The sequence below is a fragment of the uncultured Roseobacter sp. genome, assembly GCF_947499265.1.
Classification (GTDB): Bacteria; Pseudomonadota; Alphaproteobacteria; order Rhodobacterales; family Rhodobacteraceae; genus Roseobacter.
In genome coordinates this window covers 1-56,154 of sequence record NZ_CANMNK010000011.1, presented here as the reverse complement: position 1 = coordinate 56,154, position 56,154 = coordinate 1, and the positions used below count along the sequence as shown (strand labels likewise).

Sequence of the window (56,154 nt, the reverse complement as noted above, 5' to 3'; positions counted from 1 at the left end):
TCTTCGGGCAATTGATCCCAACAATCGTTGTGAACCCATATTGACCTATGGTTTGCTCCGCCCGAAACATAGAACGTATGAAACTTATCAACTGTCAAATTGAACGCTGCAAGGTTCTCTCCCTGAACCGAAACAGCCACAACCTCATCCCAAGTCTCGTCGCTCGATAGAAGCAATGTGCCAGAGGGTAGGTCGGCGGCCTTGATCCAAGCCCCATCTAAGGCATACTCAGGACTAGTGGCTTGACCGACAAGCAGAGGCGTGGATATCTCGTCAGGTACGCGCCCAAAAAAGGGATGAACGCGGTTACTGACAATGGTCTGCGTCTGACCCGTGTCAGGGTCGAAGATGCTGACATAAACCGTTTCATCATACTCATTGGAGTAATGCGCAAGGACGTCTTTCCAGCCTGTTTCGCCTGTATATTCGTCCCTTGACCAGACGCGGTGTTCGCCGACGCGGATGTCGCGGATTGGAATCATACCGACATCGGTGAGCACAAGCGTATCGCCGTGAAATGAACATGGAGGGCGCAGTGATGCTACCGTCTCTCGCTTGGGTCTTGGCTTGAACGGTTTGGCGACAACAACGTTACGGGCAGCTTGATTGTTCGCGGTCGGCTTGGGAAGCGCCGCTAGGCGCTGCCGCATCAGCGCGCGCGAGAAGGCTATTGTTCGTAGGGCAATTTTGTTTTGGCTCTTTTTTCTTTTTTCCCGTTCTTGCCTTGCGCGGATAGCTTGCTGCTGCTGGAGGCGTTTTGCTTCATCTCTTTTTATCTTTTCGAGCGCTTCTCTCTGACGAAGTCGCGCCGCTTCACGAAGTTTGCGGGCATTATCCCTCTGCAGCCGTTGTTGCCGTTTGGCCTCGTCACGTCTTCTCTGTTCGTCAGCACGTTGGCGTTCTCGCTGAATTTGCCGGGCGCGTTCCTGACTGCGCAACGTATCCCGATAGATCTGATTGTTCCGGAAGTTATTCAAGGAGGATTGGGCAAGCGCCTCACCTCCGTCAAAGCCCTCCGGCCCCGGCAACCAAATCAGAAAAGCTAAGGCTATGACCAAAAATGGTTTCATTGCACAAATTCCTTTTGGCAGAAAGAACGACTAAAAATCATCAGCACACACCAAATCCGGAGAGACCATATTCATCGCAATCTCGTATTTTCCTTCACGCTTTAAGTCGCGGACAAGTGCTAGTAACTCAGGTTCGGTCGATTCCTTCAGCATGAAGTCATCGCCCAAATCTGCGGACGAGATGCTGTAAAGATCGAGCCCTATGTCCTCGAAATAAAGTATGGCCGCCAAGTCGGTAACGTCGCCGACGGTTGCATCAAAGGTCTTGCCTCTTTCATCAAAATCCTCAGCCAAAGAATGATAGAAGCGCATGATTTTCAAAGCAAAGTCCGGTGTTTGAGGAATGACTTCGGCGTTTTGCACATGCCAATACGGTTGCAGACACTCGGGGTAGTCTTTTTTGAATTCAGTATCTTCACGACGGCAAATAGCGCGCGCGTCGTTTCTGATCGTATCGTTAATACGATCCCATACATTGCATTTGGTCGCGTCCAACATGCAAACGATGCTTGCCATCGTCATGACAAAGGTATTCATCTCAGTCTCAAACAGCTTGTTTTCCCGCACCTGCACAAAAATCTCGTTAGTACAGCTATCAACCGAGAAACTTGTCTTTCTCAAATGACCTTCTGAGATTGGCACAATCGGCAGGTTCGATGGATTGACGAAAATATGCGAGAGATCAGGCGTATCGGGGTAAAATACACCCTCGCTCAAGCGCTTGGTTGCGGGCGGAAATCCGGCAGCTGCTGACATCTTGAGAAGCTCGTGCTCTGTCCGCTTGTCTTTGAGTTCAGACAAATAATACGCTGCTGGTGCGTAACCTGCTGCGTGCGCTGCTTCCAATTGAAGCTCTGCATCCTCTTCAAAGCCTTCGATAAAGCTCAAAACTCGACCAAGCTGGAAGGATGTGCGTGCTAGATCAGGTGCTGCATCTAGAGCCGCAATGCAAGCCTCTAACGCATCCTCAAATTGCAGTTCATCGTCGGGAACTCCGACGACATGTGCTGGGCGAGAGTTGTCATCAGGATGCGCTGCGTACCCATCACATACCTCAACTAGTTGCTTTGCGACCGCGAGTTCCTCAGCCTCTATTATCCTCAGCTGCTTTATGTGATCTTTCATGAACAGCACGGCTTCTCTGGCTGGCTCGAATCCTTGATTTTCCGCACGTTCGTAAAGTGCTAATGCAGCTTCAACGTCCTGTTCAAGATCGCCCAGATATGCCAGTGAGGACACACTTCCCAACTGCACTGCTTGTTCGAAGAATACGTCAGCCTCTTCAAAGTCGGAGAGGACGAGGCTTAGCCTCCCCATAGCTAGCTTGATCAGGGGATCGCCTGGACGCCTCTCTGCAGCGTTTGCGCACCTCGACAAGGATGCAAAAGCGCTTCCTACGCCTGGCGTCTCAAGTGCGATCTCTAGGTCTGGAGGAAGGTTTGGTTCGTCTGGATCGACATTTCGCAGACAATACAAATATTCGTCTTTCTGGCGTTTGAGTTCAGCCAGTTCTGCATCAAGTCTCTCCTGTTCTTTCCTCCTAAGCTCTTCCTGCCTTTGCTCTTCTACAGCTCGTATTTTCCGTTCTGTGACCGCTTTGCGCAGTTGTATAAGCGCAGCCTTATGGTCCTGCACGGCAAGCGGCCAAAGCGCGTTTTCAAAAGACTCGTAACGGTGTGAAAGGCGTCCCAACTCTATATCACCAATTGTTTCGGGATCAGCATTCTGCAACTCTTGCATGAGAGCGGGTGCCTCATCTTCCGCGCGACTAATGGCGTCCAATGCCGACATGAACATCAGGCTGTGCGTTCCTTGACGACCATTAGCCTCTGCGTTCCGTTGACGGAGGAAATCAAGGAGCGCTCGCTGCTCAGTAAGTTCTTCGGGCATGTCGCCCAGTTCGTTTTCTAGGCATGCTTTGATAATCACCAGCCGATCTTGGAACGACGGGATCGTGGACTGAATGAGGCTCTCAATAACAGCGTAGTTAGGCTGTTTGAACAGACCGATGAAAGGCTGTACCTCTCCGCGCAAACGGTGAAACCGCTCAATCTGAATTTCGTAATCGGGCGTCCCGGTATGCTCAGCACGATACGATTCTTGCCACGCTAGGAATGCAACGCAGTCTGCGGGCTTTGGTTTTGGTGGTTCTACGACGGGGACGCCGTTAACCGTTGGAGATGTCAATGCTTCCAGATCACTTCCGCGAATGGCTTCTGGAGTATATCTCGGTTCTTTTTCAACCACTGCGCCGCTTCCCGCGAGGCTCATCAACCTTGCTTCCGCATCAGACGACAGCTTACCGTTCGGCGTGAGTCCTTCCGCCTTCTGAAAGCAGCGGATGGCAGTCTTCAGTTTCAACGTTGCTTGACCATCTATCGGCCCGTCATAACAGCCGATGTCAGACAGCGCCTGCTGAACTTGTGTCGTATCTGCGTGGGCACTGAGCGGTGATACAGCTAGCAATAGAAAGACTGCGGCTCCGCACGCGTAGTTAAATTGCCTTTCTAAAAACATTGGCCCACCCTACGTAAAGCCTCAAGAATTTCCGGCATCATGCCGTCTCGGAATCTTCTTGTTAAACGCTAGCATCGCATCGGCAAATTTGTCGAAAAAATTTTGCAGTGCGGGATAAGGAAAATCTGCCCTGTTCGAACTTTATCCTTTTAGGCCTGTTCAAGCAGCAATCATCACAATAACGCGACGCGCAAGATGTGTGTTGTACTACAACACATCTTGGCAAGGGGACCCGCTGCGCGTCCCCGTTGCATCCCTCCGGCATTGGCTTTTCCTGGGCATCAAGCCCAACCATAGCCATTAGATCGTATCGCCGATCAACCACTCGCGGGAGACTTCGCTCTCCCTGCACCCATCGATCAAAGGGCGTTCCTGCCCTTGTGAAATCCTGACCATTTCATGGAGACCAGAAAGGGAGCATTCACGCTACCCTTGCCTTGGAGCCATCCCATCGAGCAGGGGCCTTCGTGCCCCTTGCATCCCTGACCATCCCTGCGCGGTTTGGATACCGCCATCTTGCCGAAGATGGATCACTCCCAGGGGCCTATCGCCGCCCCTGACACCCAGCTCGAAAGGGAGACTTCGCTCTCCCCTGCACCCCATGTCATGGAGACGACTTCATCAAGACCAAGGGGCAGTCCGCCCCTTGTAACCGCGGCCACCTGAGTGCTAGAACACTCGCCCTTCACGGCCTCAAATGCAACTTGCTCTGTGGATAAGTCGAAAATCATTTTGTTTGTCGATGCAACTAAAAGGTGTGCCTGCTAGGATAGTGAAAACTACAACAAACCGAGGCGGGCGAAAACTGTATGAGAATGCATTTACCAGAATTGAGCCGGGCGAATCGCAGGTATGCACTATTGCATCGATGGTGTTTCTGAAGTGTCTCTTTTCTGTGTTGCAATTGGTTCGAGGCTGTCCAAACTCATAGGAGGAAGAAATTGAGCCAGAGTACGATTCATAATCCAGATCGGTACATGGTCGATCTCCGGCAAATCCTCTCTCAAGGAAAAAAGCGCATCGGACTTTTCCTTGGTGCTGGTTGTCCCGTTTCGATCCGCGTCAATAATCAGGGGAAGCTGGATGAGGAAGGCGATCCACTAATTCCAGATGTGGCCCGTCTGACCAAAGCGGTGGTAAATGACCTGGAGGCAGCTGATCGTGCTGTGGTTGACCTACTTTTGCCAGAACTAGGAGAAAACCCGAACATCGAAACGATCCTTACGCGTGTTCGTAGGCTTTCACAGGCGATTGGAGCTGCTCAAATTCATGGGCTTGACGGCCCTGGCTACGAGACGCTTGCTCAGAAAATTTGCGAGAAAATTGGGGGTATCGTAGCCGCCGGACTGCCAGACGAAGCGAACCCCTTCACGGAGCTTGTCTCTTGGATTGGTGGTACAAACAGGGATCATCCCATCGAGATTTTCACACCAAACTACGATCTACTTCTTGAAGAGGCCTTCGAGCGCTCGAAGTTGCCGTATTTTGATGGTTTTACCGGTGCTCACAGGCCTTTTTTTGACCCCACTAGCATTCGTGACGGTGAACTGCCTGCACGCTGGTCACGGGTGTGGAAGATTCACGGATCGCTCGGTTGGGACATACAAGATGATGCTATCGTTCGCACCGGCAGCCGTGACGCGACCGAGCTCATTTATCCAGATCACCTAAAATACGACCAAATTGCACGCCAGCCGTTCTCCTCTCTATTCGAGAGGCTGCGAGCATTCTTGACGACACCAGACAGCCTTCTGCTTTGCTCCGGCTTTTCATTCTTTGACGCCCATATCACTTCCGTCATCGACGAAGCCCTTGCAGCAAACACGCACACAGCAGTGATTGCCTTTCAGTTCGGAGATATCGATACTGCAAGCCCTGCATGCAAAGTTGCACTAAGGCGACCAAACCTGAGCGTTTATACAAGGGACGGCGCTGTAATCCATGGCGTTCCAGGAAAGTGGCAGCCTGGTCAGCCTCCCTCCGAGGAGTGGGTTTCGATACGTCGAACATTCTGGCAATCGGGTACGGCGGGGGCCGCTGGAGCCTTTTTGCTTGGCGACTTCGCGAAGTTTGCGCGCTTCCTAGGTCTTTCCCAAGCCTCGGAATTTGGCACGATGGCTAAGGAACCGGACGTTTCGCAAGAAGATTACGACGTCCCAGCTTCCACTGATGCCGACGTCGAAGGAGATGCTGGTGCTGAGCAATGATCCCACCTTCCTAGGCACTGTGGCTTCCGTATCCGGATCAGCTGTAAGTGTGCATCTTGCGCAATCAGTTGCGTCTGGTTTATCCATTATTGAAGGGCGTACCTACAAGATTGGGCAGGTAGGCAGTTTTGTTCGCATCCCGCAAGGTTACCAGGATTTGTTCGGCGTGGTCTCCGAAGTCGGAGCCAAGGCTGCCCCGGACATTGCCGCAAGCATTGATGGAGACACCGGTCGCTGGATGCAGGTCCAACTCGTAGGGGAAGCAGTTGGCGGTGTCTTCGAGCGAGGCGTGAGTCAGTATCCCAATATCGGTGATACGGTGCACATAGTCACTGAGACCAATCTGGGCCGCATTTATGGATCAAACACGTTCGGCAAAGTAGTGATCGGATCACTTTCAAGTGCCGAAAGTATTCCGGCAATGATCGATCTCAACGAATTAATTACAAGACACTCCGCAGTCTTGGGCTCCACAGGGGCGGGCAAATCGACGACGGTAGCGAGCCTGCTTCGCTCGATAGCTGCTGGCACCGGCGACGACGGTAGCTATCCAAGTTCACGAATACTCATGCTCGATATCCACGGTGAGTATGCTGCTGCATTTGGTGACATTGCGACAGTCTTCTCCGTCGATCCCAACCCGGATCAGGAGCGACTATGTATTCCCTATTGGGCACTCGATACTGGGGAGTTATTGGATTTCTTGACCGGCGGCGTCGATGGCGCTCGCGAAATGGCATTCACAGACAAGATTTTCTCGTTGAAAGTTGCAAGCCATCAACTTGCCGGCTTCCCGGGCGTTGAAGAAGCTTCCATCACGGTCGACACTCCGCTTCCATTCAGTCTGAAACAGTTGTGGTATGACTTAATCGATTTTGAGATTACAACCTTTCAAGGTCCAAATCGAGATCAACCAACGCAGCAAAATCCGGGCAACGCCGCGACACTGACCGCTCCTACCTATCTTCCTCATGCAATGGGCGCACAAGGGCCATTTTTGAATGCGCAAGCCCATGGCATTCGACGTCAACTAAATCTCCTTCGGTCTCGCCTCTTGGATAGACGATACGACTTTCTATTGCATCCCGGGCCCTGGGAACCCGACCTGGATGGTTCTGTTCAGGCTGATCTTGATGCACTACTCGCAGGTTGGATCGGCGGATCGAACCCAATCACCGTTTTGGACCTGTCCGGCGTACCAAGCATAGTAGTGGAGCGGTTGGTAGGTTCCATACTTAAGATCATTTACGAATCCCTTTTCTGGAGCCGCGAAAAGTCGGAAGGTGGCATAGCGCGGCCACTGCTTGTTGTCCTAGAAGAAGCGCACCGCTATCTCGCCTCCGAAAAGGACAATCTGGCGCTTGAGACTGTCCGGAAAATCGCCAAAGAAGGCCGTAAATACGGAGTTGGCTCAATGGTGATTAGCCAACGCCCCTCAGAAGTAGATGAGACCGTTCTCTCACAGTGCGGTACTTACTTTACCTTGAGATTGTCAAATCCGAACGACCGGCAGCGTGTGCAAGGAACGCTTCCGGATGGACTTGTTGGTCTTCTCGAAGTCTTGCCAGTTTTGCGGACGGGTGAAGCGATAGTCATGGGCGAGGCGGCAAAGCTGCCAATGCGTTGCCGGATTACGCTGCCCGCCGAAGAACACAGGCCTCGAAGCAGTGATCCAAAGGTTGTTCAGGCTTGGTCATTGCCAAGGAGAAATGAGGGCTATGACCGAGTGGTGGCGTCGTGGAGAGCGCAAAAACCGCGCGCTGTCGCCCAAACCGTCAACATCGAGCGCGAGGGTGTTACGGACGAGTCACAAGAAGATTAGAAAGGACATTATTCATGGAAAGATATTCAGTCGCTTCCTCCAACATTGCTTCTATTGGATATGATCCAGGAACGGAAACCCTTGAAGTAGAATTTCTCAACAGTTCGATTTACCAATATTTCAATGTGCCCGAGAATATGTACGAGCAGCTGATGGCAGAACCATCAAAGGGCCGTTTTCTAAATACCTATATAAAGAACGCCTACCCATATTCTCGCGTAGGTTAACTCTCAAGTTTTTCGTACATCTCTAAGTATCGGCAAAATGCATTTGCAAGCTGCATTTGTCTCGGGGTCTTGCACTCTGCCTCGAAAATGTCCGGCGATGCGATCAGGATTGCTGCGCATTGAGCGCGCGAAATTGCAACGTTGAAGCGATTAGCACTGTACAGAAACTCCATGCCACGCGGTGCGTCAGCATGACTTGATGTGGCCATTGAATATATGGCTATCGGTGCCTCTTGCCCTTGGAATTTGTCCACGGTTCCGACCCGTGCTTGCGGCAAACGCTGCTGAATCTCAAATACCTGCGCATTGTAGGGCGTGATGATGAGAATGTCGTCGAGGGTGAGTTCATGGGGCTCTCCATCGCGATCAGTCCAGCTCGGGCTACTGGACAGGATGTCACTGACGAGCTGTGCAGTGACTTCTGCCTCCTCGATGGAGAAGCTCTTATTGCCAGTTTGTGGCACAGACAAGTAGCGCAGTCCGCTTCCCTTGATCGTCCCTTCTGAGACGATCTTTTGCCGCGCACAGTCTGTTTTGGAGCGCAGCTTGTCGTCATAGAAGAGTTCTGAATTGAAGGCGCAAATGTCAGGGTGCAGACGCCAGGTCTGTTCGAGGAACAACCCGCGATCTGCGCTGATTGTGTGATCATCGCCAAGGATATGCTGAAGAGATGAGGCGTCCGTTCCATCGGGATGTGAGCCTTGGCTTGGCTGATCGAGTTGCTGAGGATCACCGAGCAGGATCAGCGTTCGCGCGGCTTGAGAAACCGCGACCACATTGGCGAGCGACATCTGTGCGGCTTCATCGACAACCAAAACATCCAGTGTGTCCTGCGCATCTGCTCGCGCCCACAAAAAGCTTGTTCCGCCCGCAACCTGACAAGCTCCAGAGCTAAACGAGCCAAAGACTTCGGCGTTGTCCTTGGTGAAGACCAGCCTGTCCTCATCATCAGCATTCTCCGAGAGCTTTTGAAGGCAGGTCAGGTTAACGCCCATTTCATGCGATGCCTTCACCACGCCGTCGATGAGGTTGCGAATGACCTTGTGAGAATTCGCAGTGATCCCGACCTTGAGGCCGCGTTCAACAAGGCGGCAGATCATCCGAGCGCCTATAAATGTCTTGCCCGTTCCGGGCGGCCCTTGGATCGGCAGTACGCCGCCATCAATGGCATCCGCTATGCGCAGTGCCGCTGTGAGCGTGTCTTCGTTGTCCTGCCTAATTGGCTGACCGCCAATGCGGGGGCGTTCTCTTAGGAGCAGCGCGCGGGCTGCGAGATACGGGCCTTCTCCCTCAATGCCGTGATCGGCCACATATTCTGCAATCCGAAAGATCGCATTGGCTTGTTCTTTCCCGGGAAAGTTATCGAAGGCGTAGACAGCGTCAGGATGCAGCTCTGCCGTCTTCTTCGATTTCTTGATGTCTACCGTTCGCGCATCGGCATTGATCTCGACAATGCTACCGAATGGCTCACCCCCAGCGGACCGAAGCTTTTCTCCGCCGCGCAAGTCGGTGTCCTGCTGCACAAACTGATACCGATCTGTCGGGATCCCTGTCTTGGTGTGATCGACAGTCTCAACATAGGTCAGGAAAGCGAGCGCTGGGCGCTCATCCAAGAGCTCTTCTGCGGTGAGTTCTCTCAGGCGGAAGAATTCCCACCACGTCGATTTTTCTTCGCGCCAATGCCATTCCAGAAGATAAGCCAGCAGCCATCGCGCCTGCTCTTCGTCCGTGCGCGCTTCGATATCGACAGGGACATCTTTCGTTAGGCGCTCGATGAGGTCGAGTATGGCAAGCTGGCGCTCGCTGAGTTCTTCTTGTTCCTGATCGTCTTTCAGCGGAGGGCGTGGCACCTCGATGCCCTGATCGATCAGGCCTTGTCGTTGTCCTTCAAGCCAGTTTTGGAGGGCGGCGGTGGAGGCGCAGTCATCGAGATTATAGCCTTGCACCGTGGCTTTATCGTCATCGCTGATGGACTCGATATCGCCGAGCTCCAATCCGGCTTGCAAACTCTTGAGGGCAAGGTTGGCATCGGAAAGCTCCGTTGATCTTTCGAAGCCATAGATCGGTTCCAGCTTCTTGATGGAGTAGCTTTCTACGCCTGCACGCGTAGCATTGCGAACAACAGAAAGCAGATCGACGAAGAGTTCTGCGCGCAAGAAATTATCGATTTCATTCTCACGGCTGGCATAGCGCCCCATCAAGCGCTTGAGCACAGCGGTCTCGTAGGGCGCAAAATGATAGATATGGAGGTCGGGATAGGTCTTGCGTCGTTCGACGACGAAATCAACGAAACGCTCGAAGATGGCCTTCTCCCCGTCTCGGTCAAAAGCCCAGTCAGCCGTATAGTCCCAGTTCCCGTCCGCGTCGCGGTATGTGTAGCCGAACAGATATTCGATGCCGTGTTCACCGACAAATGCATCGCTCTCGATATCAAAGAAGATATCGCCTTCGGACGGCTCGGGGAGGATGCAGAGTCCTGTTTCCGGGGCGACGGGCAGAAGTTCGAATTTGAGCTCGCCAGCATTCCGGGACTCGATTTGGATGCGCGCTTGCTCTCGAATTTTCTCAAATGACTGAGCCGATCCGCGCTGGGGTTTCCACGGTAGGGGTAAGGCCATCGCAGCGAGGGCAGTGGCGGTGGTTATACCGTTCTCTTGAAGCTCTGTTGTCTGGTTTTTGCTGATATTGGCCACAAGGCAAAGATGATCGTCTTCGCGGCGCTTGGCTACGCAGCGTTCGCGCCATCGACAGATATCGCAATGCTCTTTTGGTTCGGGATAATGCGCAGGAGGCGCGTCCTCCAACGTCGCCTCCTCGATGGCCGATTTTACCTTCCGAAAATAGGCTGCATAGTCAACATATCGGAATTGTTGCGGTTCAAAGTTCGACCACGGCGCAACGACATAGATAAATTCAGGGGCAATACCCTGCGCCTGATCAAGAAGATCGGCGTAGAGGCATAGCTGAAGAACGGAACCCGCCTTGGTCTCGCGGGCGAGCTTGGTGTCAATGATCTCATAGGACCAGCCCCCTAGATCACTGGGCTTTTCGACACGGCGAAGGATGTCCGCGCGGCCTGACCAGCGATTGTGACGTAGCGCAGCCTGGATGATCACATCCGCGCCTTGTGCCATCGCATCATTGGTTTGGGTGACGGCGTCATCGGTGATGTCCTTGCCATCGATTGTTATACTGGAGAGGCCCTGATCGGATAAATGCTGCACGAATTCCTGTTCGTGACGATGTCCGCGCTCACGTAGTATCTCCAGCAATGGGTCCCAAACTTTGGGCTTTTGAAGCGTGCCGGAAACGACGTTCAGATCGAGTTCCGTGAGATGATTGCAATTTAAGTGACCAACAAGATCGGAGGCGCTTAACTGTATGACATCAAAAATCTTTTTCATTTTCAAACCATAGCAATTAGTGACTTTGGCGTCCATTAACTTCGAGAGAGTTTGGGCGCACCCTTGCGGGTCAGGCTGTCGTAAACCGAGCCCGCAGACGGTCTCGGCCCTGCGGCTTCCATCCCTTGCGCGACTTAGGTCAGCCCTGAGGGGCTGACGTTCTTCTTCTTTGTTTGGGGGCCTGCAGCCCCTTCGTCGTCAAGACCAAACCCCCGGCTTTGGCCTTGGGCGTCTCCGGCGGTCTCCCCAACCTTCCTCTCTTCATTTCTCTTCGTTCGTGCAGGCCGGGCGATCCCCCTCCGCCGGAGACGGTCTGTGACGATCTCCCCCCGCTCATTGGCGCGGACCTAGTCCGGTTGCATGCGCAACCGACTAGACAAGGGAAAGGAAAAGACCAATGAAACAAGATGTTTATCAAAAAGTGACTGACAAGATTATTGCCGATCTGGAGAAAGGGGAGCTCACATGGCTGAAGCCATGGAGCGCCGGAAACACGGTCGGGCGAATTGTCAGGCCGCTGCGTCATAACGGGCTGCCCTATAACGGGATCAATGTGTTGATGCTGTGGGGTGCTGCGACAGAGGCGGGATATCTCTCCCCGTACTGGATGACCTTCAGGCAGGCGAAGGAACTCGGCGCACATGTGCGCAAGGGCGAAAAAGGCAATCTGGTCGTCTATTCCAACACCATCACCAAGACAGAAGAGCAGGATAACGGCGAGGAAGAGGAGCGGAAAATTCCCTTCATGAAGGGATACTCCGTCTTCAACGTCGAGCAAATCGAGGGACTGCCTGAGCATTACTACACCAAGCCCGAGCCGGTGATTGATCCGTCGGAGCGCTACGAACACGCAGACGCTTTCTTCTCCGCAACTGGTGCCGATATCCGTCACGGTGGGAACAGCGCGCATTATTCAGGAGGCACAGATCATGTGCAGATGCCGGTCTTTGAGAGCTTCCGTAGCCCCGAGGCCTACTATGCAACCCTAGCCCATGAGCTGACCCACTGGACAAAACATAAGAACCGACTGGATCGGGATTTCGGGCGTAAGACGTGGGGCGATGAAGGCTATGCCCGCGAGGAGCTGGTTGCAGAGCTGGGCGCGGCGTTTCTATGTGCTGATCTGTCCCTGACGCCGGAGCCGGGCGAAGATCATGCCGCCTATATTCAAAGCTGGCTGAAGGTGCTGAGAGACGACAAGCGCGCAATCTTTGCGGCTGCCGCGCATGCGCAGCGCGCGGCGGATTTCCTGCACGGTCTGCAGCCGGTTGTCGAGGCAGATGAATCCCAAGCAGAAGGAGTTGCCGCGTAAGCGGCGGCTCCCCCTCAGGAGGGCATCAACATGGAACAGCACAACATCACGTGGCGCGGGGTCGAGATCGAGATCACGTTCACGCCGCAGAAATTCGGGGAGGCCGAACACATCGAGCTACGCACCGAGGTTAAGCTTGCTCTTCCTGTTACTGAGACAGGCTATCGCTCGAACTTCCTGCCCATTGGCACTGTCGCCGCACATGGCGGCGCGGTCGCGTTTGTCACAGCATGGCTGGAAGAGGGAGCCAAGGCGAAGGGCTGGAGCGGTGCGCAGCTAAGCCTTTTCTAAATATAGTAAAATTTGCGTCCGCCTCTGGCGGACGCTTCATCTCTTGAATTGACAGAAGGGTATCATATTTGATAACATGAGTGATGAGTTGGACGATCACGTTTTACAGTGAGAAGGTTGAGAAGGAGACGTTGGCGCTGCCGCCGGGCATTCTGGCAAACTTCCTCCGGATCACCGAGCTGATTGAGGAATTTGGCCCCGATCTTGGCCGCCCGCATACTGCGCCGCTCGGCAAAGGACTTTTTGAAATCCGCGCCAAGGGGCAGGAAGGTATCGCAAGGTCGATCTTTTGCACGGTGAAAGGTCAGGAGATCGTCATTCTGCTCAGCGCGATCAAGAAGAACAACACTTTGCCGAAGCGACAGATGGAGACGGCACGCAAACGAATGAAGGAGATACAGGACAATGACTAAGAGACCGACACTGAAAGACATGCGCGCCAAGGCGCTGAAAGACCCGGCTGTCAAAGAGGCCTATGACCAGCTTGTCCCTTCCTTTGAGATGAAGCGGCAAATGATCGCCATGCGCAAAGCGGCGGGGGTGACGCAAGAACAAATGGCTGAGAAACTTGGCACCAAGCGCAGCAACATCTCGCGGCTTGAGAGTCTGAACTCCGATGTATCGCCGCGCCTGTCTACCATTCAGGATTATGCGCGCGCCCTCGGTCATTCGCTGCGCGTGACGTTTGAGCCTGCGCGGACGCGCTAAATTTTCACATCGGAGGCAGGATGGAATAATGGCCAACCCTTGGGGTTCATACAAACAAGTGATTATTGAAACCTATTCTGGCTTGAAGCCAGGAAAGTCAACGCGTATCCACGCGCGTCCAATTGCGGGCCAACCATATCCTGAAGACTGGGATGTTGAGTGCTCAAGAAAAATGCGGAAAGACTTCCCGGTTGGCACGCGGTTTCGGATTTATGCCAAAGAGACAAATCGTGAAGGCGGGAAGCCATTCCTATACACGCATTATTCATGGCCGTTCGAGGTCGTCGAAGACTAGCAGGGTTTCTGGACCTCAAATCGACGGATACGGGCCAGTTTGTGTGCTCGGTATGTTGCGCCGACGCAGAATCATCTCGATCCGGTTGAGGGCCTGTAGAAGGTCAAAGCGCTCTACGTCTAAGTGGTTATCAGATGCAAGCGCGTCAAGAAACTCGCTGCGTAGCGCTTTCAAAGCCTCGTCAGACATGCCTTCAAGAGCGCGAAGATTAAATTTCAGGGACATATTGGCCTCCGTACTTGCCAGTAGACCCGGACCATCCGGGCCTTTCCGGCAACGGCAGAGGCACTGCGGTAGAAGACAAAACACCGCTTGCGGGCGGAACGCATGTGGAGAAGGGCCTGCCCCTTGTTTTTGATCCTTCTTGCTCTGTGCGAATGACGGATTGTCTTTAGAAAGGTCTCGGGGACCGGAGCTCAGCAAACTCGGAGGCATTTAGCTTCTGATTATTGGATCGTCTCGTTTCTGGCGTGTTCTGACATCCCGCTTTGATCGGGTGTGGCGTTTCTTGATCGACTGCCTTGTTCCTGAGCGCACGCAGACGCCCGTCAATGTCCTGCCCGCACCATCTTGCTTTGCCTGTGACTGCGCCAGACCGTGTTGAACCTGACCGACGTCCTTATTCGTCCGCTCTTTTGGGAACGGCATGAAACGCTAACCCAACCAAAGGAGATAAGATCATGGCACACAAAACCGAAACCACTACCAACCAGCAGCCTGCAAACGCGCCCGACTTTCTGGCCTGGCATGTATCCGAGAAGGGCGAGAAATCCTACTGGAGCAAGGTCGGAGCCGCATGGCAGCATAAGGACGGGGCAGGCTATACCCTGCAACTGGAGACGCTACCCATCGGCAGTCGGATTGTCTTGCGCCAACCGCTCGATAATGCCGAGACACAGGCCAAATGATCGAAGGGCGCACATCGCGCCCTTCTTTCTTATTCAGATTTCGAAGTCTCTGTCGCGCTGATGATCCTGATTGGCAGCGTTCTGATCCCGCTCTGAAGACAGGTCTATATCTTGCTGATCGTCTTGGGGTTGATCATGATCACTCCCAAGATCGAGATAAGAGGCGATATCCTCGCGCAGCGCAGCCATTTCTGCGGCATGCTTTTCTTTTAGGCTTTCGAGTTGTTCTTGCAGCGAGCGGCGCTCGTCCAACTGCTCTTGGCGTTGCTTTTCCCGTTCCTGATCATCGCGCTTGATGGCTTCAAAGGCCTCTTTTTCGTTTTCCTTACTGATTTGGCGAGACTTACCGGTGAGCCAATCCCAGATTCCACCAAAACCACTGCGGAAACGGCTTGCCCGCTCTTTTGTCTCTTCTGCCCAGCGTTCGGCTTGTTGTTTGATCAAGCCTTCGCGCGCAGCACAATGGCGTTCCTTGATCTGGGCTTTCTTAAGGGCGACTGTGTTCTCCTTTGCTTGAAGCGCTGTCTCGGCATCGCCGATATACCGCTGGATCAAGCCGGTCATGCGCTGTGAGATCAGGGTCTTGGTCTGCTCGACGCTGACAAGCGATTTGGGATCGCCGAGCTTGGCCTGAAGGTCTTTCGTCTTTTGACCGCTCCAGCGGGACAGAGCATAGACCTCGCCGCGATAGTCCATCGCGACAAACCCGCGCCGATCCCCCTTGGCCAGATAGAACCCTCGCTCTTCCAGCGCTTTCTGGAACGATGCGCGGTTGTCCGACCGCGCCCAGCACTCCTGGAACATCGCTTTCAGTTCTTTAGGGTCCTGTTTTGCCCGTTTGGCTTGTTGCCATTCTTCCCGGCTGAAGGTCATGGGATCGCGCGCCGATTTGTCCCGAAAACCTTCCGGCAGTGTCCAGCCATGTTCAAGGAATAGGTCCTTCGAGATATCCTTCAGTTTCATTTTGAAGTGCGGCAGGTTGATCGCTTTCATCTCTTCCACATCGATCCGCGACCAGACGACGTGGGCATGACGGCGACCCTCTTTCTCATGAAAGACAATGGCTCGCGCTTGATCCTGAAGACCGAGCTTGTGTTCCACCTGTTCTATGGCGGATTCGAAGTCTGCGATTGGGACACTCTCGCCGATGGGCGGATTGAGACTGAGCGAGAATAGCATTTGCTGGCAACGCGTACCTTTTGAGATCGCGACAACCTCTTGCAGGGCGTTTGAGAGCGACTTGTCCGAAGCGAAGCCACGCAGCTCAAAGACCTCGACATGCTCATTCTCTTCGGCATTCAGCAGATGACGCGCCAGTTGCATGGCACCACCACGTTGAGAGCCTTTCAATATCATGATGGCCCCTCCGCATCCGGAAATCCGAGCGCTTTCATCAGATCAGTGCGCATGTTGCGAATATCGCGGCAGGCCTGTCCGAGCTCTTCTTCGAGTTCGGGCGTCACCGGCAATGCGCCCAAATGTGCAGCTTTTGCGATTTGGTTGAGATTGCTGGAGAGACGCGACGCGCCAAGCGCACCCAAAACGCGTGCCAGTTCTGTATGATCCTTGACCGGATTTTTGCCTCTTGTGCGGCGCTGTGTGAGTTCTCCTTCAAATAGCTTCTGGCGGATGTACGCCCCAAGAGGCATTCCTGCTGCAGCCTTCTTAAGCCTTGCCCGCTCTTCAAACGTAAATCGGATCGAAAAGGGTGGTGGTGTCGTCTTCTTTTGCAGTGCAGCTTGCTGCGTTGCAGCCAGCATTTCCGGCGTCAGACGGAGTGTATCCTGCGTTGCAATATCCTTGAATTCCGTCATGGCCCAACCTCCGGACCATCAGAAAACCCAAGTATATCAATATGTTTTAGCTGTGCTTCCCATTCTGAGAGAGTTTCGAAGAGTTCGTCAGGGGTGTTCGAGGTTTCGCCGCTTTGGCGCACCAATCAACCTCTAATCAGAATAGTCGGTTGAGCCTTACCGATTTGTGCCAATCGTCGGCTCCTTCTTCTATAGATCTTTATAATCAATCAGTTTGATGTCCATCTGATCAATTTGCCGCTTTAGCTCCGGGTCGGTCAGTGTCTCAAGGCATGTCACCCTGTCTTCATGAACGTCCTCGTAACCGCGATGCCCAGTGGCCGCGAGCTCGGCGGTGTCGACTGCGGGATGATCAATGAAGATGTATGTTCCTGGCGAAAGCGCTTTCAATTGCTTGATGAAGGCAGTGGTGCGGAGTTTGGTGTCACGAGGAAAATCGGGATACCCTTTGATCCGGGTGAGGCCGCGCCCGAGTGGATCATTGATAAGTCCGTAGTCTTTGCAGAGATCCGCCACCATTTCGCCGACCCTTGGGTCAAAATCAGAAAAATGGCTTAGCATATGTGAGCTGATGTGCGTTGCCTGCGGGAACAGTTTGAGACCCAATTCGATTTGCGCCCTGAATTCATCAACGATCTCGTCGAATAGCCATGCGCTTTCCAGCAAGCAGGGACGATCGTCATCAGGTCTTGGAAGAAGCAGGGGAAGGAAATTGCCGCTCTGATCTACAAGGCTGTTGGCTTGCGTGAGCGGTCTCCATTTCACCTTGTCCCACTCGCTGGTCAGCGTGAGGTGGATGCCAATGTCGATGTCCCGGTGCTGGTTGAACAGTTGGGCGGCATGCGCGACCCAGGCGCCGGGCATCATTACCTCGACACTACGGGCGATGCCTTCTTTGCAAGCCCGCAGGCACCCCTCGTTGGAGGCCCAACTGGATCCTGCATCATCCGCGCGGACAAGCAGCCTGATTGATGAGGACATTCTTCGGGCTCCGTCGTTTGCCAATACCTAACCATACCCTCAGCGCTCCGTCAGGTTGAGATTTTGCCATGAAATGTCGCAGGCCCCGGGGCAGAGCTTTGGGCTTTGCGCGTGCCCGTGGCGCTTCTGCGAAGCTCAGTGAACATCCATGTTCTTTGTTGCAAGCAATCCTGCAGCGCCGATCATCATGCCGCCGGAGATGCGATTGAGCAGTCTGGCATTCTGACGCAGCTTGCCGAGCGCCCGTTCAGCACCGGCACCCCAAACCACCAGTAGAACGCCGTCTATGATCAGGTAGGTGCTGCCCAAAATCAAAAGCTGCGGCCAAATCGGCAGCAATGGATCAATGAATTGCGGGAAGAGGGCGGCAAAGAACAAAACCGCCTTTGGATTGGATGCTGAGGTTGCAAACCCCTGAAAGAACAGGCGTCGGGCGGAGGTTCTGCTTGTGCCGTCCCGTTCGAGTGACAGTGGCGCGGCGCGCAGCGTTTTGATTCCGATGTAGACCAAATATGCGACGCCCAGCCATTTGATGACATTCATTGTCGTGGCAGAATTGGAAATGAGCACGGCGAGGCCGAAACCAGCCGCCATCATTTGCAGAGAGTTCGCCGTCAAATCGCCGGCAATGGTGGCAGTACTTCTCTTCCAGCCGTGTCGCAGGCTGTTTGAAATCATCAGAACCTGACTTGGCCCCGGCGGGGTCGCAAAAAAGATCGCCACCACGGCCAAGTAGGCCAAATATATGTCCAAGGTCATGTGTTCCGGGTCCTTTCCGAAGGGGTATTAACCTCTGTGTCGTCGCTGCGCACCAACCGCCCGCAGCTCTCGCGCAGCTTCAAGCTGATGGAGCAGTTCACCCGGCGTTTCTCCTCTCCGCCTTCAATGACGGAACTGGCGAGTTCTTGACCTGCCAAATGCCCGATTTCCTTTGCCGGTAGCCTTACGGTGGTTAGCGCTGGATGCATGTCTTCCGATCCCTTGAAGTCACCAATGCCAATGACCGAGACGTCCTCCGGCACCCGCAAACCAACGCTTTGTGCGGCATAAATCGCACCAACGGCGAGCACATCGTTACCACATAAAAGTGCGGTTGGTCTGTTCTGACTGTCAAGGATACGTGCCGCGCGTTTCTTGGCCTCGGAAAGGCTGTAGGTGCTCTCCACCACCCAGTTTTTTGGTGGATCGATGCCCGCTGATTGCAGCTTGGCATACACCCCGGCGTGGCGCCCCGCGGCCCGGTCGTTGTCGGTCAATGGCGGGAACATCAGCCCGATCGCGTGATGGCCGTGATCCAGCAGGCATTGCGCGGCCAACTCGCCTGCCTTGATGTTATCCGCGCCGACACAGGAAAACCGCGAGGTCGCATCATAGCTCCAGATTGAAATTGCCGGGGTCTGGCTGCTTTCCAGCAAATGGTAGGTTTCCTCCGAGTGATCCTGGCCGATAAGCGCGACGCCATCGACACGGTGCTCCAGAAATTTACGCACCGCCGCGTATTCCTTTTCCAGATCATAGCCATGCGGCGCCACAAGCATGGAAAAGCCGTGATCCTCCACAGACCGCGCAAAGGCCTCCACCAATTCTGAGAAGATCGCGTGGTCAATCGTCGGGACAATCAAGCCGATGGTCCCACTGCGAATGCCGTGCATGGTCTGTGCTGCGCGATTGCGGATATAGCCAAGTTTGCGCACCGCCCGGTCAATCTTTTTTCGAGTCGTCGGTTTGACTTTTTCCGGATGATTGAAGCTCCGGGAGACCGTGGTGATCGATACTTTTGCCGCCTTTGCAACGGCGAAAATATCGACTTTAAATTTATTATTATCAGACATTTACGGGGCATCCGGATGAAAAAAATGAAAACATTTGCAATACTATTTTCATTCTTTACCCTAAAACGTCAAATGAATTCAGGCCGGGGGAGAGGCGCGTGGAGTTCATCTTTTATTTTGGCGATGTGTTCACGCCGGTGAGCTTTGCCCTGCTGCTGGTGGGGACCATCGGCGGGCTGATCCTGGGGGCCACGCCGGGCCTGTCGCCAACAATGGCCGTAGCGCTGCTCATTCCCTTCACCTTCCAGCTTGAGGCGGCGCAAGGGCTGATCCTGCTGGGCGCTGCTTATACCTCGACCGTGGCGGGCGGGGCGGTTTCAGCGATCTTGCTCAAGATCCCCGGTGCGCCCGCCAATATTGCAACCACTCTCGACGGGCATACGATGGCGCAGAAAGGGCAGGGTGCAAAAGCCCTGCAGCTATCGTTTCTGTCTTCTGCCGTGGGGGGCATTTTCGGGGTGTTGTTACTGATTTTCCTGACACCCGTGCTCGCGCAATGGGCGCTGGCCTTTGGTCCGAGCCATCTGTTCTGGCTGGCCATCCTGGGAGTGACGGTGATCGGATCGCTGGATTCCAGATCGGTCGTCAAAGGGCTGCTGTCGGGGTGCATTGGTCTGTGGTTGGCGACCATCGGGTTTGACGATATCATGGGGGCGCAGCGGTTCATCTTTCATCCCTCTCTGGGCGGTGGCATCAACATCATCGCGGCCCTGATCGGATTGTTCGCGATCCCGCAGGTGATCACCATGTTCGCGCGGGGTCGTCGCAACGACGCGGCAGAGGTCATCAAGGTTGAAAAGCACCCTATCGGCGGCGCTATACGCGAGCTCTTTCGCAACAACCGCGCAATGGGGATCGGCACGGTCACGGGGTCTATTATCGGTCTCATTCCGGGCGTCGGCGGGCAGATCGCCGGGCTTGTCGCCTATGATCAATCCAAGAAGTTCAGCCCTCAACGCGATAAATTCGGCACCGGCCATCCCGAAGGTCTGGTGGCTGCGGAATCGGCGAATAACGCCATGGTCGGCCCGTCGCTTGTGCCGTTGCTGACGCTCTCCATCCCCGGCTCACCAACGGCGGCGGTTTTGCTGGGGGGTTTGCTGATCCACGGGATTTTTCCTGGCACGGATCTGTTCGACAACCACCCGGATGTGGCCTGGACCTTCATCAATTCCATGCTGATCGGCCAAATCCTGATGTGCATCTTCGGGCTCTATGTGGCGGGGTTGGCCGCTCGGATCGCCATGGTGCCGCAAAGCGTCATGGCGGCGGTAGTGCTCGGTCTTGCGGTTTTTGGCAGCTATTCGGTGCAATCCAGCATGGGCGATGTCTATGTCATGGCGAGCCTTGGGGTGATGATGTATTTCCTTGAACGGTTCGGATTTTCTGCGGCCCCTCTGGTTTTGGGCCTGATCCTGGGGCCTATCGCGGAATCCAACTTCATCCAGGGCAGCATGATCGCTAACGCCACCGACGGTATGGCCCCCTACTTCCTGGGTGGTGGTTTGAACATTTTCCTGATTGCGGTGGTCATCGCGTCGATCCTGTATTCCGGCTACTTGGAACTGCGCTCGCGCCGCTACACCTCCAAAGAGGAGATCATGGCATGAGCGATCTGACCCTGCCCCGCCTGCAGCACATCATCGGCTCCGGGACCGTCGCGGCGGTGGGGATCTGGGTGACCTACGTCAGCTACACGCAACAGCCCTCCGAGGCGTTCCTGTTTCCGCGGCTGATTGCGACGGTCTTTGTGGTGCTGGCGGCCTGGACCTTTTTCAAGGCCTGCATGGGCTGGACAAAGGTGGGCAACGGCATCTCGGTGGCGCAAATGACCAATCTTGCGCCAGGTCTGGTGGTGGCAATGGTCTACATCTTCTGGATGGCCAAGGGGCTTGGGTTCTATACCGCCACCACAATCGCCTTTTTCGTTCTGTTGAGCCTCTACGATCCTGCGCCGCATCGCGCGCTGCAATCATGGCTCAAACGCATCATCATCACGGCGTGCTTCATCGCCGTTATGTACGGTCTCTTCGCGCTTTTGCTGAAGGTTTTCACACCGCGAGAGATCATGTTCTGAACCGCAAATAGCGGCAGAGTAATCCTAGGGAGGAAGAAACATGAAAAAACTACTCGCAGGTGCCGCCATGGCACTGATGGGCCTGACCACAACAGCCAGCGCTGATGGTCATGCCAATTACCCCGAACGCCCGATCATGATGATGGTCAGCTATGGCGCGGGTGGGGCGACCGATTTTCAGGCGCGTATCGTGACGATGACCGCCGGCAACGAAGATGCGCTTGGCATGCCGATTGCTATTCTGAACAAACCGGGTGCCGGCGGGCGCGTCGGGTGGAACTGGCTGGCGTCCCAGGCCGAGGCAGACGGTTACACGCTGGGGGCCTACAACATCCCGCATTTCATCGCCCAGTCGATCAAGGGCGGTGTGGAATACAGCGCGGACTCCTTTGAACCCATTGCAAACTGGGGCGCCGATCCCGCCGTGCTGGTCGTCGGCAAAGACAGTGACTTCAACACGCTGCAGGATGTGGTCGATTTCGCCACGGCCAACCCCGGCAAACTGACCACCTCGGGGGCGGGGCTCTTTGTCGGGCACCATATTGCCGCGCTGCAGATGGAGAAAGCGGGCGGCATGAAGCTGGCGTATATCCCGACCAAAGGCGGCGGTGCTGCGGCCATGAAAGCGGTGATTGCGGGTGAGGTGATGGCCGGGATCAACAACCTGTCGGACGCCTTCCGGGCGCGCGAGGCGGGGAATGTCAAAATCCTTGCCGTGGCCGATCTGGAGCGTAACGAGTTCCTGCCGGACGTGCCGACCATGATGGAAAGCGGCCTTGATGTGGATAACTCTTCGGTCAACTTCCGGGGCGTCATGGTGCCCAAGGGTACACCGCAGGGCATCATCGACAAGCTGGCGGAAACCGTGCCAACCATGTTTGAAAACAGCCGGGTTGCCGGAAAGATGAAAGCGGGTGGATCGCCGATGCACATCATGACGCGGGACGAGGTTCTGGCGATGTGGGCCGCGCGGGAAGAAACCCTGAAAGAGTTGCTCGCCGGGCTCTGACCACAACGCCCCACGCTCGATTAGCGTGGGGCCTCAACATCACAAAGGACTTCCATAATGAACGTGTCAAACGATCTGTCAGAGGTTAATCTCATCCTCTCTCGCGCGCGTGTTGCGCAGGCGGAGTATGAGAAAAACGGATCGCAGGACCGCTATGACCGGGCGGCGCAAGCCGCCGCCTGGGCCATTATGGAGCCCTCGCGCAACAGGCATCTGGCCGAGCTGGCAGTGAAAACGACCGGGCTTGGGAATGTGCCAGACAAGATTACGAAAAATCATCGCAAGACCCTGGGTCTGATGCGCGACATTGCGGCGGTCAAAACCTTTGGGATCATCCGCGATGATGCGCAGACGGGGATCACCGAGATCGCCCGGCCCATGGGGGTGATCGGCGCTGTTGTCCCTTCGACCAATCCGGCGGCGACGCCAGCGAATAACATCATCAACGCTCTGAAATGCGGCAATGCGATTGTGTTGTCGCCCTCGCCCAAGGGGGTGCCATCCTGCGAAACCCTGCTGCAATTCATCCATGCCGAGTTTGACAAGATCGGCGAGACCCACGACCTGGTGCAGATGGTGCCCGGCACCGGCAGCAAGGAGAAGACCCAGCGCCTGTTGGAAATCAGTGATCTGATCGTCGTGACCGGATCGCAGAATAACGTCAGGCGCGCCTATACGTCGGGCACGCCAGCGCTGGCCGTGGGGGCGGGCAACGTCACCGTCATCGTGGATGAAACCTGCGATCTGGATGCTGCCGCGCAGAAGATTACAGCCTCCAAGACCTTCGACAACGCGACATCCTGTTCGTCCGAAAACGCCCTTGTGGTGGTCGATGCGGTCTATGATGCGTTCGTGGCGGCGCTGGCCCGCACCGGGGGCGCGCTGGTCACGGATGAGGCCGCGATTGTGGCCAAGCTCTGGCCTGACGGGCATCTTAATCGAGCGGTGATCGCGCAGGACGCGGACAAGATGATCGACGCTCTGGGACTGGAAGGCACGGTTCCTGCCGATACCGAATTTCTGGCCGTGGAGACCAGCGGCATCGGGCCGGATCACCCCCTCTCGGGCGAGAAACTCTCCCGGGTTGCCGCGCTTTACCGGGCACAGGATTTCGACGATGCGGCACAAATTGCGTCGCAAATCCTGGCGTATCAAGGGGCCGGGCATTCGGTTGGATTGCATTCGACCGATCCTGATCGCGCGATTGCTCTGGGTAATGCGATCCCGACCTGCCGGGTGATCGTCAACCAGGCGCATTGCTTTGCCACCGGCGGCGCTTTCAACAATGGCATGCCTTTTTCGCTCTCCATGGGCTGCGGTTCCTGGGGCGGGAATTCCATCGATGACAACGTGCATTGGAAACACTTTCTGCAAACCACCAAGATCATCCGCGAAATCCCACCGGTGGAGCCCAAGGTGGAGGATATCTTTGCGACATATTGGCAGGCTGCGGGAAAATGAAACTGCGCAGAGAAAGCCCGCCGTCAGGTACCGTGCGGGACTGGATCGATGCCCGCGCTGAAGCGGAGGGCATGGCCTACGTCTTTACGGATGGCACGCCGCCGCTGACATGGGGGGACCTGCGCGATGAAGCACGGCGGATTGCATTTTCCCTGACGGTGCGGGGGGCGGCAAAGGGCGATAGCGTTGCGATCCTCCAGCCGAATGGCCGCGAAGGTGTGCTGGCGTTTTTCGGCGCGGTTTATGGCGGCTTCCGCGCGACGCTGATCAACCTGGCAGCGGGCAGGGACGCAATTTCCTATGCCTTGACCCATTGCGAAGCGTCCCTTGCATTGGTGCACGACAACGTGGCGGATGTTTTTGCCGAAGCACGGTCTGACGGGTTGGCACGCCTTGAAATGCCGAACGAGGTCGCGGGGATTGAATTGCATGACGTCACCCCTGCAGATCATGCGTTGCTGATGTATACCTCCGGCACCACGGGCCGCCCCAAAGGTGTTGTGCATACCCAATCGAGCCTGCTGGCAGGTGGGTGGACCACGGCGATCGCCCATGACCTCACCCCCTCGGACCGCGCGCTTTGTGTGCTGCCGATGTGTCATATCAACGGCCTGTGCGTAACGATGATGGCGCCGCTGGTCTCTGGTGGGTCGGTTGCAATGGCGCCGAAGTTTTCGGCCAGTCAGTTCTGGACCCAGCTGCGCGACACGCAGGCCACCTGGTTTTCCGTTGTCCCGACCATCATTTCGCATTTGCTGCATGGGCAGGCGGACCCGGATGTGCAAACCAAGGCGCGGTTGCGGTTTGGTCGGTCAGCCTCGTCGGCGCTGGCGCCGGATGTCCAGCGCGCGTTTGAGACGCGATTTGCGGTCCCCATTGTCGAGACCATGGGATTGACCGAAACGGCGGCGCAAATCCTGTCCAACCCCTTGCCGCCGGGGGTGCGAAAAATCGGATCGCCCGGCATCACCTATGGCAATGAGGTTGAAATCCTTGATGCCGACTTGCGCCCGTGTCCAATCGGCACCGAAGGCGAGATCGCCGTGCGGGGGCCGAACGTGATGCTGGAATATCTCAAGAACCCCGAGGCCACCGAAGGCACCTTTGCGGGCGATTGGCTGCGCACTGGCGATCTGGGCTGCAAGGATGAAGACGGCTACCTGTTTGTGACCGGACGGCTGAAGGAATTGATCATCAAGGGGGGTGAAAACATCGCCCCGCGCGAGATCGACGAGGCGCTGTATTCGCATCGTGATGTGATCGAGGCTGCTGCCTTTGCCCGGCCCTGCAAGACCTATGGGGAAAGGGTTGAAGCGGCCGTGCGTGTCAGGGAGGGGTCCGGGCTGACAGGTGAACGCCTGGTGGGGATTTGCGTCGAAAAACTTGGCGCGTTCAAGGCGCCTGACAAAATCCACTTTCTGCCTGAGTTGCCGAAGGGCCCGTCAGGCAAAATCCAGCGCCTGAAATTGCTGGATCTGACGTAGCAGCCGTTTGCGATTTGACGACAGCAGGTGCAGAGTGGCGTCAGATCGAGCGGGGTGCCCATGACGCCAATTCTATATTCCTTTCGTCGCTGTCCCTATGCCATGCGTGCACGGCTGGCTCTGGCCATCAGCGGCGTGGGTGTGGAGCTGCGCGAAATCCTTTTGCGTGACAAGCCGCAAGCCTTTCTTGATGCCTCGCCAAGTGCCACCGTGCCCTGTCTGGTCACCCCGGATGGGGTGATTGATGAAAGCCTCGACATCATGATCTGGGCGCTAAAGCAGAGTGATCCGGAGGGGTGGTTGGACATGCCGCAGGCCGGGGCAGATTGGATCAGCCGCGCAGACGGTCCGTTCAAAGAGGCGCTGGATCAGACAAAATACGCGACGCGCTATCCGGAGGTTGACCCCAAGGCGGCGCGTGCGCGGGCCTGCGAATTTCTCAATGATCTCAATGACCAGATTGAAGCCTCGATTTTCGAGCGCCCTGCGCTGGCCGATTACGCCATTCTGCCCTTCGTGCGCCAGTTTGCCTTTATCGACAAGGATTGGTTTGATGCGCAGGATTGGCCAAGGCTGCAGAATTGGTTGGCGCGCTTTCTGGCGTCTGAACGGTTTGCGGCCATCATGATGAAATATGACACATGGCAGGACGGCGATCCCGCGATCCGGTTTCCCTAGCTGCGACTGTCAGTGGTCAACCAGAAAATCCGAAACCAACGTGTTAAAGAGCATCGGTTTTTCCAGGTGCACCGCGTGTGCGCATCCGGGCACGACGGCAAGCTGCGCATCGGGTATGCCTTGCCACAGCTTTTCCGTTTGGCTCCAAGGGTATGTTCGGTCGCCGTCCCCCCACAATACAAGCGTCTCGGAGCGGATCGCGCCAAGTGCCTCAGCCCCGGACCAATTTTGCATCGCATCCAGCCCCGCATCAAATGCGGCGGCGGCCGTTTGCTCTGCGATCCGGGCGCAGGCCTCGTATTCGGGCGCCGTCTCGCTGTCCAAAAACCAGGTTGCGGAAATACGCCTGGCCGTGGGTTTGACCCCGTCCTGGGCCGCGCGCTCCTTGCTCTGCGTGATGGTTTCAAAGCGGCCTGGCAAAATGCCGATGGCACCGGTGCTGTAAAGGATCAACCGGTCAATGCGATCCGGCGCCTGATGGGCCATCTGCTGCACGATCATGCCGCCCATGGAATGGCCCATCAGGTGAAACCGTGTCACGCCAAGACTGTTGAGGTGCGCGATGACCCAGTCTGCAAACCCCGGAATGCTGTCGATGGCGCGCGCGCTGTTGTTTTCGCCAAACCCCGGCAAATTAACCGCAACCAGCGCACGGTTTTGCCCCAGAGCGGCCCGTTGAAGATCCCATTGCGCGCTCCCACCCATGAAACCATGGACGAGAACGAGCGGTGTCACTTGCGCTGACCCTGCACAATGCGATCCAGGATCATGGCGCAGAAGAGGATGGCGAACCCGGCAAGGATACCCTGGCCGACATTGGCATATTGCAGCGCTTCCAGCACATCCTCGCCAAGGCCTTTCGCCCCGATCAGAGAGGCCACAACCACCATTGCCAGCGAGAGCATGATCGTCTGGTTGATCCCGGCTCGGATCGAGGGGCTGGCCAGCGGCAGATCTACGCGCGTCAGCAGATACCACTTGTTGGCCCCAAAGGAGATCGCCGCCTCGCGCACGCTTTCAGGCACCCCGCGCAACCCCAGCACCGTCAGCCGGACCACGGGGGTGCCGCCGAAGATCATGGTGGTCACAACAGCGGCCGGTTTGCCGGTGCCGAAAAACGCGATGACGGGGATCATGAAGACAAAGGCCGGCATCGTTTGCATGAAATCCATAATCGGCTGGATGAAGGAATAAAACCGGGGTCTGCGCGCGCAGAACATCCCCAACGGAATGCCGATCAGGATCGACAAACATGCCGCGGTGCCCAGCAGGGCCAGGGTTGTCATCGCCTTTTCCCAGAAGCCCAGCAGACCCATGTAGGACAGGAACGCCGCTGACCAGATGGCCATACGGATGCCCGCCGTCAACCAGGTCAACAGGATGATGAGGCTTGCCACGACGATCCAGGGTGTGCTGACGAATATCAGCTCCAGCGCATCCAGAATGACGCGGATGCCATAGGTGATGAAGTCAAAGAGCGCCTCGCCATTCGCCACGCAGAAGGCAAAGAACGCCTCCACCCAGGCGATGCTGCTCAGGCGGTATTCGGGATTGGTCGGGAACTCGCTCAGCAGGGTAAAACGACCGGGCAGGCTGTAGTGCAGCATCGCGGCGAGCACGATCAATATCATGAAAATGGCGCTGAACACGATGTGTTGCACCGGCAGCCCCGAGCGAATGGAGCGATCCGAAAGCCACTCTGAGAACCGCGCTTCCAATGCCCAATTGGCAACCGTCGCCTGCGCCAGTTTCGCCACGATCAGAATGCCCAGACCGGTCAGTGCGATCGAGACGCCCTGTTCCGCCAAGGCATCGGCCTCGGCACGGATGCCGCCGATCGCCCCCTGCAGGGACTCAACCGTGCGTTGGTAGACATCCACCTTGTCGGATCCGCTTTCGATGGCGGCAGCCAGCTGTTGTTGCCGCAGCTCCAGCGTGCCTTCGATGGAAGCGATACGCGCTCGCGCGTCGGCAGCCAGATCGCCAAAAAGCCCGCGCGCGATCTGCACAAAGGCCAGCGCCTCGATGATCAGAAACGGCAGCGCCCAGGACCATAGCCCACGCGCGCCAAACCAGATCGGTCCAAAGAGCCCCGCCATGGCGTTGAAGGTGGCGGTGAATTTCGCACTGGCCCCGATCTTGTCGAACTGCGCGATATAGTAGTCCGGGTTCGTGCGCACGAAGGTTTCAATGTTTTCCTTGCGTTCGGCGGCATAGGCGCGGGCCACTTCCGTGTCCGTCGCTTCAAGCGGGTTTTGCGTTGCGTCTTTCATGACATTTCCGTCCCTTCGACAACAGTGCGCAGGATATCGGCGCGTGAAATGACACCGATGTCCTTGCCCTGATCCTCCACCAGGATCGGGCTGTCGTGGTCAATTGCGAGGTTGATGAGGGTGCTGAGTGTTTCGCTCTCATTCACGCGCGGGGCGTCCGCGGCAATGGGCCCCGAAGTTTTTATGTAGGCGTCGACATTCTGCATGACCGCGTGAGCACGCACGACCTTCAGCCGCGATATGCCCGCCACGAAATCGGCGACGTAATCATCCGCCGGATGCATCACGATTTCTTCTGCCGTGCCGGTCTGAACTAGGCGCCCATCGCGCATGATGGCGATGCGGTCTCCGATGCGGACGGCCTCATCCAGATCGTGGGTGATGAAGATCGTGGTCTTTTTCAGGATCTGCGACAGGCGGATGAACTCATCCTGCAATTGCCGTCGGATCAGTGGGTCGAGCGCGCTGAAGGGTTCATCCATCAGCAACACATCCGGGTTCGCCGCCAGCGCGCGCGCCAGCCCCACCCGTTGTTGCATCCCGCCTGACAACTCATGCGCGAATTTGGAGCCCCAGGCCCCCAGTTCCACAATGTCCAGAATGGCGGCGGCCTGCCGCATACGCTCATTCTTGCTGATCTGCCGGATTTCCAACGGCATCGCCACATTGTCGAGCACAGAGCGGTGCGGCATCAGCGCAAAGTTCTGAAAGACCATGCCGATCTTGCGGTTGCGGAAAGACTGTAATTCGTTCGGGCCAAGCCCCATCACATCCGTTCCCTCGATCAGGATCTGACCGGCGGTGGGTTCCAGCAGCCGGTTGAAATGGCGCACCAAGGTGGATTTGCCGCTGCCCGACAACCCCATGATGCAGAAGATTTCGCCGCGGTTGACCGAGAGGCTCACATCCGCCACGCCGACGACCGAGTTGTGCTGCGCGAGCACTTGGGCCTTGTTCAGGCCTTCCTCGCGGATCGCGCGCAACGCGGCTTGGGGGTGCGCGCCGAAGATTTTCCAGACATTGGAGATCTCAATAACGGTGTCATCGCTCATGGCGGTCCATCCATTGGCTGAGGTGTGTATGGGGACCGGGCGCCAGTGATCAGCGCCCGGTCAGATAAATCGCGTTAAGTGCGATCAGAGGCCAAGCCATGCATCGACGCGGTCGGGGTTTGCCTCAACCCACTCGCGCGCGACATCTGCCGGGTCACGTCCGTTGCCGCTGATTTCAAAAGCGAAATTGCTGACGTCGTCCGCAGTCAGCGAGAAACGCTCGAAGAATTCGGCAATGGCTGGCGAGCGATCCGCCAGTGAATTCGACCAGGCAATCTGGACTTCTTTCAGGGCATCCTTGGAAGCCACCTTGGATTTCTCATACCAATCGGCATCATCCGAAGGTTGGATCATCACATATTTGGCGGGGTCAAATGCGGGTTCGCTCAGCATTTCCACGTCGAACTGATACCAGATCGCGTGTGGCTTGTAGCAATAGAACGCATAGCCTTCGCCCTTGGCGATGGAATCCTTCACGCGCGCTGTCTTGACGCTTTCCTCCGCACGGATGGGTTCAACGAAATCAAGCAGCCCATAGTCGCGCACTTTCACTTCGTTCACATTGGCAGAGGCCCAGCCGGGCGCGCCGATCCACATTTCGCCTTTGCCGTTGCCATCGCTGTCCATCATCGCTGCGACGTCCGGACGGCCCAGATCGGCGATATCCGTAATGCTGTTGGCTTCGGCAAAGTCCTGAGACACGCAGAAACCCTGATTGCCCTCATAGGGATTGGACGACAGGGTAACGGTGCCCGCTTCATCCACATATTTCTTGGTGAAGCTTTCCTGATTGGGCAGCCAGACATCCGGGTGCACGTCGATGTCGCCCTTGCCCTGATCCATCGCCTGGAAAATTGTCGCGTTGTTGCCAGGCACCATTTCCGCAGTGCCGCCGATGCGCATTTCCACGACGGCGGCCAGCAGATGGGCGATGGCCTGAGCGCCTGTCCAGGATGGGACGCCGATCTTGACTTCTTCGGCAGCAAAAGCGGGCGCGCCCATGAGCGTGATAGCCGTTGTTGCCGATATGAGTGTCTTTTTCACTGACATTTAGGTCTCCTTGTTGGTGTTTTTTGTATTTTTGTTAGTCGGTGTAGCCGGGCAAGTCGAAGGTGTCGGGATAGCCGAACAGCGCCGCACTGCCGCCAGTATGCAAGAAAACGACGTTTTCCATATGTCCAAAATGGCCTTTGCGAATGAGATCAATAAGGCCATCCAGCCCTTTTCCCGAGTAAACTGGATCGAAAAGCAGCCCCTCGGTTTGGGCAAGCAGCTTGACTGCGCGTTTCATACCCTCCGTCGGTATGCCGTAACCGGGGCCGACGTAATCGCAATTGGCGCGTACTGCGGCGCGGTCGATTTGCAACCCGGTACCCAGGTAATCTGCTGTATGTTGGGCAAGATCATAGACCATTTGCTCCTGCTTGTCTTGCGGTGCCCGCACGCCAATACCCAAGAGGTGGATGTCGCTGCGGATTGCCGCAAGGCCGGTGACCAGGCCCGCCTGCGTGCCGGAGCTGCCTGTTGCATGGACCAGCCCGTCGATTTTCAGGCCGATGTTTGCGGCTTGCTCGGCAAGCTCGCGCGCACAATTGACATAGCCCAAGGCGCCGATGGGGTTGGAGCCCCCACCCGGAATGACATAAGGCGTATGCCCGTTTGACAGAAGCTCTTCTGCAAGACCCTGCATCTCGGCGTTCATGTCCGTGCCACCGGCGCGTTTGGACACGGTGGCGCCATGCAGACGGTCCATCAGGACATTGCCGTTCAGGATGTAGCTTGGGTCGTTGGATCCGGTGCGGTCCTCAAGAAGGATATGGCAGCTCATCCCCAGTTTCGCCGCAGCGGCCGCCGTTTGGCGGGCGTGATTTGACTGGGTCGCGCCCTGGGTGATGATGGTGTCCGCCCCTTGCGCCTGCGCATCGGCCATCAGGTATTCAAGCTTGCGGGTCTTGTTCCCGCCCGAGGACAGACCGGTGCAATCGTCACGCTTGACCCAGAGACGCGGGCCGCCAAGGGCTTCGCTCAAACGGTCCATCGGTTCCAGCGGTGTCGGCAAATGGCCAAGCCGGACCTTGGGAAACCGCGCCAGCGCAATGGAGAGGTCCTTGCACAGGCTGGCCATCAGTTCCGCACTCTGTTCGTCACGAACCTCTGTCATCAAATTATTTTCTGTCACGATACCGCCATCCTCCACATGATTCAGACAAAGCTTGCCAAATACTGAAGCTTAAAAATAATGCTTTCTGATTGGTCTGCTCATACATATTGTATGGGTGAGGGAGGTGATGCGATGGACCTGAACTGGTTGGACGACGTTCTGGTGCTGCTGGAAGAAGGCAACATGAGCCGCGCAGCATCGCGGCGGCACATCACACAGCCCGCATTTTCGAGGCGCATTCGCGGTTTTGAAGGGTGGCTGGGCACGGATGTCTTGCAGCGCGGCGCCAATTCGGTCGACATCAGCCCGGCCCTGCGCGCCAACGAGGTCGAGATCCGCGCCCTTGCCGCCAGAATCCGCGATCTGCGCAGCAAGATTGCGCATTTCGATCCCGCAGGCTCGACCGTATCGCTGGCGGCGCAGCACGCGCCTGTCTTCTCGACCTTTCCGGATATGGCGGTGCACGCGAAACGGCGGTTCCCGGCCTTGAGATTTCGGTTGAGACCGGGAAACCTGCGTGATTGTGTGACCATGTTTCTGCGCGGCGATGCCAATATGCTGCTCTGCTACGAATCCGAGAGTGCCGGGCCCTTGCCCTTCGGCGATAGCATTCGGCGGGTGATTTGGGGTAATGATTATCTGATCCCGGTTGTTGGCGGCGCGTTGCGATATGCCGTCAAGCACGACGGCACGCTGGCGGCCAATACCCCGGCTATCGTTTACCCCGAAAACAGCTATTTCGGCGAGGTTTTGAACAAATCGGAACGGGCTTTTGCCACGCAGGCGCTGTCGGAGAACCCATTTTGCGAAACTGCGTTTTCCAGTGGGATCAAGGAGTTGGTTCTGAATGGTATGGGGGTGGGATGGCTGCCGTTTTCGATGTTGTACAAGGAAGTCGAAAGCGGCGAAGTGATTTCGCTGGCCAACCATCTGGGAAAAGAGCAGCTGAAGATTGCGCTTTATGCGGATGTTCGGGACGAGATTGCCGTCTCGTTGCTGGATGTCTGGAATGCAGCACATCGCTGACCGGCGGCCGTTGCCTTCACCCAAAAAGCCAGATCTACACGCCTGACCGTTGCGGGAGTTAAGAGCAGACCACCTCGATCAGCGATGGCCCATCACTGTCAAGCCCCGCCTGCAGCGCTGCCGCAAAGGCCTCTGCCGTTTCCGGCCGTGTGGCGGGCACACCATGGCCCCGCGCCAGCGAGACCCAATCAAGCGTTGGGTTTTCCACATCAAACATGGCCTGTGCATTTTGCCCATAGGTTTCCACCCCTACGTTCGTGAGCTCATTGCGCAGGATCTGGTAGCCACGATTGGCAAAAACCACCACGGTCACGTCGAGTCCCTCGCGCGCCTTGGTCCAGAGCGATTGCAGCGTATACATCGCCGACCCGTCGCCGGTCAGCGCAATGACCTTCCGGTCCGGGCAGGCGATGGCGGCACCGGTGGCGCAGGGCAGGCAAAGACCAATCGCACCGCCTGTGCCGCTGAGCACGTCATGCGGGCGCGCTGTCGCCGTGGGGGGCATGACCTTGAAGCCGGAGGTCACGGATTCGTTGCACACAATTGCGTTTTCAGGAATCAGCGCCGCCAGAACCTGGCCGACCTTCTCCAGTGTGAGTTGCCCCGCAGGCAGGGCGGGCAGATCCAGTTCGTAGGTTTCTGGAGCGGTGCTGTCCGACACGCCCACCGCGTCGGCGAGGGCTTGCAACGTCCAGCCAATGTCCATTGTCGGGGTGCAGAGGTCCGCAAGGATACATTCTGCAGGCTCCGGCACGCTGGGCTTGCCGGGGTAGGCGAAGAAGGCGACGGGACGGTTGGTGCCGACCAGTGTGATTGAGGACGTTCCCACAAGCTGCGCCACTTTCGGGTCGACCGGGTAAACCAGTTGATCGATTTTCGCGGTGCCCGCCCCTTTGGAAATGCGCGGGATCAGGGTGTCGACCATCAACCGGCACCCGGTTTTCTCGGCAATCCGGCCCGCAAGCTGTCGCAATGTGCCAAAGAGCGCTGGGCCGCCAATCATAAGCGCCGCGGCATTGGTGCGCAAACGCTGCGCTGCTGCCTCAATGTCTGCCTCGGACGGGCGGTATAACGTCTGTGGCGGCAAGCTCTCTGCCGGGCCCTTCGCCGGATCCCACGCCGTATTTGCGGGCAGAACCAGGGTTGCGATCTGGCCATTCATTGCGCGGGCAGCCCGGAGCGCCTCAGCCCCATCCTGCGCCACGCTTCCCGCATCCGGGGAGACGCGCGTCCAGTGGCTGATGGCTTGGCTGATGCCAATAATGTCCCCTTTGAGCGGGCTTTCATATCGCAGATGATGGGTGGCGTGATCGCCCACGATGTTGAGCACGCCGGACCCCGCCTTGCGCGCGTTGTGAAGATTGGCAAAAGCGTTGCCAAACCCCGGCGCAAGGTGCAGCAGCGTGCCCGCCACATCGCGCTTCATCCGGAAATAACCGTCCGCCGCACCCGTCGTGCCGCCTTCGAAGAGGCACAAAACGCAGTTCATTTCTGGATGTGTGTCCAAAGCGGCAACAAAGTGCATCTCGGAGGTGCCGGGGTTTGCAAATACGGTGTCGATGCCGTTTTGCAGAAGTGTTTTGACGAGTGATTCCGCGCCGTTCATACCTGCCCCCGATATCTGCATGTCGGGGCACCCTAGGTGAGTTTCCGCAGGGGCGTAAGCGGTTTTGTCAGCCGGTGACCAGGGGGGTCAGCCTTTGCAGATGAGGGATTACAGGGCGAGGTCCTGAATGAGCGCCTCTTTGGAATAATCTGCCTTTGCGCTGCGCCGCTTCACCCGGCCACGTTCCAGAATGATGAAGTGATCCCCCAGCGCATAGGCGAAATCGGCGTTCTGTTCGACAAGAACAATCGCCATCTGCCGGTCGGCGCGCAGTTGGCGCAGGGCATCCCCGATCTGTTCGATGACATTGGGCTGGATGCCTTCGGTAGGCTCGTCCAGCAAAAGCACCCTGGGCCGCATGATCAGCGCGCGCGCGATGGCCAATTGCTGTTGTTGTCCGCCGGACAAATCCCCACCCCGGCGTGCCTGCATGTCGCGCAGCACCGGGAATAAATCGAACACGGTATCCGGCACTTCGTGCTCTGCCTTTGGCAGGCAGGCGAAACCGGTCTGCAGGTTTTCCAGAACGGACATCATCGGGAAAACTTCCCGCCCCTGCGGCACATAGGCAATGCCAGCCCGCGCAGCGATCACCGCCGGGATTTTCTCCCAGGTATCATCGCCAATGGAAATCGTACCGCTGGAGGCGGCGTGCCGACCGGCGATGGCTTTGAGCAGGCTGGTTTTGCCCACCCCGTTGTTGCCCATCAGCGCGGTGATTTCACCGCGCGGCGCTTCAAGGGAGATATCATACAGGATCTGGCTCTGCCTGTAGTGCAGTTCGAGGGCGTCTACCTTAAGCATGACCGCGCCCCAGATAGACATCGATCACGGTCTGGTTGGATGTAACATGATCAAGACTACCCTCGGCCAGAACCGCGCCCTCGTGCAGCACCGTGACCTTGCAATCGAGACGCCGCACAAACTCCATGTCATGTTCGACCACCACAACGGCGCGTGTTTCCGCCGCTCGCTTGAGAATATCGGTGGTTTTCTCGCGCTCTTCGACCGTCATGCCCGCGGCGGGTTCGTCCACCAGGAGCAGGCGCGGATCCTGGGCCAGCAACATGCCGATCTCCAGCCATTGTTTTTGCCCGTGGCTCAGCTCGCCAGCCACGCGGGTGAGACTGTTCAGCAGGCCGATTTCCTCGGCAATCTTTTCGATCCGTTCCGCGTTCTGCGCCGTTTTGCGATGCATCAGCACGGCAAAGGGGTCACGTGGGGTTTTCAGCGCCATTGCCAGGTTCTGTCGCACCGTCTGCGCCTCAAAAACCGTGGGTTTCTGAAATTTGCGTCCGATCCCTTCCATCGCGATCTTGCTTTCGGACAGCCCCAGCAGAGAGATGTTGCGCTCCCCCCAGATCACATGGCCCTCATCCGGCCGCGTCTTGCCGGTCACGATGTCCATGAAGGTGGTCTTGCCCGCGCCATTGGGGCCGATGATTGCGCGCAATTCCGCCTCGGCAAAATTGATCGACAGATTATTGATGGCGCGAAACCCGTCGAAGGTGACCGTGACCCCTGACACTTCCAGCAGCATGCTCATGACGGTTTCCTCACCAGATAGTCAAAGAGCCCGCCGATCCCTTTCGGGAAGAAGAGCGTCACCGCAACAAAGGAAAGACCCAGGAGCACCAGCCACCAGTCCGTCCATTGAATGGTGTAGAATCCAAGGTTGATGTCCGGCGCGCCGCCCCCGGTGAACCAGCTGGAGAGCAGGGAGACAAAGGCCGCGCCGATGACTGCACCATAGAGCCGCCCGCGCCCGCCTATGGCGACCCAGACCGCAAGGTAGATGGAGGTGATGGGAGCGATCTCACCCGGATTGATGATGCCTGCCTGCGGATAGTAAAGCGCGCCAGCAATGCCGGAAATGATGGCGGTGATGGTGAATATGAAGAGCTTGTAGCTTTCCACATGGTAGCCGAGGAAGCGCACGCGCGCCTCATTATCGCGGATGCCTTTCACAACGCTGCCCATCTTGCCGGAGATCACCCAGGCGAAAAAGACATAGCCCAAGCCCAGGGCGAGGGCGGAGACCAGAAAGAAGACGATGGAAATCGTCGCTTGCGGGGTCGCTTCAAATCCGGGGATGTTTTGCAGACCCGAGAGCCCGTTGTTGCCGCGCAGCCCGCTGTCGTTCTGGAAGAGATAGAGCGACAGCGCCAAGGTCATTGCCTGCGTGAGGATCGACAGGTAAACGCCGGTGACGCGCGAGCGGAATGCCAGCCAGCCAAAGACCAGCGCCAGCAGCCCGGGGATCAGAACCACCATGGCGAGCTGCAAGAAGAGGTTGTCGGCAAAGGCCCAGATCAGCGGGAAGTCGGAGCTGCCGACAACGCCGAAAATCTGATTGCCGATGGCGTCGGAGATTTCCTGCGGGGTGGGCGGGATCACCTGACCTGACAGGCTTTCCAGCACGATGCCTTCGGTACGGGCGTACATCAGCCACATGCCGACCGCGTAGCCACCAATGCCGAAGAAGGCAAAATGCCCCAACGACAGGATCCCGCAATAGCCCCAGACCACATCCATCGCGATGGCGATGAGGCACAGGCAGAGCGTTTTGCCCAGCGTTTTGACAAAGGAGGTGGAAATGAGCCCCACACCCGTGGCCTCCGAGAGCAGCGTGACGGCAAGCGTGAAGAGGCCGAGGGCAGCGAGAAACCACAGGACGGAAGGGTTTTGGGCGATGAAGGATTTGTTCATGGGTCAGTCCGCCGCCGCACGGCCCTTGGGGGCGACGATGCCCTTTGGCCGGAATTGGATGAAAAGGATGATAAAAAGGATCATGTAGGTCTGTGCCGCCAGCGTATTTGACGGGTTCAGCCATTCGATGCCCTTTTGCAGAAAGCCGATCATGGAGGCACCTGCGAGTGTGCCCCAGACGTTGCCGACCCCACCCACGACCACGGTCATGAAGCTTTGCACGATGTATTCGGATCCCATCTCGGAGGTGACCTTAGCGTAAAGCCCGATGGCGACGCCAGCGATCCCGGCGATGCCGGAGCCAAGGCCGAAGGTCAGCATGTTGATGCGGTCGGGGTTGATCCCCATCGAGGCCGCCATGCCGGGGTTTTGCGTCACCGCGCGTACTTCCAGACCCAGCCGCGTGCGTTTCAGCACGAAAAGGATCAGGGCCAGGAAGATCAGCGCCAGCACGAAGATGGCGATGCGGATGTAGCTGATCTGGATCACATCGGACATGACCCAGGCGCCATCAAGCCAGTCGGGCGACGTGAGCGGGCGCGCCTGCGTGCCAAAGATGTTCTTGGCCAATTGCTGCAACGCGATGGAGATGCCGAAGGTGGCGAGCAATGTTTCCAGCGGGCGGTGGTATAGATGGCGAATGACCAGCCGCTCCATCGTGACACCGGCGCCGAAGGTTACGGCGAAGGCCAGCGGCAGAGCGATCAGGATGGAGATCGTGTAGTCCGGCACGAAGAGCTGTACCACATAGCCCGTATAGGCGCCCATCATGATGAATTCGCCATGCGCCATGTTGATCACGCCCATCACGCCGAAGGTGATGGCCAGACCGATGGCGGCGAGGAAATAGATTGAGGCCAGCGACAGCCCGTCCAGCGCCAGGTCGGCGGTCTGGGCGATGGCAACACGTTGTTCCACCGACGCCAAAGCGGTCGCGGCCGCATCCGTGATCGCCGGATCCTCCTCATCATAGAGCTCGTAAAAGACATATGCGCCGACCGTGTATTCACGGGTGTCCTCTGTGACCAGGGGCGGCGCGAGACCCTCGCGGGCCAGCGCGGCATAGGCACGATAGCGCGCGGTTTCGCTGTTCAGCTGTGCCAGTGGCACGCCACCCACCGTGCCCCCGTCGATATTGGCCTCAAGCACCGCGCGGATCATCGCGGGTGTTGTTTCCGCCGGGGCAAGCCCTGCTTCGACCAGTTGCGGGTAAAACGCATCTGGCGCCTGCGATGGGTCGAGAATCCGTGCAAGATTGCCCTCTGGTTCAGATGCCGAAACGCCGGATTTCACGGTTAGGATCTGGTTCAGCACGCTGCGCGCCTCGACGCTGGTGTCTGTGGACAGGCTTTCGATGGCGGCAATGCGATCCTGCGGGGTTTCTCCGAAACGGGCGGTCAGAAAATTCGCAAGCTGGGTCTTGCGCGCTTTCAATGCGGGATCGGGTTCGTCCTCGATGGAGGCAACCAAAGGCGCGAGCTGGGCTGCATCCGGACGCCGTGCAATCGAGATAACCGCGGCCTCGCGGCGTGTCAGATCCGGGTCTGAGAGTTGGAATTGCACCAATGCAGTGCCAATCACACGGCGCACCCCGCCGTTGGGTTTCAACTGCTTGAACGTGGATTTGGGGGCCGATGTCTCCCCCCCGGTGTCTATGTCCTGCAGCTTCAGATCATCGCCGTCTGCGGTGGCAATGAAAAAGACACCGTCCTCGCGTTGCCAGACGTTTTTTGCGGACCATTTCTCAAGAAACACAGGCACTTGCGGCAGTCCGGAGGCCACAAGATCCTCAAGCACGACGCTGACGCTTCTACGCGAGGGTTTGGCGACCTCATCTGCATGCACCTGCAGGATCTGCTGTAGTTCCTGCGCATGGCCGGAGAAAGCGCTGCCACAACACAAGGCAATGGCGATGAGGATGCGGCGCATAGGTCAGTCTTCCGGCAGGGTATTTCGTGGGGTCAGGGGGCCGCCTTTCACAGGCAGCCCCGCAGGACTTCTTAGTAGTTGGAGGTCAACTGGACGCAGGTCTTGGTCTCGATATTATACATACCGCAGCCAAGGTCTTTCCAATCAGACGTCAGCACTTTCGAGGCCGGCAGGAAGTCGGTCCAGGCATCACCGGGGACTTCCTTGGTTTGCGAGATGATGTCGAACTGACCATCTGCGGTGATCTCACCGATCAAGACAGGTTTGGCGAGGTGATGGTTCGGCAGCATCACCGCCGTGCCCCCGGTCAGGTTGGGGAATTCCTGGCCATACATGGCCGTCCGTACCGCATCGACCTCGGTTGTGCCTGCGCTCGTGACCGCGTTCACCCACATGTTGAAGCCGATGTAGTGGGCTTCCATCGGGTCATTGGTCACACGCTCTTCTCCAGCGAAATCCTTCCAGGCGGAGATAAACTCGGCATTTGCATCCGTTTCCGCGGACTGGAAGTAATTCCAGGCGGCAAGGTGGCCCACAAGGTTTGAGGTGTCGAGGCCTGAAAGCTCTTCCTCACCCACGGAGAAGGCAACCACCGGGATGTCATCCGCCGATACGCCTGCGGCGGCCAATTCCTTGTAGAACCCGATGTTGGCGTCGCCGTTGATGGTGGAGATCACACCAACCTGTTTGCCGTCCTCACCCAGAGCCACCACGTCGGCCACGATTGTCGCCCAGTCAGAGTGGCCAAAGGGCGTGTAGTTGACGAAGATGTCGTCGGTGGCAATGCCGTTATCCTGCAGATATTGCTCCAGAATATTGTTGGTCGTGCGTGGATAAACGTAATCCGTGCCCAGAAGAGCAAACTTTTCAACCCCAAGCTCTTCGAGGAAGTAATCCACCGCGGGGATCGCCTGCTGGTTGGGGGCCGCGCCTGTGTAGAAAACATTCTTGGAGCTTTCTTCACCCTCATATTGCACGGGATAGAAAAGCAGACCGTTCAGTTCTTCGATCACCGGCAACACGGATTTACGGCTGACGCTTGTCCAATTGCCAAAAATCACGTCGACCTCGTGCACGGTCAGAAGCTCACGGGCTTTTTCCGCAAAAAGCGGCCAGTCGGAGGCGGGATCAACCACAACGGCTTCGATTTCGCAGCCCAGAACGCCGCCGGCTGCGTTTTGCTTCTCGATGAGCATCAGCATGGTGTCTTTGAGCGTGGTTTCGGAAATTGCCATCGTCCCCGAAAGGGAGTGCAGCACGCCCACCTTGATCGGGTCTGCGCATTCGGCAAACGCCATGGTGGTGGTGCCCATCAAAGTGGCAGCAATGAGAGCAGTTTGTTTCAGCTTTTGAGCCATAGATTTATCGTCCCTGTTGTCGCTGCGGGAAGGTCGAAAGCCGCTGGCAGCGCTTCCTTCAACGGCCCAACAGGTGTAGTCAGGACCCGCAACAGTGATGTTGTAGTCGCGTGGAGGGAGGTATCTGCCAGGATAGCCCACCACGCGGCGTCTCTGCCCCGGAGGGCACGAGATACTTCGGCGTATGTGTTGTCGATATGCCAGCCGCCTGCGGATTTTGGCGCCATAATCAGATTGGGTTGATTGTCGGGTGATTGAAAAAGCGGCAGTCGCTCAAAAATTAGCCGATTTGAGTCTGGCGCATTATGTTAAAGCTTCGGACGAGCGCTGCATCCCAGGTAGTCACGGCCCGGTTTTGAAGTGGCGCAGATCCAGGCTGGCCACTCTGTAAAACGCATCGCAGCTCCAAAAAGGGCTGGGTGTCTTGCTGACATCGATGGCAAGTGGATCAGCCTCAGCTCTTGCTGAAGGTTGCCAGCAGGGATCGGCGTGCCTGAAACCTTTCCGGCAAGACAACGGCGCGATTGGCTGCAAATCTGCCAGTGTAAGGCCCGTTAAAGAGCACGCGGGTGTCTTCATACCGGTCCAGTTGCAGGTTTCGTGCAAAACTGTGGCCCAACCCGGCCACGCGGTAGCCTGGTGCGGCCGCAACAGGGTCCAGATACCCTTCGATGGAAAGCTGTGCCAAAGCACCGGCCGCGCCGACGAAACGGTTCGCCGTCAGGCTTTCTGCAACAAACCGCGCCTGCGTCGGCTCAAACCTACCGATGGCTGCGGCGAACGACCCATCGACAAGGCCGCTCATGCCGGGCCCCCGCATATTGACCGGCCCGATGCGGACCCGGCCAAAAGAGACCTGCACATCGCCTGAAATCAGATCGCGCGGGGACCGGGTGCGCGACACTCTGCTGGCGATCACCATGCGACCGTGCCACAGGCCGGAGACCGCAACCCGGTCACCGACACCGATATCCGCGGCTGGGCTTTCCAGGCGACAGGTGACGCCGTTGACGACCAATTCCAATCCGTCCAGTGATTGCGCGCTGACCCGCCCGACAAGGGGGTGGGTGACGTGCACCCTCTTGGCGAGGAGCGCTTCCGGAGGACCCGCAGCCTCGATGGTCATGCTATCGCCGATCTTCAGCTCGCTTTCGCTGATCTGGCCAAACCCATCCGAAAAACGGGTGGATCCGTCAGTTTGCAGCAGATTGCCGCTGACAATCAGGCTGCCAAAGTCTGTTAGAATGCCAACAATGCCGGTGCCGCCAATCCCACCTTCCACGTCGCGTTCCGTCGATTGCGGCCATACAACATGCGGGAACAGGACCGTGGAAAGACCAGCCACCAAAGCAGTGCGGCGCGACAGTTTACTGGTCGTCATCGGATTGTATCCCTTTTTCAACGGTGTCTTCGTCTTCCTGGTAAAAGAAAACGCCAAATCTGAAACGATGGGTGGCGGTGCCTGATTTGACGTCCTCGGACTGACGCGCGGCGGCAAGCGTGTTGATCTGTTTTAGAGCGTCCAGCCCAAGATCGCGGGCCGCTTTTTCAATTTCAGCAACAGAGTGCGCGGAGAGACTATTGTAGAAAACAGCGCGTTCCATGTGGGGCGACGTGTCGGACAGAAGGTTGTCCACACCCGCCTGCATATGATCGCCCAGATTGTGCCCGAAGAAATGCAGCTTCTGGTCGGTGCCCGATGTGCCCACCAGCCCCTCCAGCTCCAACCGGACCTGATCTTCCCGGATCGAAACGATCTCCTGTCTGAGCAATTCGTCGAGTACGGTGCGCGGGCGTATGTCACGGCTCACCGATTGCACCAGCGCCTCAAAGCTGGGCGATTGATCTCCGAAGCGCGGCAAAACCACTGGTTCTCCGCCCGCCCGGTAAATGGGGTCGGACAACCAGCGCCCAATCACCGTGGACAAGGTGGAGATCTTGCGACGGGCGCTGACGTCTTCGGCGGGATCACGATTGCGGAACTCTTTCACATCGCGCCGATGCACCCCGGTCATCACCGTCACCCGACTGTCCGTGGCGTCATCCTTCAACTCATCGACGGCCACATCCACGTAGGTTTGTTTGACGAGTGTGTAAAGCGCCGGAGCGGTCACGCCTTTCGCAATCAGCGCACGCACCAAGGGCTTCAGAATACGCCGCAGCGCTTGGTCGAGAAATCCTGAATTTGGGGTCTGATCGGGCGTTTGCATGCCGTAACATGAGTGCCTGTGTGAAAAGATTCCACAAAAAAGTTGCCTTCCGGGAGTTTTGCGACAGATAGCCACATATTGATGTGTGAAATATGCACACGAAATACCAAAGGAGGACCTTTCTCATGAAAATTCGCAATCTGCTCAAAGCGTCGGTTGTTGCCGCAGCGCTCGCTGTATCGGGGTGTGCATCCATCGCACCCAGCGATCCGGATATTGTTGAAGTTGCGCAATCCGCGGGTTCATTTAACACGCTGGTAGCAGCTGTCAGTGCGGCTGATCTTGTGGATACGCTCAAGAGCGATGGTCCTTTCACCGTCTTCGCGCCCACGGATGAGGCTTTCGCAGCGCTTCCGGAAGGTACCGTCGAGACATTGCTGAAGCCTGAAAACAAGGACCAGCTGACGGCCATCCTGACCTACCACGTGATCCCCGGTAAGGTCATGGCGGCAGACCTCGCGGGCAAACGCCTGAGCGTGGCAACCGTGAACGGTGCAGAGGTCCATGTGGACGGCCGCAATGGCGTTAAGGTCGAGCAGGCAAACGTCATCAGTGCTGACGTCGAAGCCTCTAACGGCGTGATCCACGTCATCGACAGCGTTTTGCTGCCCTAAATTGCTTTTGCGAGGGCCCGACAAGGGCGTTTTTGCGTGCCTGTGGCCTTCGCAATCCGAAAGCAATGTTACGCGGCGAGATGTCCGCGCAAGAAGTCAATCATGACCCGCACCTTGCTCGGCAGATAGGTGCGACTTGGATAAAGAAGCCAGGCCGCCGTATCGAAATCGGTGGCGGTGCAGCGGACATCCGGGAAGACATCGGTCAACCGACCTGACCGCAGATCGTCTTGCACCAGCCAGTCTGCGAGCAAGGCAATCCCCATCCCGCAGCGGGTCGCATCGCGCAACGCCAAGGCATTTGAAAACAGAGACTTGCCGGAAATCGGGACATCCACGCGGGTGCCGCCAACCCTTTCGAAATGCCAATGATCCTGAAATCCCGGCAAGGCAAAGCGCAGGCATTCATGATCTTTCAGAACGGATGGCGGGCCCGCAACGGGATGACGCGCCAGATAGGCCGGGCTTGCGACAACTTTGTATGTGGTCTTCATCAAGCGGGAGGAGATGAGATCACCCTTCGGCGCCGGCGCGAGGCGGACCGCAAGATCAATGCCGTGCTCGATCAGGTCAAGATTGGCATCGCTGCTGTTCAGATCGACGGTGATATCCGGATAGAGATCGCGGAAGGCCGGGAGCAGCGGCACAATCAGTTCACAGGAAAAGGCGACGGAGGCTGTCATCTTCAGAACGCCCTTGGGGTGGCGGCGATGGCCCAATGCCGCTTCCTTTGCCGCGGCCATTTCGTCGAGCAATGGTGCCAGTTTCTGCAGGTAGATGTGCCCTTCTTCCGTCACGGTCAGTCGGCGTGTTGTGCGTTGAAAAAGGCGGATGCCCAGTTCGGCCTCCACGTTGGCCACCACCCGCGACACAGAGGATGGATCGGCAGACATGGTTCTGGCTGCCCCGGCAAAACTGCCGTGGGTCTCTACAAGTAAGACGGTTTTGAGTGAGGTGATATCCATTCGTGCGCTTTTCTCATGAATGTATGGATTGTCCAACCCTTTTTCTCGTTTTCAGCGGTAATTAGAACTGTTTTGCCGAGACACGGCAGCTTGGTCGGGAAGCCTGAACGCCTTGTGATCTCAACAGGCAGGACAAGATACCACTAACCGACAGCTGACGCGCTCAACGGGCTATGAAAAGGGAAGTAAAACAATGAACTATGTCGAAAACAAAACACTTGTCATAACGGGCGCAAGCCGTGGCATTGGCGCCGCGATCGCACGCTACACCGCCGCGATGGGCGCGCGTGTCGTTCTGAGTGCGCGGTCAGAGGCGGCCGTCACCGAGATCGCAAATGAGATCACCGCAGCAGGGGGGCAGGCAACAGCCTTGGCATGTGATGTGAGCGATTGTGACCAGGTATCAGCGCTGATGGATCACGCCATTCAGGTCTTTGGTTCCATCGACGTCCTAGTGAACAATGCTGGTGTGATCGAGCCGATCGCGCGCCTCATCGATAGCGATCCTGACGCATGGGGCCGAATCGCAGACGTGAACTACAAAGGCGTGTACCACGGCCTGCGCGCCGCCATTCCGCATATGATCGGGCAGGGCGGCGGGACGATCATCAACATCTCTTCCGGGGCGGCAACCAGCGCGCTTGAGGGGTGGAGCCACTACTGTTCTAGCAAGGCTGCCGTTTTTTCGCTTACGCGCTGCGCGGACAAGGAATACCGGGATCAGGGCGTATGTGTCCTTGGGCTCAGTCCCGGCACAGTGGCAACCGACATGCAGGCTGCGATCAAGAACTCCGGGCTAAACCCGGTCAGCCAGCTGGATCCGTCGGCGCATATCCCGCCCGAATGGGTCGCAAAGACCGTGCATCACCTATGCGGCCCAGCGGGCATGACATTCGCCGGGACGGATTTCTCGCTCAAATCCCGTGACGCGAAGGTGCAGGTGGGATTGCCGGTCTCATGACGTTCATTAATTCAAGTGAAACTGTTTTTTGTGACAACGAATATCGTGTAACATTGAGTGGGGCTGACGGATGTCAGCGTAATTTGTTTAAGTGAGTTGGAGGGTGCGGTGAAACGTCGTGAGTTTTTAGTAGGTGCGGGATGCGGTGTCGTATTGTTGGACATGAACGAGGCGGAGGCCTCGATCGCACCGGAGTTGCCGGACTACAATATGCCGGAAGAGTTCCTGCCGCGTGAGGTCAGGATCAAGAATGATTTCGCACCGTTCGAAATCCACGTGGATCCCGGTCAATACGGGTTGTATTGGATTTTGCCGGACAAGAAGGCGATCCGCTACGCGGTGGGCATCGGCAGAACCAACCTCTATGAGGCGGGCGAATTTTACGTTGGTGCAAAGAAGGAATGGCCAAGCTGGACGCCGACGCCTGAGATGATTGAGCGTGATCCCGCAAGCTACGCGCAATTTGCAGATGGATTGCCGGGAGGGTTAAACAATCCGCTTGGGTCGCGGGGCTTGTACCTTTTTCAACCGGGCAAGGGGGATACCTTCTTGCGCATCCACGGCACAAACGATCCAAAGACCATAGGCAGACGCGTATCCAATGGCTGTGCGAGACTGATCAATGATCAGATGATCGACCTTTATGATCGCGTTCCGATGCAGACACGTGTGGTGTTGCACCCAATCCTGACCAGTTGAATTGGCAGGTTGCCCGATCCCTTGGGAGCGGGTGATCCCGGGTTTCGATTGTGTTACATTGGATTGCATGATTATCAGGCGTTAGGCGGCTGCGATTTGCACCGCCCTGTGCCTGAGGGTCCGGCGTGAACACATCTGAAGGTGACAGCCCACGAGGTTTCGGCTTTGCCGTATCAGCCTATTTTTTGTGGGGCTTCCTGCCCATCTACATGAAAGTGATGGCGCATATACCACCCCTTGAGGTGCTGGCGCATCGCATTGTCTGGTCGATCCCCATCGCGGCGATGGTGTTGTGGGCCTTGGGTCGCACGGGTGATCTCAGGGCGGCCCTGCGATCCTGGCCAACCCTACGCATGGGGCTTGTGACGGCGACGCTGATATCGGTGAATTGGGCGATATACATTTGGGCCATCGTCTCGGGGCATGCGCTCGATGCGGCGCTGGGCTACTACATCAATCCGCTCTTCAGCGTGTTTCTCGGCGCGGTTCTTTTGGGAGAGAAACTGAACAAGACCAAATGGTTCGCCATTTGCCTCGCTGCTGCGGCTGTGGTGATCCTGACCATCGAGACTGGCAGACTGCCCATTGTTGCGGTCGCTTTGACCGTCTCCTGGGGGTTTTACGCTTATTTCAAGAAATCGCTCCCGGTTGGCCCCAATCAGGGGTTTCTGCTCGAAGTGCTGTTGCTGGCGCCCCCCGCTATTGGCTATGTTCTGTTTCTCGCCCTGCGTGGCAATGGTCATTTTATTGCAGGCCATGCCGCGGATACCGGATTGTTGCTGGGCTGTGGGGTGGTGACGGCGGTGCCGCTCATGCTCTATGCCAATGGTGCCAAACTGCTCCGGCTGTCGACAATCGGCATGTTGCAATACATCGCGCCAACGATGATTTTCCTGATCGCTGTTTTCGTGTTCGGAGAACCCTTCGGACAGGCCCGAATGATCGCTTTCCCGATGATTTGGCTGGCCTTGATTTTCTATTCTGCGTCGCTGCTGAGCGAGGCGCGCGCGGCGCGATCCGCATCCCCTGCGCGTTGACGCCCGCGATGGCATGTCGTGGACCGACCAAAATACATGTCGCTACCCCAACGACCGCAAGAGTGCGAGCGAAGGTGTGCCGGTAACCGTCTGCCCGCGGCTTGCCTGATAGGCCTCGATGGCTTTGCGCGTATTTGGCCCGATCACACCATCGGTACCTTGCGTGTCAAAGCCGCGGGCGGTCAGCCCGCGCTGCAAGGCGACACGGTCATCTTTTGTCATCCCGTTTTCGTCAGGGGGGAAGCTGGAAACAAGCGGTCCCGCGCCGCCAATCCGGTCGGCGAGATGACCCACCCCGATCGCATAGGCATCGGAGTTGTTGTACCGTTTGATTGCGCGGAAATTGCTGGTGACTGCGAACCTTGGACCGCCGGGTTGTGGTTGCAGGATGCTGCCCGCCGGTGCGTTGTTGCCGACCTCACCTCCCCATTTCAAACCGCGTGTCCAACCGTTTCGTGCGAGATATGCCGCGGCTGAGGCCAGCGCATCGCTCGGATCATCGGACCAGATGTCGCGGCGCCCATCGCCGGTGAAGTCGACCGCAAATGCCTGATAGGATGTGGGAATGAACTGCGTGTGGCCCATCGCGCCAGCCCAGCTGCCGACCAGGCGGTCTGCCGTGGTGTCGCCGCTTTGCAGGATTTTCAAGGCTGCAACCAACTGTTTTTCGAAAAATGCGCCGCGACGGCCATCATAGGCGAGCGTCGATGTTGCGGAGATGACGGGGACATTGCCGCGACGGTCACCGTAAAAGCTTTCCAATCCCCAGATTGCAGCGATGATTGTCGCGTCGACACCGTATGTGCTTTCCAAAGCGTTCAGGGTTGCCCTGTGATTTGAGAAAGCCGCGCGGCCCTTTGCAACTCTTTCTTCTGACACGGCAATGGCCAGGTAGTCCTCCAGGCTGCGTTTGAATTCGGTTTGATTGCGGTCTCTTCTGACCACGCCGGGCAAATAGCCTGTGCCCCGGAAACCGTTTGTAAGGGTGGTCTCGGTCAGCCCCTGCGCGCCCGCGCGGCTGCGAAATCCTGCCACCCAGGCATCATAGTCGGCATTGGCAACGGGTCTGAGATCATCAGGCAGGCCCGCCGTCGCGCGCGGTGTGGTGACGGTGGGGCCGTTCACTGTCGTGCAGCCCGCGAAACCCAAAGCCAGGGTTCCAAGTCCAAAGTGCCGTCTGGTCAAGGTCATACTGCTTCGATCCCGCTGTGGCGTTTGGCCAACGATAGCGGATCGTATCTTGCCATCAATGCAAAACCAAACCTCTGCGGGGTCATTCTGCTGTTTCTTGCCAAGGGCCCGTTTCACGCATCGTGGCCTTCTGGCCTGCGGATCGCCGCCGCGGTCGCGGCATCGCCCCAAACCAACCGCTTTCTTCTGCCTCAGCCTTGCCCCGGCGACCTTCCGAAGGTGCAAGAAATCTCTTCGCTGTGCGATTCTCCGCTTGGTTCAAAGGATCATTGCGGCGGAATTAGGAACGCCTGATCTGGCCGGTGGGCCAATTCTTGACAGGTTGCAGGCGAGCTTATTGGGTGCAGGGAAGATGCAATTTTCCCTTCGTCCGTTTTGAGTAAAGTCATGCATTCATTTTCTGATTGGAGCCACCTGCACGGTATTTATGCCGCGACATTAGAAGACATTATCGCTGCCTTCCGATCCGGCGCAGTTTCAACCCAACCATACACCCCTTCCGAAATTACCAGCCGCAGAGGCGATGGGCCCAGTCTCGCAAAGCAGAATGAATGCTACGAGAAGCTTGTAATCCCAGCTTTTTTGTCGGCATTCGGCAACTCCGCTACCATCTTGGCCGCGTTGAATTCTATCCGGTTCACCGGCTTCGATGAGGAAGATGGGAAGGTTCCCTACACGCTCGATTGCGGGAAAGGTGACGCCCCACGCATTGTGATGAGTTGGTGGGGTCGTCCGGCAGATCTCATATGTCTCGCCCATGAGACGGCGCACGCCCTGCAGATCATCCTGTCAGATCATGAAAGAATGACCCCGCTGGCGCGGGAGACCTGTGCCTTTCTCGGCGAGCTTCTGGTCATTGAACATGCGCGGCGACACCACCCATCGCTATTTGCGCTTTTGCATGATGTCTGGCGCGCTGAAAGTCGGCGCTATCTTGGTGCCGATCTCGACACCCTGGCAGCGGCTGTGGCGGACCCCACGACGCCATATCACTATCGGCAAAACTATCCGTTCGCACGGCTTGCGGCGGTGCATCTGTTTCGACGCCGGAAGCCCGGGCAATTGCATGCTCTTTTCGCAAGCGGGGACGGTGCGATGCCGCATTTGCCGCTTGAGGCAATGGCCAACCGGGCGGGCGACATCGCAAACTACCTGCCGCCGATGCCGGCCCCTGATCCGGAACGCCCCTCAATGGAGGCGTATCGCAGTCTTGGCGCTATGGTGCTTTTGGACATTGACCGTTTGCAGGGGCCGTCTGAAAAGAGGATTGAAGCCTATTACGGTGAGTTGCTCAAACATCTGCAAGACCAGACAGCCTATGTTGCGCTTAACAGTGACGACAGGCCGGTTGGATATGCAACCTGGGCCAACCGGCCGGGTGACGGTGCGGTGACGCTCACCCGCCAATCCGCCCCATTTGGCGATCATCTGATGGTGCAAAAGAGTTTGGAGCGGTATCTGGGGCAGTCCGGCCGCGTCGCCGCCCATCACGCGAAAAGCGCGCAGCAGGCGCAGATCGCATGGTAGGGATCGACCACTACGCCAGCGCGGGATTTGCACTCGAGCTGCTGGCACAATCTGACTACCACCGAGAGTTTGCGCTGGGCGATTATTACCGCGCAGAGATATTGCCCGCGCTCTTATGCAGTCAGACACGGTTTTACCTCACCGACGAAGGGGTCCCGACGGCGATGGTGACCTGGGCGTGGTTGTCAGAAACGGTCGAGCGTGAGGTTCATGCCAGTGGTCGGGCGTTGCGGGACAAGGAATGGCAGTCTGGTGATCGGTTGTTTTTTAACGATTGGATCACCCCCTATGACAACATTCGCGACGTCCTGCACGATATGACGCACAACGTCTTTCCCAATGAGGTTGCGACCAGCCTGCGCCGAAACCCGGACGGTTCCGTGCGGCGCGTCAACCGCTGGACAGGGGTAAACCTGAGAAAGGTCAAAGAGGAGGTCAGGGTATGAACGTGGCCTATCCCGCCGCGCAGTTTGACAGCGACATCGCGGCCATTGCGGGCTTTGCCGATCTGCTACGCACCGGTTTTGAGAATCCTGAGGGCATAGTCGGCACGATCCTCTTTTCCATCCCGGAGTATCCGGATCAGCGTTTTATTGTGCGCTGCACGGATGAATTGCTGATCGAGCGTGATGATCTTGAGCGCGCTACAGACACGCAGGTGATCATCCCGGTGGCCACGATCCACCGGATTTTCAACGAGTTCAAGGTCCTCGACTGGCGCGATCCCGCAATCATCGGCACCATCACCTTTACCGGTAATCTGGCTTTGGCCAATCATCTGGCTAAGTCCTGCATCCGCCCGAGCAACTGGACAATGGCGCGGTTCCGCAAGGCCGCACGGATCCATGCTGCAAAAGGATATCGGCACCTGACCGAGGTCGATTATCTGCATCAACCTACTCAGCGGCAGATTCTCGAAGTGATGGAAGAGAGTCGTCCGGTCATTGTCACCGGGCTTGAACCGACACCACCCTGCGAGGACTGGAGCATCGACAGGCTGGCGGATTGTTATCGCGACGCGGTGGTGCGGGTGCGTTCGGCCACGCAGCGCCAGACGATGGCGGAATTTGTGGCAGAACTGAAAGCCTTCGAGGCCAACCCCTATGACGAGATGATCGAAGGTTTCGTCAAGCCCTATACCGAAGGCGCCAATCTGCCTGAAGAGATGTTTGATAACTTCGGTCCGCTCTTTTTTGACCCCGAGGATTTCGCCCCGCCGCAGCTCTGGCTCGGGTCGGTGCCGACCCATATTCCGACGTCCAGCCTGCACCGCGATCCGTTGACCGGGTTTTTGCAGCAGGTCATTGGACGCAAGCGGCTTGAGCTCTATTCGGCGGATCAGGCGGAACTGCTCTATCCGATGAAAAGCTACAACAATTACCAGCCCTGCTGGTTCAAACCCGATGCTCCGAATTACGAGATTTTCCCTAAGGCACAGGTGGCAAACAGCCTGTCGGTGACGCTCAACCCCGGGGAACTTCTGGTGCAACCCGCGGGGTGGTTTCATCAGGTCTATGCGGTGGACAGTCCGAATATGTCGGTCAGCTATTTCTGGCGCTACTGAGCGTCAAACCAGGTTTCGGCCCTTCCGTGTGGGAGGGGCGAAAGAGGGTGAAGGGTTCTGATACAACCCCTCACCCGATCAGCCGCCGGGTGGAAAACCCGGCAGACGTAACAGCGATCCGGATATCACATTCCGGCCGCGAATGTAAGGAAGACACGAAAATGTTAAGCATTTACAAGACGTCATTTCACGATCTGAACAGCACCGTCAGCTTTGGTGGCGGCGGTGGTGGCGGTGGCGGGGGCGGCGGCAATGATGGCATGGCCGCGATCACCAGCAAGATGGACAGCGACTATTCCACAACAAGCCGCAGCGACGTGAGTGACTGGAGTGAGATGGATGTCCGCACACATGCCGCGGGCAACGTCGGCTACCGCGGCAGTAACTACGCGCAATCCGTTGGGGCATGCACCGGCTGCCACCAAGGACGCTATGATGCGATCGGCGGCAGCAACCACACCTATAACCCCGACTGATTGGATCTGATCATTGTTCGCACCCCGCGCATTCTGTGTGCGGGGTGTGGTTTTGTCGGACACATCCGACTTTTGCTTCTAACGCTTCAGGCTTCGTGATGAGAAACCGGTTTTTACTTGCAGCAGTGCCCGTCGTCGCATTTTTCTGTTTCGCGCTCTTTGCGCATTCTCAGGAAAGGCGGGACGTGGCGCGTGACTTTGCCACGCTCGTGCAAACCTATGAGCGCGCGGGCGAAGCGCCTCTCTCCCGGCGTTGGTACGGCAATGAGACATTCTGTGTTTTCAATCTTCAAAGTGGGATGGACAGCGCTGGCATGCTGGCAGAGATGCTGGACAGTCTGAATGGCGCCTTTGGGAGCAATTTCAAGGTTGTCAGTGTGTCAGATCATCAGGCTTGTCCGGATATCACATCGTTTTACGTGCTGTTTGGTGGCGCTGTCGAAACTGAAACCTTCATTACAGTTCTGGAAGATATCAGTGGCAGCACCCCGCCGTTGTCAGACCATGATCTCCAAGGCGTGATGGGCTTTGCGCTGACCATTGCGGGTACAAGGAAGCGGGAATTCATCTATGTCGATGACACCGTTCCCCCAATTGCCAGCAATGCCGCGCCCTTCAAATCGATCCTGATCGAAGAAGTGTTCCAGGCCATCACCGGGCTTGCGGATTTCGACGCCACCGAGATTTTCTCCGTTCTGGGTGAGAACCTCCATGTCGCATCGTATGAGGATTGGTTCGACGAGAACCCACGCGGGTTCTGCCTGCTGGATTTGTATCTGCTTGAGATGCAGATCGGTCAAACCGTGGGGCAATTCAGTCAGGGCAAGGCGCCTCTGGAGTGGCTGAACAAATACGCCGACAAATTGCATGCCAAGATCGCTGACATTCGGCCGCAAATGGCGATCTTTGTGGATGAGCGGTGCATCGATTGAGCACCGCTTTTGGCTTCTGGGCTCGCAGGCATCCTGAGCACGCTTTGTCGGATAGGGCGCGCGCACGGCTGGCCGCCCGCAACCCCGGCGTGATTTTCAAGAAGCGTTTCCAAAGGATGTAGCGACAAGATGCGCAGTTTGCCCGGTTCAGATCTCGCTGACTTGCACAGCCCAGCCTTTGCGCAGGCACGTGCAACGCCGGGTCTTGTGACACCATGAAGAGCGACCGGGAAAACGCCGGTGAAATCCCACTCTCGTGGTTTGGCAAGACGCTTTGGAAATTCACACCGCTTTACATCGAACTGGTCTTTCTGGCGATTTGCCTGCGTCTGATCGGGCTTGTCGAGCCGTTCATCTTTCAGGTTATCATCGACAGGATTCTGCCGTTTGAGCGTGAGGCGTCGCTGATGGTGGTCGTCGCCATTTTTGTCGCTGTCAGCCTGTTCCAGCTGGGCTTCGAAATCCTCTCTGAACTGCTGGGGATGCTCACGGCGAACCGCGTTACACGCGAGTTTGGTGCGCGCATTTTCGAGCATCTTTTCAAACTGCCATTCAATCACTTTCGCAAGTGGTCGGTCGGGGAGACCATCGCCAGGATCAGCGAGACCGACACCATCCGCGCCTTTCTGGTGGGCACGACCACCGGCGTTTTCCTCGATCTGCTTTTCGTGTTTGTCTACATTGCCGTCCTGCTGACGTTGTCGGGTCCTTTGACGTTGATCATCCTGGCGGCCTTGCCCGTCCAGATCCTGATCTATGTGGGCTTCGGCCCGTTTTTGCGCCGCAGACTTCGGGCGCAATTTGATGCGGGCGCCGCGCATCAGACCCAGATGGTCGAAAACATCTCCGGCATTGCTTCGGTCAAGGCGCTCAGCGCTGAGGCGAAAATGCTGGACCGGCTGGACCAGACCCTCCATGCAAATCTGAACGCGAGCTACCGGGTGGGGCTGCTGAATATCTGGAATGACAAACTGCTGTTCATTGTCGAGAAGGCCATCACCATCAGCATCATTTACTTCGGTGCTCAATTTGTTTTTGCAGGTGAAATGACCCTGGGCGAGTTGATCGCCTTTCACTTACTGGCGGCGAAGGTCACCGGCCCGATTGAAAACTTTTCGAGCCTTTGGGAAAGCTGGCAGAACATTCGCGTCTCACGGCAACGTCTGGGCGATGTGGTCAACACACCGATGGAACCTTTCAATACGCTGCCGAAACTGCCGCCCCGGCTCGAGGGTCGTCTTGCATTCAAATCCGTCGATTTTGCCTATCTGCCCTCGATACCCATCCTGCAGGGCTTCAGTTTCGAGGCGGCCCCTCACACACTCACGCTTGTCGTCGGGCCTTCGGGTATCGGTAAATCCACCTTCGGCAGGCTGGCGTCGGGGATCGACGTTCCCGACCAGGGTGAGGTTGTTCTGGGGGGAGAGAATATTACGCAATATGAGCCCCACAGTGTGCGCACCAACATCGCCTATGTGCCGCAGGAACCCTATCTTTTCTCTGGTACGCTGCGTGAAAACCTGACGCTGGGGGCGTCGGCGGCCACCGACGAGATGCTGGCGCGCGCCCTGCGTATCTCCGCGGCTGAAGCCTTGCTGGAGCAATTGCCGCAGGGCTTGGAGACGCAAGTTGGTGAGCGCGGCTCCGCGCTTTCAGGGGGGCAAAGGCAACGTATCGCCATCGCGTCCTCTTTGGTGCGCAACCCCAAGGTGATTATCCTCGACGAACCGACAAGTGCGCTTGACGGTGCGGCGCAAAAACGGATGGCGGCAGAGCTTCACAAGCTCAAGCAGGAGGCGACCGTGATCATCATCACGCATAACCCCGACATCTTCGAAAGTCCGGATCAGGTCGTTGACTTCGAGGCTCTGAAATGACCGCTTATCCCGAGACCATAAAAGTCACGTCGCCGACCCTGCATGCGACGATCCTCTTCACGATCACCGTTTTTGCGGCAATGCTGGTGATGTCCTTTGTCTTCACCGTGGAGGTTGTGGCGCGCGGGCAGGGGCGTATTGTTCCGGTCAGCCGGGTTCAGGTCGTGCAACCGGAATTTGCAGGGAAAATCATCGCAATCAAGGTGCAAAACGGCATGTCGGTCAGCCAGGGCGACGTGCTGATCGAACTTGATCCGACCGATGCCATCGCCGAGCTGGGCACCGTCAGCGCCGAGCAGGCGCGGCTTGAGATCGAGACCGCCCGTATTGATGCGCTTGTGTCGGTTTTGAACGCGGATCCGAAGGCGTCGAATGTGTCAGACCGGGCGCTTGCATCCTACAATGTTCCACCCGCCCTTGTCGGGCAGGCTTTCGCTGTTGAGCAGCGCATCTTGCTTTTGGCAGAGGTCAACGACCTGCAAGCTTCGCTGGCCCAGATCGCCGCCCGCGAGGATGCCAATCGTCGATCCGAGGATGTGACCCATGCCAATATTGCGCGCGTCACGGCGGCTCTCGATATCCAGCGGGAGAGGTTGGAAATTGCGGAGAAGCTGTTGCAGCAGGGAACAACCAGTCGCGCCAGTTTTCTCGATGCGCAACAGGCCTTTACCGAATTGGAGCGGGAACGCGATGTGTATTTCCGCGAGCTTGAACAAAAGGTGGCCGTGCGTGCGGAACTGGACAGCGAAGCAAGAAGCATCATCACGGATCGACGCCGATCGCTGCTTGACCGGCAAGCGGAAATCGATGCGCGATTGGCGACCCTCGCGGAGGAAGATCGCACGGCGCGCCGACGCGTCAGCGCCGCGACATTGACGGCACCCGCATCGGGCGTTGTAGACCAGTTGACGGTTTTCACGGTGGGTGGCGTGGCCGAAGCCAGCGCGGAATTGCTGCGGATCGTGCCAACGGATGTCGAGGTTGAGATTGAAGGGACATTTCCCAATCAGGACATCGGCTTCATGCAAATCGGGCAGCAGGCCAATATCCGCCTCGATGCTTACCCGTCGGAGCGGTTTGGCCCTGTGCGCGGAACGGTTTCGGACATTGCGGCGGATTCGACGGAAGTCGCTGAGGGGGAGTGGGGGTTTGTCGTCCGGGTGACGCCGGACAAGGCCTTCATCGAGACCAGCAGTGATCGCTTTCTGCTGCGTCCAGGCATGACCGCGACCATCGACGTGACGACGGACAAACGGCGCATTATCAGCTATTTCTTTGCGCCCATCGTGCGGACCATTCAAAATGCCATGGGCGAGAGGTGAAGGGTGCCCGACCATATGGGCATCCTGCTCCGACATTTGCTAAAACGCTGGCGGTTCTGATGCCGGACGCCTGGTCACCGCGATAGATCAAGCGATGTAGCTTGGTGCCGGACCTCTCTCGGCTTTTACGCGGACATCCTCGTCAAATTCTCCGTTGATTGCCATTTCATAGACCGCCGCGTAACTCCAACCGTACATCTCGGCGAGCATTTGGCCATGCGCGATCTGCTCGGCATATTTCCGTTCGTTTTCTGCTCTTTTTGCCGGGGTTTCTTTTGCCGCCACTTGTTTGTCGACTTCTGGCGCTCCCGCAACGGGGGCGCCGGCTACCTCTGGAATTTGTTGCGATTCTTCGCGTGCGACAGCAGCTGGCGGTGCAGCCGCCGCGATATCCTTTGCGTTTGATGCAACCGGTGCGACCCCTTCAGGAGCAGGAGCAGGAGCAGGAGCAGGAGCAGGAGCAGGAGCAGGAGCAGGAGCAGGAGCAGGAGCAGGAGCAGGAGCAGGAGCAGGAGCAGGAGCAGGAGCAGGAGCAGGAGCAGGAGCAGGAGCAGGAGCAGGAGCAGGA

At 57.1% G+C, this 56,154-nt stretch carries 51 protein-coding genes (1 of these 51 only partly in view); 26 read left to right on the top strand and 25 right to left on the bottom strand.

Annotation, left to right across the window (positions count from 1 at the left end; genetic code table 11):
• Window positions 1-1,070 carry the 5' portion of a polymorphic toxin-type HINT domain-containing protein gene (locus tag Q1A63_RS23330; RefSeq protein WP_299632600.1) on the bottom strand. Its footprint begins 358 nt before the window's first position, so the window shows 1,070 of its 1,428 coding nt (coding positions 1-1,070); its start codon is at window positions 1,068-1,070; its stop codon lies off the left edge, out of view.
• Window positions 1,071-1,100: 30 nt separating this feature from the next.
• Window positions 1,101-3,587 (bottom strand): peptidoglycan-binding domain-containing protein, encoded by a 2,487-nt coding sequence (locus tag Q1A63_RS23325; protein ID WP_299632599.1) that lies wholly within the window; start codon window positions 3,585-3,587, stop codon window positions 1,101-1,103.
• 977 nt (window positions 3,588-4,564) lie between these two features.
• Here Q1A63_RS23325 and Q1A63_RS23320 point away from each other — a divergent pair.
• The 3 genes from Q1A63_RS23320 to Q1A63_RS23310 are packed head-to-tail and all read left to right on the top strand — an operon-like array spanning window position 4,565 to window position 7,843.
• Window positions 4,565-5,794, top strand: coding sequence for an SIR2 family protein (locus Q1A63_RS23320; protein ID WP_299632598.1), 1,230 nt, complete (start codon window positions 4,565-4,567; stop codon window positions 5,792-5,794).
• A complete protein-coding gene (locus tag Q1A63_RS23315) occupies window positions 5,757-7,616 on the top strand; it encodes an ATP-binding protein (protein WP_299632597.1) in 1,860 nt (619 codons plus the stop codon). The genes Q1A63_RS23320 and Q1A63_RS23315 overlap by 38 nt, the downstream gene beginning before the upstream one ends.
• Window positions 7,617-7,630: 14 nt before the next feature.
• Window positions 7,631-7,843: a KTSC domain-containing protein gene (locus Q1A63_RS23310; protein ID WP_216014497.1), complete on the top strand. Its 213-nt coding sequence runs from the start codon at window positions 7,631-7,633 to the stop codon at window positions 7,841-7,843.
• Here Q1A63_RS23310 and Q1A63_RS23305 read toward each other — a convergent pair.
• A complete protein-coding gene (locus tag Q1A63_RS23305; protein WP_299632596.1) occupies window positions 7,840-11,247 on the bottom strand; it encodes a TM0106 family RecB-like putative nuclease in 3,408 nt (1,135 codons plus the stop codon). The two genes, Q1A63_RS23310 and Q1A63_RS23305, sit on opposite strands and share 4 nt — an antisense overlap.
• 397 nt (window positions 11,248-11,644) lie before the next feature.
• Here Q1A63_RS23305 and Q1A63_RS23300 point away from each other — a divergent pair, with 397 nt between their 5' ends.
• From Q1A63_RS23300 to Q1A63_RS23285, 4 genes are all read left to right on the top strand, one after another.
• Complete coding sequence (locus tag Q1A63_RS23300) at window positions 11,645-12,559, top strand: zincin-like metallopeptidase domain-containing protein (protein WP_299632595.1); 915 nt, start codon at window positions 11,645-11,647, stop codon at window positions 12,557-12,559.
• 30 nt (window positions 12,560-12,589) lie between these two features.
• Window positions 12,590-12,850: a hypothetical protein gene (locus tag Q1A63_RS23295; RefSeq protein ID WP_299632594.1), complete on the top strand. Its 261-nt coding sequence runs from the start codon at window positions 12,590-12,592 to the stop codon at window positions 12,848-12,850.
• An 83-nt stretch (window positions 12,851-12,933) separates the two neighbouring features.
• The gene (locus Q1A63_RS23290) at window positions 12,934-13,263 is read left to right on the top strand and encodes a type II toxin-antitoxin system RelE/ParE family toxin (protein ID WP_299632593.1); all 330 of its coding nucleotides are present in this window, start codon (window positions 12,934-12,936) and stop codon (window positions 13,261-13,263) included.
• Window positions 13,256-13,558 carry a helix-turn-helix transcriptional regulator gene (locus tag Q1A63_RS23285; RefSeq protein ID WP_299632592.1) on the top strand — a complete coding sequence of 101 codons (303 nt, stop codon included), beginning with the start codon at window positions 13,256-13,258 and terminating at the stop codon, window positions 13,556-13,558. Before Q1A63_RS23290 ends, Q1A63_RS23285 begins: the two co-directional genes overlap by 8 nt.
• A gap of 310 nt (window positions 13,559-13,868) precedes the next feature.
• Here Q1A63_RS23285 and Q1A63_RS23280 read toward each other — a convergent pair whose 3' ends face one another.
• The gene (locus Q1A63_RS23280) at window positions 13,869-14,078 is read right to left on the bottom strand and encodes a hypothetical protein (RefSeq protein WP_299632591.1); all 210 of its coding nucleotides are present in this window, start codon (window positions 14,076-14,078) and stop codon (window positions 13,869-13,871) included.
• A gap of 455 nt (window positions 14,079-14,533) precedes the next feature.
• On the opposite strand from Q1A63_RS23280, the gene Q1A63_RS23275 reads away from it, so the two are divergent.
• A complete protein-coding gene (locus tag Q1A63_RS23275) occupies window positions 14,534-14,761 on the top strand; it encodes a hypothetical protein (protein WP_299632590.1) in 228 nt (75 codons plus the stop codon).
• A gap of 33 nt (window positions 14,762-14,794) precedes the next feature.
• Here the strand turns inward: Q1A63_RS23275 and Q1A63_RS23270 are convergent, their stop codons facing one another.
• The 5 genes from Q1A63_RS23270 to Q1A63_RS23250 all read right to left on the bottom strand — a co-directional run bounded on the left by Q1A63_RS23270 (window position 14,795) and on the right by Q1A63_RS23250 (window position 19,388).
• Window positions 14,795-16,117, bottom strand: a complete 1,323-nt coding sequence (locus Q1A63_RS23270) for a relaxase/mobilization nuclease domain-containing protein (protein WP_299632589.1) — start codon at window positions 16,115-16,117, stop codon at window positions 14,795-14,797.
• A complete protein-coding gene (locus tag Q1A63_RS23265; protein WP_299632588.1) occupies window positions 16,114-16,575 on the bottom strand; it encodes a hypothetical protein in 462 nt (153 codons plus the stop codon). The genes Q1A63_RS23270 and Q1A63_RS23265 overlap by 4 nt, the downstream gene beginning before the upstream one ends.
• Window positions 16,576-16,764: 189 nt before the next feature.
• Complete coding sequence (locus Q1A63_RS23260; RefSeq protein ID WP_298976858.1) at window positions 16,765-17,556, bottom strand: ChbG/HpnK family deacetylase; 792 nt, start codon at window positions 17,554-17,556, stop codon at window positions 16,765-16,767.
• Between the two features lie 135 nt (window positions 17,557-17,691).
• The gene (locus Q1A63_RS23255; protein WP_298976856.1) at window positions 17,692-18,315 is read right to left on the bottom strand and encodes a LysE family transporter; all 624 of its coding nucleotides are present in this window, start codon (window positions 18,313-18,315) and stop codon (window positions 17,692-17,694) included.
• Window positions 18,312-19,388: a LacI family DNA-binding transcriptional regulator gene (locus Q1A63_RS23250; RefSeq protein WP_298976855.1), complete on the bottom strand. Its 1,077-nt coding sequence runs from the start codon at window positions 19,386-19,388 to the stop codon at window positions 18,312-18,314. The genes Q1A63_RS23255 and Q1A63_RS23250 overlap by 4 nt, the downstream gene beginning before the upstream one ends.
• Before the next feature lie 98 nt (window positions 19,389-19,486).
• On the opposite strand from Q1A63_RS23250, the gene Q1A63_RS23245 reads away from it, so the two are divergent.
• From Q1A63_RS23245 to Q1A63_RS23220, 6 genes are read left to right on the top strand one after another with little or no spacing between them, the layout of a single operon-like run.
• Window positions 19,487-20,998, top strand: a complete 1,512-nt coding sequence (locus Q1A63_RS23245) for a tripartite tricarboxylate transporter permease (RefSeq protein ID WP_298976854.1) — start codon at window positions 19,487-19,489, stop codon at window positions 20,996-20,998.
• The gene (locus Q1A63_RS23240) at window positions 20,995-21,465 is read left to right on the top strand and encodes a tripartite tricarboxylate transporter TctB family protein (RefSeq protein ID WP_298976852.1); all 471 of its coding nucleotides are present in this window, start codon (window positions 20,995-20,997) and stop codon (window positions 21,463-21,465) included. The genes Q1A63_RS23245 and Q1A63_RS23240 overlap by 4 nt, the downstream gene beginning before the upstream one ends.
• Window positions 21,466-21,505: 40 nt before the next feature.
• Window positions 21,506-22,474 carry a tripartite tricarboxylate transporter substrate binding protein gene (locus tag Q1A63_RS23235; protein ID WP_298976850.1) on the top strand — a complete coding sequence of 323 codons (969 nt, stop codon included), beginning with the start codon at window positions 21,506-21,508 and terminating at the stop codon, window positions 22,472-22,474.
• A 57-nt stretch (window positions 22,475-22,531) separates the two neighbouring features.
• Complete coding sequence (locus Q1A63_RS23230; RefSeq protein ID WP_299632586.1) at window positions 22,532-23,935, top strand: aldehyde dehydrogenase family protein; 1,404 nt, start codon at window positions 22,532-22,534, stop codon at window positions 23,933-23,935.
• A complete protein-coding gene (locus tag Q1A63_RS23225; RefSeq protein WP_298976848.1) occupies window positions 23,932-25,419 on the top strand; it encodes an AMP-binding protein in 1,488 nt (495 codons plus the stop codon). The genes Q1A63_RS23230 and Q1A63_RS23225 overlap by 4 nt, the downstream gene beginning before the upstream one ends.
• Before the next feature lie 60 nt (window positions 25,420-25,479).
• A complete protein-coding gene (locus Q1A63_RS23220; RefSeq protein ID WP_298976847.1) occupies window positions 25,480-26,097 on the top strand; it encodes a glutathione S-transferase in 618 nt (205 codons plus the stop codon).
• A 9-nt stretch (window positions 26,098-26,106) separates the two neighbouring features.
• Here the strand turns inward: Q1A63_RS23220 and Q1A63_RS23215 are convergent, their stop codons facing one another.
• The 5 genes from Q1A63_RS23215 to Q1A63_RS23195 form a co-directional block, all read right to left on the bottom strand.
• A complete protein-coding gene (locus tag Q1A63_RS23215) occupies window positions 26,107-26,832 on the bottom strand; it encodes an alpha/beta fold hydrolase (RefSeq protein WP_298976846.1) in 726 nt (241 codons plus the stop codon).
• A complete protein-coding gene (locus Q1A63_RS23210; protein WP_298976844.1) occupies window positions 26,829-28,370 on the bottom strand; it encodes an ABC transporter permease subunit in 1,542 nt (513 codons plus the stop codon). The genes Q1A63_RS23215 and Q1A63_RS23210 overlap by 4 nt, the downstream gene beginning before the upstream one ends.
• Window positions 28,367-29,422 carry a betaine/proline/choline family ABC transporter ATP-binding protein gene (locus Q1A63_RS23205; protein ID WP_298976843.1) on the bottom strand — a complete coding sequence of 352 codons (1,056 nt, stop codon included), beginning with the start codon at window positions 29,420-29,422 and terminating at the stop codon, window positions 28,367-28,369. Before Q1A63_RS23205 ends, Q1A63_RS23210 begins: the two co-directional genes overlap by 4 nt.
• Before the next feature lie 84 nt (window positions 29,423-29,506).
• Entirely contained in the window at window positions 29,507-30,472 is a 966-nt protein-coding gene (locus Q1A63_RS23200) for a glycine betaine ABC transporter substrate-binding protein (RefSeq protein ID WP_298976841.1), read from the bottom strand.
• A 34-nt stretch (window positions 30,473-30,506) separates the two neighbouring features.
• Window positions 30,507-31,547: a D-cysteine desulfhydrase gene (locus tag Q1A63_RS23195; protein WP_298976863.1), complete on the bottom strand. Its 1,041-nt coding sequence runs from the start codon at window positions 31,545-31,547 to the stop codon at window positions 30,507-30,509.
• A 168-nt stretch (window positions 31,548-31,715) separates the two neighbouring features.
• Here Q1A63_RS23195 and Q1A63_RS23190 point away from each other — a divergent pair, with 168 nt between their 5' ends.
• Entirely contained in the window at window positions 31,716-32,609 is an 894-nt protein-coding gene (locus Q1A63_RS23190; protein WP_298976840.1) for a LysR substrate-binding domain-containing protein, read from the top strand.
• Window positions 32,610-32,667: 58 nt separating this feature from the next.
• Here the strand turns inward: Q1A63_RS23190 and Q1A63_RS23185 are convergent, their stop codons facing one another.
• From Q1A63_RS23185 to Q1A63_RS23150, 8 genes are all read right to left on the bottom strand, one after another.
• Window positions 32,668-34,236 (bottom strand): acetolactate synthase large subunit, encoded by a 1,569-nt coding sequence (locus tag Q1A63_RS23185; protein WP_299632585.1) that lies wholly within the window; start codon window positions 34,234-34,236, stop codon window positions 32,668-32,670.
• 87 nt (window positions 34,237-34,323) lie between these two features.
• Window positions 34,324-35,019 (bottom strand): urea ABC transporter ATP-binding subunit UrtE, encoded by a 696-nt coding sequence (gene urtE, locus Q1A63_RS23180; RefSeq protein WP_299632583.1) that lies wholly within the window; start codon window positions 35,017-35,019, stop codon window positions 34,324-34,326.
• Window positions 35,012-35,761, bottom strand: coding sequence for an urea ABC transporter ATP-binding protein UrtD (gene urtD / locus Q1A63_RS23175; protein ID WP_298976834.1), 750 nt, complete (start codon window positions 35,759-35,761; stop codon window positions 35,012-35,014). Before urtD ends, urtE begins: the two co-directional genes overlap by 8 nt.
• A complete protein-coding gene (gene urtC, locus Q1A63_RS23170; RefSeq protein WP_298976833.1) occupies window positions 35,758-36,924 on the bottom strand; it encodes an urea ABC transporter permease subunit UrtC in 1,167 nt (388 codons plus the stop codon). The genes urtD and urtC overlap by 4 nt, the downstream gene beginning before the upstream one ends.
• A gap of 3 nt (window positions 36,925-36,927) precedes the next feature.
• Complete coding sequence (gene urtB / locus Q1A63_RS23165; RefSeq protein WP_298976831.1) at window positions 36,928-38,853, bottom strand: urea ABC transporter permease subunit UrtB; 1,926 nt, start codon at window positions 38,851-38,853, stop codon at window positions 36,928-36,930.
• A 71-nt stretch (window positions 38,854-38,924) separates the two neighbouring features.
• Window positions 38,925-40,166, bottom strand: a complete 1,242-nt coding sequence (gene urtA / locus Q1A63_RS23160) for an urea ABC transporter substrate-binding protein (RefSeq protein WP_298976829.1) — start codon at window positions 40,164-40,166, stop codon at window positions 38,925-38,927.
• A gap of 499 nt (window positions 40,167-40,665) precedes the next feature.
• Window positions 40,666-41,592, bottom strand: a complete 927-nt coding sequence (locus Q1A63_RS23155; protein ID WP_298976827.1) for a DUF5666 domain-containing protein — start codon at window positions 41,590-41,592, stop codon at window positions 40,666-40,668.
• The gene (locus Q1A63_RS23150; RefSeq protein WP_298976825.1) at window positions 41,579-42,421 is read right to left on the bottom strand and encodes a DUF6502 family protein; all 843 of its coding nucleotides are present in this window, start codon (window positions 42,419-42,421) and stop codon (window positions 41,579-41,581) included. The genes Q1A63_RS23155 and Q1A63_RS23150 overlap by 14 nt, the downstream gene beginning before the upstream one ends.
• A 125-nt stretch (window positions 42,422-42,546) precedes the next feature.
• Here Q1A63_RS23150 and Q1A63_RS23145 point away from each other — a divergent pair, with 125 nt between their 5' ends.
• The gene (locus Q1A63_RS23145; RefSeq protein WP_298976823.1) at window positions 42,547-43,035 is read left to right on the top strand and encodes a fasciclin domain-containing protein; all 489 of its coding nucleotides are present in this window, start codon (window positions 42,547-42,549) and stop codon (window positions 43,033-43,035) included.
• Window positions 43,036-43,103: 68 nt separating this feature from the next.
• Here the strand turns inward: Q1A63_RS23145 and Q1A63_RS23140 are convergent, their stop codons facing one another.
• Window positions 43,104-44,000, bottom strand: coding sequence for a LysR family transcriptional regulator (locus Q1A63_RS23140; protein ID WP_298976821.1), 897 nt, complete (start codon window positions 43,998-44,000; stop codon window positions 43,104-43,106).
• A gap of 193 nt (window positions 44,001-44,193) precedes the next feature.
• Between Q1A63_RS23140 and Q1A63_RS23135 the strand changes: the two genes are divergently transcribed.
• The 3 genes from Q1A63_RS23135 to rarD all read left to right on the top strand — a co-directional run bounded on the left by Q1A63_RS23135 (window position 44,194) and on the right by rarD (window position 46,697).
• Entirely contained in the window at window positions 44,194-44,961 is a 768-nt protein-coding gene (locus Q1A63_RS23135) for an SDR family oxidoreductase (protein WP_298976820.1), read from the top strand.
• A 162-nt stretch (window positions 44,962-45,123) separates the two neighbouring features.
• A complete protein-coding gene (locus tag Q1A63_RS23130) occupies window positions 45,124-45,660 on the top strand; it encodes a L,D-transpeptidase (RefSeq protein WP_298976862.1) in 537 nt (178 codons plus the stop codon).
• Window positions 45,661-45,785: 125 nt separating this feature from the next.
• Complete coding sequence (gene rarD / locus Q1A63_RS23125; RefSeq protein ID WP_299632576.1) at window positions 45,786-46,697, top strand: EamA family transporter RarD; 912 nt, start codon at window positions 45,786-45,788, stop codon at window positions 46,695-46,697.
• A gap of 42 nt (window positions 46,698-46,739) precedes the next feature.
• Here the strand turns inward: rarD and Q1A63_RS23120 are convergent, their stop codons facing one another.
• Window positions 46,740-47,888: a lytic murein transglycosylase gene (locus Q1A63_RS23120; RefSeq protein WP_298976817.1), complete on the bottom strand. Its 1,149-nt coding sequence runs from the start codon at window positions 47,886-47,888 to the stop codon at window positions 46,740-46,742.
• Window positions 47,889-48,602: 714 nt separating this feature from the next.
• Here Q1A63_RS23120 and Q1A63_RS23115 point away from each other — a divergent pair.
• From Q1A63_RS23115 to Q1A63_RS23085, 7 genes are all read left to right on the top strand, one after another.
• Window positions 48,603-49,415 carry a hypothetical protein gene (locus Q1A63_RS23115; RefSeq protein ID WP_298976816.1) on the top strand — a complete coding sequence of 271 codons (813 nt, stop codon included), beginning with the start codon at window positions 48,603-48,605 and terminating at the stop codon, window positions 49,413-49,415.
• Complete coding sequence (locus Q1A63_RS23110; RefSeq protein WP_298976815.1) at window positions 49,409-49,861, top strand: toxin-activating lysine-acyltransferase; 453 nt, start codon at window positions 49,409-49,411, stop codon at window positions 49,859-49,861. The genes Q1A63_RS23115 and Q1A63_RS23110 overlap by 7 nt, the downstream gene beginning before the upstream one ends.
• Entirely contained in the window at window positions 49,858-50,979 is a 1,122-nt protein-coding gene (locus Q1A63_RS23105; protein ID WP_298976814.1) for a cupin-like domain-containing protein, read from the top strand. Before Q1A63_RS23110 ends, Q1A63_RS23105 begins: the two co-directional genes overlap by 4 nt.
• Before the next feature lie 161 nt (window positions 50,980-51,140).
• On the top strand, window positions 51,141-51,455 hold the full coding sequence (locus Q1A63_RS23100; protein WP_298976813.1) for a hypothetical protein: 315 nt from the start codon (window positions 51,141-51,143) through the stop codon (window positions 51,453-51,455).
• A gap of 185 nt (window positions 51,456-51,640) precedes the next feature.
• A complete protein-coding gene (locus Q1A63_RS23095) occupies window positions 51,641-52,387 on the top strand; it encodes a hypothetical protein (RefSeq protein ID WP_298976811.1) in 747 nt (248 codons plus the stop codon).
• 215 nt (window positions 52,388-52,602) lie between these two features.
• Complete coding sequence (locus Q1A63_RS23090) at window positions 52,603-54,264, top strand: peptidase domain-containing ABC transporter (RefSeq protein ID WP_298976809.1); 1,662 nt, start codon at window positions 52,603-52,605, stop codon at window positions 54,262-54,264.
• Entirely contained in the window at window positions 54,261-55,586 is a 1,326-nt protein-coding gene (locus Q1A63_RS23085) for an HlyD family type I secretion periplasmic adaptor subunit (protein ID WP_298976807.1), read from the top strand. Before Q1A63_RS23090 ends, Q1A63_RS23085 begins: the two co-directional genes overlap by 4 nt.
• Window positions 55,587-55,673: 87 nt before the next feature.
• Here Q1A63_RS23085 and Q1A63_RS23080 read toward each other — a convergent pair whose 3' ends face one another.
• Window positions 55,674-55,871, bottom strand: a complete 198-nt coding sequence (locus Q1A63_RS23080) for a hypothetical protein (RefSeq protein WP_299632567.1) — start codon at window positions 55,869-55,871, stop codon at window positions 55,674-55,676.
• Between the last annotated feature and the right edge of the window lie 283 nt (window positions 55,872-56,154).

What these genes read in the sequence shown, in the direction of transcription:
- Q1A63_RS23325 (WP_299632599.1), bottom strand. Translation starts at nt 3,587, where the DNA reads ATGTTTTTAGAAAGGCAATTTAACTACGCGTGCGGAGCCGCAGTCTTT.
- Q1A63_RS23320 (WP_299632598.1), top strand. Translation starts at nt 4,565, where the DNA reads ATGGTCGATCTCCGGCAAATCCTCTCTCAAGGAAAAAAGCGCATCGGA.
- Q1A63_RS23315 (WP_299632597.1), top strand. Translation starts at nt 5,757, where the DNA reads ATGCCGACGTCGAAGGAGATGCTGGTGCTGAGCAATGATCCCACCTTC.
- Q1A63_RS23310 (WP_216014497.1), top strand. Translation starts at nt 7,631, where the DNA reads ATGGAAAGATATTCAGTCGCTTCCTCCAACATTGCTTCTATTGGATAT.
- Q1A63_RS23305 (WP_299632596.1), bottom strand. Translation starts at nt 11,247, where the DNA reads ATGAAAAAGATTTTTGATGTCATACAGTTAAGCGCCTCCGATCTTGTT.
- Q1A63_RS23300 (WP_299632595.1), top strand. Translation starts at nt 11,645, where the DNA reads ATGAAACAAGATGTTTATCAAAAAGTGACTGACAAGATTATTGCCGAT.
- Q1A63_RS23295 (WP_299632594.1), top strand. Translation starts at nt 12,590, where the DNA reads ATGGAACAGCACAACATCACGTGGCGCGGGGTCGAGATCGAGATCACG.
- Q1A63_RS23290 (WP_299632593.1), top strand. Translation starts at nt 12,934, where the DNA reads ATGAGTTGGACGATCACGTTTTACAGTGAGAAGGTTGAGAAGGAGACG.
- Q1A63_RS23285 (WP_299632592.1), top strand. Translation starts at nt 13,256, where the DNA reads ATGACTAAGAGACCGACACTGAAAGACATGCGCGCCAAGGCGCTGAAA.
- Q1A63_RS23280 (WP_299632591.1), bottom strand. Translation starts at nt 14,078, where the DNA reads ATGTCCCTGAAATTTAATCTTCGCGCTCTTGAAGGCATGTCTGACGAG.
- Q1A63_RS23275 (WP_299632590.1), top strand. Translation starts at nt 14,534, where the DNA reads ATGGCACACAAAACCGAAACCACTACCAACCAGCAGCCTGCAAACGCG.
- Q1A63_RS23270 (WP_299632589.1), bottom strand. Translation starts at nt 16,117, where the DNA reads ATGATATTGAAAGGCTCTCAACGTGGTGGTGCCATGCAACTGGCGCGT.
- Q1A63_RS23265 (WP_299632588.1), bottom strand. Translation starts at nt 16,575, where the DNA reads ATGACGGAATTCAAGGATATTGCAACGCAGGATACACTCCGTCTGACG.
- Q1A63_RS23260 (WP_298976858.1), bottom strand. Translation starts at nt 17,556, where the DNA reads ATGTCCTCATCAATCAGGCTGCTTGTCCGCGCGGATGATGCAGGATCC.
- Q1A63_RS23255 (WP_298976856.1), bottom strand. Translation starts at nt 18,315, where the DNA reads ATGACCTTGGACATATATTTGGCCTACTTGGCCGTGGTGGCGATCTTT.
- Q1A63_RS23250 (WP_298976855.1), bottom strand. Translation starts at nt 19,388, where the DNA reads ATGTCTGATAATAATAAATTTAAAGTCGATATTTTCGCCGTTGCAAAG.
- Q1A63_RS23240 (WP_298976852.1), top strand. Translation starts at nt 20,995, where the DNA reads ATGAGCGATCTGACCCTGCCCCGCCTGCAGCACATCATCGGCTCCGGG.
- Q1A63_RS23235 (WP_298976850.1), top strand. Translation starts at nt 21,506, where the DNA reads ATGAAAAAACTACTCGCAGGTGCCGCCATGGCACTGATGGGCCTGACC.
- Q1A63_RS23230 (WP_299632586.1), top strand. Translation starts at nt 22,532, where the DNA reads ATGAACGTGTCAAACGATCTGTCAGAGGTTAATCTCATCCTCTCTCGC.
- Q1A63_RS23225 (WP_298976848.1), top strand. Translation starts at nt 23,932, where the DNA reads ATGAAACTGCGCAGAGAAAGCCCGCCGTCAGGTACCGTGCGGGACTGG.
- Q1A63_RS23220 (WP_298976847.1), top strand. Translation starts at nt 25,480, where the DNA reads ATGACGCCAATTCTATATTCCTTTCGTCGCTGTCCCTATGCCATGCGT.
- Q1A63_RS23210 (WP_298976844.1), bottom strand. Translation starts at nt 28,370, where the DNA reads ATGAAAGACGCAACGCAAAACCCGCTTGAAGCGACGGACACGGAAGTG.
- Q1A63_RS23205 (WP_298976843.1), bottom strand. Translation starts at nt 29,422, where the DNA reads ATGAGCGATGACACCGTTATTGAGATCTCCAATGTCTGGAAAATCTTC.
- Q1A63_RS23200 (WP_298976841.1), bottom strand. Translation starts at nt 30,472, where the DNA reads ATGTCAGTGAAAAAGACACTCATATCGGCAACAACGGCTATCACGCTC.
- Q1A63_RS23195 (WP_298976863.1), bottom strand. Translation starts at nt 31,547, where the DNA reads ATGGCCAGCCTGTGCAAGGACCTCTCCATTGCGCTGGCGCGGTTTCCC.
- Q1A63_RS23190 (WP_298976840.1), top strand. Translation starts at nt 31,716, where the DNA reads ATGGACCTGAACTGGTTGGACGACGTTCTGGTGCTGCTGGAAGAAGGC.
- Q1A63_RS23185 (WP_299632585.1), bottom strand. Translation starts at nt 34,236, where the DNA reads ATGCAGATATCGGGGGCAGGTATGAACGGCGCGGAATCACTCGTCAAA.
- urtE (WP_299632583.1), bottom strand. Translation starts at nt 35,019, where the DNA reads ATGCTTAAGGTAGACGCCCTCGAACTGCACTACAGGCAGAGCCAGATC.
- urtD (WP_298976834.1), bottom strand. Translation starts at nt 35,761, where the DNA reads ATGAGCATGCTGCTGGAAGTGTCAGGGGTCACGGTCACCTTCGACGGG.
- urtC (WP_298976833.1), bottom strand. Translation starts at nt 36,924, where the DNA reads ATGAACAAATCCTTCATCGCCCAAAACCCTTCCGTCCTGTGGTTTCTC.
- urtB (WP_298976831.1), bottom strand. Translation starts at nt 38,853, where the DNA reads ATGCGCCGCATCCTCATCGCCATTGCCTTGTGTTGTGGCAGCGCTTTC.
- urtA (WP_298976829.1), bottom strand. Translation starts at nt 40,166, where the DNA reads ATGGGCACCACCACCATGGCGTTTGCCGAATGCGCAGACCCGATCAAG.
- Q1A63_RS23155 (WP_298976827.1), bottom strand. Translation starts at nt 41,592, where the DNA reads ATGACGACCAGTAAACTGTCGCGCCGCACTGCTTTGGTGGCTGGTCTT.
- Q1A63_RS23150 (WP_298976825.1), bottom strand. Translation starts at nt 42,421, where the DNA reads ATGCAAACGCCCGATCAGACCCCAAATTCAGGATTTCTCGACCAAGCG.
- Q1A63_RS23145 (WP_298976823.1), top strand. Translation starts at nt 42,547, where the DNA reads ATGAAAATTCGCAATCTGCTCAAAGCGTCGGTTGTTGCCGCAGCGCTC.
- Q1A63_RS23140 (WP_298976821.1), bottom strand. Translation starts at nt 44,000, where the DNA reads ATGGATATCACCTCACTCAAAACCGTCTTACTTGTAGAGACCCACGGC.
- Q1A63_RS23135 (WP_298976820.1), top strand. Translation starts at nt 44,194, where the DNA reads ATGAACTATGTCGAAAACAAAACACTTGTCATAACGGGCGCAAGCCGT.
- Q1A63_RS23130 (WP_298976862.1), top strand. Translation starts at nt 45,124, where the DNA reads ATGAACGAGGCGGAGGCCTCGATCGCACCGGAGTTGCCGGACTACAAT.
- Q1A63_RS23120 (WP_298976817.1), bottom strand. Translation starts at nt 47,888, where the DNA reads ATGACCTTGACCAGACGGCACTTTGGACTTGGAACCCTGGCTTTGGGT.
- Q1A63_RS23115 (WP_298976816.1), top strand. Translation starts at nt 48,603, where the DNA reads ATGAGTTGGTGGGGTCGTCCGGCAGATCTCATATGTCTCGCCCATGAG.
- Q1A63_RS23110 (WP_298976815.1), top strand. Translation starts at nt 49,409, where the DNA reads ATGGTAGGGATCGACCACTACGCCAGCGCGGGATTTGCACTCGAGCTG.
- Q1A63_RS23105 (WP_298976814.1), top strand. Translation starts at nt 49,858, where the DNA reads ATGAACGTGGCCTATCCCGCCGCGCAGTTTGACAGCGACATCGCGGCC.
- Q1A63_RS23100 (WP_298976813.1), top strand. Translation starts at nt 51,141, where the DNA reads ATGTTAAGCATTTACAAGACGTCATTTCACGATCTGAACAGCACCGTC.
- Q1A63_RS23090 (WP_298976809.1), top strand. Translation starts at nt 52,603, where the DNA reads ATGAAGAGCGACCGGGAAAACGCCGGTGAAATCCCACTCTCGTGGTTT.
- Q1A63_RS23085 (WP_298976807.1), top strand. Translation starts at nt 54,261, where the DNA reads ATGACCGCTTATCCCGAGACCATAAAAGTCACGTCGCCGACCCTGCAT.